Here is a 57,288-nt window from a genome sequence, read left to right as displayed (position 1 = left end):
CGTCGAGGGTGTCAAGTCATGATTCGCTTCGCACGTCGGGTCCGGTGTCCTGTCGTACGGCAGGATTGGTCAGGTGGGGGCGCAGCAGGCGGGGCCGTTTCGGCGGCCGACACCGCAGGAGGTGGCGGCGGCCGCCGGGCGGGGCCTGCCGGACGTGATCGGGCCCGGCCTGCGGGTGCTGTTCTGCGGCTTCAACCCGGGCCTCTACTCCGCCGCCGTGGGGCTGCCCTTCGCGCGTAAGGGAAGCCGGTTCTGGCCGGCCCTGCACGGTGCGGGCTTCACCGACCGGCAACTGCACCCGTGGGAGCACGACGAGTTGCTGCGCCACGGCCTGGGCATCACCAGCCTCAGCAACCGGGCCACCGCGCGCGCCGACGAGCTGACCTCGGCGGAGCTGGTGGCCGGGGTGACCGGGTTGGCGGTGAAGGCCGAGCGGTACCGGCCGCGGTGGGTGGCCATCCTCGGAGTGACCGCGTACCGGATCGCCTTCGTCCGGCCCCGGGCAGGCCTGGGGCCACAGTCGCAGCGGCTGGGCCCGGCCCGGGTGTGGGTGCTGCCGAACCCGAGTGGTCTGAACGCGCACTTCCCGTTGCCGGCCTTGACGGCCGAGTTCGCCAAGCTGCGCCAGGAGATCTAGGCGCGCTCGGTGGCGACGAGGTCCTGGTAGTACGGCTGCATCGCCGGGTGGTAGTCGTCGAAGTCGGGGCGGGGGGAGCCGTCCCGGGAGGCGACGAGCATGTCCAGGTAGTACTCCCAGCCGGCGCCCACCTCGGCGATGCCCTCCACGCTCGTGAGGTGCTGCACGAACCGCAGCTCGGTGCTGCCGTCGGCCTCGGTCAGCGTCAGCTCCACCAGCCAGGTGCCGTAGCTGTCGACCATCGACACGGTGAGATGCCGCTGCGGTTCGCAGGCGTCGATGCGGACGTCGCACCAGGGCTGCTGCTCCTCGTACGCCATCTGGACCCGGATGGTCCGCCCGGGGGCCGCGTCGCCCTCCCAGGGGCCGAACCAGCGGGCCGTGCGCTCGGGCTCGGTCAGGCTGGCCCAGACGTCCGCCGCCGGGGCGCGGAACGTGCGGGTCAGGACGAGGTCGTGACCGGTGGCGGTGCGGAACAGGCGTCCGGCGGGTGTGCGGGTCATGCCGTGTGCTCCCTTCGGTGTCCCGCCGGGCCGCGGCTGCGGCGCTCTCGGCGGGTGCGGTAGACCTCGGTCTCCAACGCGTCGAGGTGCCGTTCCCACCGGTCGGTGCCGGCGAGCCCGGCGAGCCAGCCGACCAGCGGGGCGAGCGGACCCGGGTCGAGGTGGTAGATCCGTTGCCGGCCGACCAGCTCGTCGCGGACCAGGCCGCTCTCGCGCAGCACCCGCAGGTGGCGGCTGATGGCGGGCCGGCTGATCACGAAGCGTCTAGCGATGTCGCCGGCCGACAGGGGTTCGTCGCGCAGCATGGTCAGGATGTGCCGTCGCACCGGGTCCGCGATCGCGGTGACCACCTCGTCCACCGCTGAAGCGTAACCTATGAGTTACATCTCGGCGATATCGGTGCGTCGATGGTGGGCACATGATCACTTGACCTGGCACTCTGTAAGGCATGGCCGCCCTCCTTCGCTCCCGCCTGACCGACTGGACGTTTGTCGTACCCGTGCTCGCCGTCCTGATATTGATGGTCACCTGGGGCCGGAGCCTGCCTGGGCCCGTCATCGTGGTTGTCGCGGTGCTGCTGGGTGGCGCGGTGCTCGCGGCCGTGCACCACGCGGAGGTGGTCGCCCACCGGGTGGGGGAGCCGTACGGGTCGCTTGTGCTCGCCGTCGCGGTCACCGTGATCGAGGTGGCCCTGATCGTCACGCTCATGATCAGCGGGCCGGAGAAGACCCAGTCACTCGCCCGCGACACCGTCTTCGCCGCAGTCATGATCACCTGTAACGGGATACTGGGCCTTTCCCTGCTACTCGGGGCGCTGCGCCGCCGCGTCGCGGTGTTCAATCCGGAGGGCACCGGCGGTGCGCTGGCCACCGTGATCACCCTGGCCACCCTGAGCCTCGTCATCCCGAGCTTCACCACTGCCCGCCCCGGCCCGGAGTTCAGCCCGGCCCAACTCGTCTTCGCCGCCGTGGCGTCGCTGGCCCTGTACGGGCTGTTCGTGCTCGTACAGACCGGCCGGCACCGCGACTACTTTCTGCCGGTCGACAGCCGGGGCAAGGTCATCGAGACCGAGGAGCACGCCAAGCCGCCCACGACCCGCGCGGCGATGGTCAGCCTGGTCCTGCTGCTGGTGGCGCTGGTCGCGGTCGTCGGCGACGCCAAGACGGTCTCCCCGACCATCGAGGCCGGGGTCGCGGCGGCGAACCTGCCGCACGCGTTCGTCGGCGTCATCATCGCCCTGCTGGTGCTTCTGCCGGAGACCCTCGCCGCCGCCCGCGCCGCCCGCCGCGACCGCGTCCAGACCAGCCTGAATCTCGCCCTCGGCTCCGCGATGGCCAGCATCGGCCTGACCATCCCGGCCATCGCGATCGCCTCTATCTGGCTGGACGGCCCGTTACTGCTCGGCCTCGGCGGCACCCAGCTCACGCTGCTCGCGCTGACCGCCGTGACCGCGGTGCTGACCGTCGTGCCGGGCCGGGCCAACGTGCTGCAGGGTGGCGTACACCTGGTGCTGATGGCCGCCTTCGTCTTCCTGGCCGCGAGCCCGTGACGTGCGCCGCCGCCCGCCGGGTCAGCCGGCGGGCGGCGGGTCGCCGAGACGCTCCGCGCGGGCGTACAGGTAGCGCTGCTGCGCCAGGTTCGTCGACCGGGCCGCCGCCATTCGGTACGCCTCCCGTGCCGCGACCCGCTCACCGACCATCTCCCACAGGTGGGCGCGAGCGGCCGGGAGTCGGGGGTCGCCGGCCAACCGCGCGTCGCCGGCCAGCTCGGCGAGCCGTGCCAACCCGTCCGACGGGCCGCGACTCATCGCCACCGCCACCGCGTGGTTGAGCGCCACCACCGGGTTGTCCGAGATGCCCAGCAGCACCTCGTACAGGGCGGTGATCTGCGCCCAGTCGGTGTCCTGCGCACTGGCTGCCTCGTCGTGCACGGCGGCGATGGCGGCCTGCACCTGGTACGCCCCGACCGCCCCGCGCGGCAGCGCCCTGGTGATCAGCGCGGTCCCCTCGGCGATCTGGTCGGCCCGCCACCGGGAACGGTCCTGTTCGGCCATCGGCACCAACTCGCCGTGCGGGCCGATCCGCGCCGGAGCGCGGGCATCGGTGAGCAGCATCAACGCCAGCAGGCCGGTGACCTCGGGATCCTCCGGGAGCAGCCGGTGCACCAGGCGGGTCAGGCGGATCGCCTCGGCGGTCAGGTCGGCGCGCAGCAACCCCGGGCCGGCGGTGCGCGCGTACCCCTCGGTGAAGACCAGGTAGAGCACGTGCAGCACGGCGGCGAGCCGGTCGGCCCGCTCCTCGTCGGTGGGTGGCGCGAACCGCAGCCCACTGTCGCGGATCCGTTGCTTGCCCCGGCTGATCCGCCGGGTCATCGTCGCCTCCGGCACCAGGAAGGCGCGGGCCACCTCGGCGGTGGTCAACCCGCCCACCGCACGCAACGTGAGCGCGATCTGCGACGTCGGCGACAGTGCCGGATGGCAACACAGGAAGAGCAGGATGAGCGTGTCGTCCTCGTCCGCCAGCGGTCGATCAGCCGCCGGAGCGCGCCACTGCTCCGGGAGCACCCACCGCGCCACGGTGTCCTCGCGGCGCATCCGGGCCTGCTCCCGGCGCAGCAGGTCGGTCAGCCGGCGGGACGCGACGGTGATCAGCCAACCGCGTGGGTTCTCCGGTACACCGTCGCGCGGCCAGGCCTCGGCCGCGGCGATCAGCGCCTCCTGCACCGCGTCCTCGGCGGTGTCGAAGTGCCCGAATCGGCGTACCAGCGCGCCGAGGACCTGCGGCGCGAACTCGCGCAGCAGGTCCTCGACCCGTGTCTCGGGCACCCGTCAGCCGCCCAGGTCCTCAATGCCGTCCAGCACCGGCCGCACGTCCACGTAACCGCCCGGGGCGTCCGGATCGACCAGGCCCGCGGCGATCTCGGTGGCCCGGTCGAAGCTCGCGCACTCCACGATCGTGTAACCCGCCAGGACCTCCTGCGTCTCCGGGTACGGGCCGTCGGTGACCACTGGCGCGCCCTCGCGTACCTGCACCCGGCGGGCGTGCACCGGCTCGCTCAGGCCCTGGGCGTCGACCAGTTCCCCGGACTCGGCCAGCGCCTGATGGAAGGTCTCCATGTGCTTGTGCATCGCCGCGATCTGCTCGGCCGACATGGCGGGCCGGCCGGTCGCCCGCCCCGACAGCACGTCGTAGTCCTGCTGTGAGCCGTAGAGCAAAATCATGTACTTCACGGTGCTGCTCCATCCTGTCCATGGGCGCCCTCCGACGCCCTCGAAGGAAACGTCGAAGCAGCACCCCCACCCCGGACACGCCCACCCCACCTGATCGGTCGATCATGAAGTTGTCGCCTCGACGCGCCGAGCCGCACGACAACAACCGCATGATCACCAGGAGGGGTGGGGTGGTGGGAGGGTGAACCGTTCGGCTGGCGCACACGTGAATCGGGTGACGGGCGTGACGGTCGTGTCGTCGGGGTACTGCTCAGCGCGAGCAGCGATGTCTGGGAGGCACAGTGGGGGCACGGTCAGGACGCGGCGCCCGAGGCACCGTGGCGGCCCTGCTGGCCGCCGCCCTCGTGTCGCTGGCCTGCGCGGGCGGTGGGTTGGCCGAGCCGGAGGGTGAGCGTCAGGCACCGCAGCAGTCGCAGGCGTCACCCGGGCCCGGCACCACCCGGGCCGACAGCACCACGAGCGTCGCCGAATTCGAGCAGGACGTCGCCGACGCGCGGGCCATCGCCGAGCGCTACTGGGCAGCCCAGTTCAAGGCGTCCGGTGAGCGGTTCCAACCGGTCCGGCGGATCACCCCCTACCAGCGGGAGGGCGAGGTGTCCTGCGGCGGCGAGCCGCTGCCCCGCAACAACGCGGTCTACTGCTCGCGGGGCGACTTCATCGCGTACGACGTCCGCTGGTCGGTGGCGGCGTTCCGCCAGGTCGGTGACGCGTTCGTGTTCTACCTGCTCGGGCACGAGTACGCGCACGCCATCCAGGTGCGGCTCGGCATCAACTACAGCTTCACCATCCAGCAGGAGTTGCAGGCCGACTGCATGGCCGGGGCGTACCTCGGCGACTCGGTGCGCTCCGGTGCCCTGACCCTGGCCGACGGTGACCTGGACGAGTTCCGGGAAGGGTTGGCGGCGGTCGGCGACGACCCCGACCAGCCGTGGTTCGCCGAAGGCTCGCACGGCACCGCCGAGCAGCGCACCGAATCGTTCTTCCGCGGGTACGAGCGGTCGCTGGAGGCCTGCGACCTGGGCTGAGCGGGTTGCCCGGATCACGTGCACGCCCGTCGCGGCCCCCCGCCTGTCCGGGCCCTGGCAGGATCGCCGGTGTCGGCCACGACCCTGGAGGATCCGCTGAACAGCCATCACCCCGCCGCCGTGCTCTTCGACATGGACGGCACGTTGGTCGACAGCGAGAAGCTGTGGGACATCGCGTTGCAGGAACTCGCCCGGGAGTACGGCGGGGACCTGTCCGTCGAGGCCCGCCAGTCGATCATCGGCACCGCCATGGCCGAGTCGATGCGCATCCTGCACGACGACCTGGGCCAGCCCGAACGGGATCCGGAGATCAGCGCGGCGTGGATCAACGCCCGGATCCTGGAGCTGTTCCGCACCGGTCTGCCCTGGCAGCCGGGCGCGTTCGAGCTGCTGCGCGCGGTCCGCGCGGCGCGAATCCCCACCGCGCTGGTCACCTCCAGCCCTCGGGCACTCGTCGAGATCGCCCTGGACACCCTCGGCCGGGACAACTTCGACACCGTGGTCGCCGGCGACGAGGTGGTCGCGGCCAAGCCGCACCCCGAGCCGTACCTGACCGCGGCCCGGCGACTGGGTGTGCCGATCGAGCGTTGTGTGGCGATCGAGGACTCACCGACCGGCGTGGCCAGCGCGCTCGCCTCGGGCGCGGCAGTGCTGGCCGTACCGGCGGAGGTGGCGCTCGCCAGCACTGCCGGCGTACACCAGGTGGAGAGCCTCACCGGCGTCGACCTGGACCTGCTCGCGGCGCTGCTCGCCGACCGGGCGGCAGCCTGACGGACGCGAATGGGGGCCCCGCGGTGCGGGACCCCCATTCGGCGTCGGAGCGTCAGTCGTGGGCGATGGCGCCCAGGACGTTGATCCGTGCCGCCCGGATGGCCGGGAGCACCGCGGCCACCACACCGATGATCGCGGCGAGACCGAGGAAGACACCCATCTGCCCCCAGGGCAGGATCAGGTCGGTGATGCCCTCGTCCTTGAGTGCCTCGACCACCGCGGCGCCGAGGCCGGTGCCGACCGCCACGCCCAGCAACGCGCCGAACACCGAGATCACCACCGCCTCCACGGTGATCATGCCCATGGTCTGGGACCGGCGTAGACCGATGGCGCGCAGGAGCCCCAACTCGCGGGTCCGTTCCAGGATCGACAGCGCCAGGGTGTTGATGATGCCCAGCACGGCGATCACGATGGCCAGTGCCAACAGGATCTGGATCATCGTGAGTAGCCCGTCGAGCTGACCGGTCTGCTGCTTGATGAACGCGTCCCGGTCGGCCACCGACACCTCGGGGCTGTCCGCGAGAAGCGTCTCCACCTGCGGTTGCACGTCGGCCACCGGGGTGCCGGGCGTCAGCTGAACGTACCCCTGGAAGGGCTGCGGGATCGCGAAGTCCTTCGCCGCCGTCACCGGCAGCATCACCGGGTTCAACAGCTGCCCGGACTCGTAGATGCCGCTGATGGTGTACGTCCGCGTCTCGCCCCGGGTCAACTGCACGTTCACCGTCGAACCCACCGACCAGCCACGCGAGTCGGCGGTGTCCGAACTGGCCAGCATCTGCGTCGGCCCGAGTCGGTCGATGTCACCGGCGACGGGCTTGGCACTGAAGATCTGCCGCAGCGACGCGATGTCGCTGCTCGCCCCGACCCAGGTGCGCTCGCCGTCGATCTGGGCCATGTCGCCGTACTCGCCGTCGACCATCTGCACGCCGGGCAGCGTCTTGGCCTGGTCCAGTACCGCCGGGTCGAAGCTCGGCGGGCGCGGCCCGCCCTGCGCCCCGGCGATCACCAGCTCGGCCTTGACGGTGTCCTGGGCCAGGGCGCTGATGCTGCCCTTGGCCGAGTCGAGGATCACCGTGATTCCGGTGACCAGCGCGATGCCGACCATCAACGCCGCCGCGGTGATCGCGGTCCGGCGCGGGTTACGCCCCGAGTTGAGCCGGCCCAGCTTGCCCGGCAGCGACCAGGAGAAGATCGCGCCGAGCAGGCTCACCACCGGCCGGCTGATCAGCGGGGTCAGCAGCGCCACGCCGATGAACGCGAACAGCACCCCACCGAGGATGGTGGTCAGTGTCTGACCACCGGCGTTGCCGCTGAGCCCGAGGAACAGCAGCACCGCGCCGATGGCGGTGACCAGCGACCCGGCCACGGTGATTTTGGTCAACGGCCGGTCCGGGGTGGCCACGTCCTGCATCGCCGCGATCGGCGGGATCCGCGCCGCCCGCAGCGCCGGCAACAGCGCCGCCACCACCGTGATGACCAACCCGACAGAGAACGCCCCGATCACCGCCGCCGCCGGCACGCCGATTCCGGCGAGGGTGAGCCCACCGGCCAGATTGCCGAACAGGTACGCCAGCAACGCGCCCACGCCGATGCCGGCGGCCAGGCCGAGCATCGAGGCGATCAACCCGACGGCGATGGCCTCCAGCACCACCGACCCGATGATCTGCCGGCCGCTGGCGCCGATGGCGCGCATCAGTGCCAACTCACGGGTGCGCTGGGCCACGATGATCGAGAAGGTGTTGAGGATCAGGAAGGTGCCCACCAGCAGGGCCACCGCCGCGAAACCGAGCAGGATCTTGTTGAAGAAGGACAGGCCCTCCTTCAAGCTCGCCGCGGCGTCCGAGGCGACCTGCTCGCCCGTCTTCACCTCGAAGTCCGCGCCGAGGGTGCGGGCCACGTCGTCGCGCAGCTTCTCGTCGGACACCCCGTCGGCGGCGGTCACGGTGATGCTGCTGAACACGTCCGGCTCGCCCAGCATCAGCCGCTGCGCCACGGGCGTGGTGAAGAAGACCTCGTTCACCCCGCCGATCGAGTCCCGGTCACCGCTGTAGCCGGCAATGCCGACCAGCGTGAAGTCCCGCTTCTTCGACTCGAACGCGGTGAGCACGCCGACCTTCTGGCCGACCTGCACCTTCGCCGTGGTGGCCAGGGCCTTGTTGAGGACGATCTCGTCCTCGGCCTGCGGCGCACGCCCCTCGCGCAGCCGCAGCAGGTCGCTCTCCCCGGTCCAGTTCTCGCCCAGCTGCGGCGGACCGAACGAGGTGACCACCTTGCCGTTGCTGCCGATCACCCGGGCGCCGTCGGCGTTGACGATGCCCGTCGCCGAGGCGGCCCCCGGAACCTGCTTCACCCGGTCCACCACGGCGGCCGGCAGTGGCGCGGCGGTCTGCTCGCCCTCCAGCTCGCTGAGCTCGACCTTCGGCTTCGCCGCGACGTTCACGTCGATCTCGGAGAAGCCGTCGGCGAAGACCGAGTCGAACGAGCGGCCCAGCGTGTCGGTGAGGACGAAGGCGCCGGAGACGAACATGACCCCGAGCACCACCGCCAGCCCGGACAGGATCAGCCGGACCTTGCGGGCCAGCAGACTCTTCAGCGTCGCGCGGAACATCAGTTGCCCACCTCGGCCGGAGTGTCCAGCTTCTTCATGGTGTCCAGCACCGTCTCGGCGGTCGGCTCGATCAGCTCCGAGACGATCTCGCCGTCGGCGAGGAAGACCACCCGGTCGGCGTACGCGGCGGCGGTCGGGTCGTGGGTGACCATCACGATCGTCTGACCGTGCTCGCGGACCGAGTTGCGCAGGAAGTTGAGCACCTCCGCGCCGGAGCGCGAGTCCAGGTTGCCGGTCGGCTCGTCCGCGAAGATCACCTCAGGGCGGGAGACCAGCGCCCGCGCGCACGCCACCCGCTGCTGCTGCCCGCCGGAGAGCTGCGCCGGCCGGTGGTCCAACCGGTCCCGCAGACCGACCGTCTCGATCACCGTGTCGTACCAGGCCTGGTCCGGCTTACGCCCGGCGATCGACAGCGGCAGCAGGATGTTCTCCTTGGCCGTCAGGGTGGGCAGCAGGTTGAACTGCTGGAAGATGAAACCCACCTTGTCGCGGCGCAGCTTCGTCAGCCCCGCGTCGCCGAGCCCGGTGACCGTCGTCTCGCCGATCGACACCGTGCCCCGGGTCACCGAGTCCAGGCCCGCCAGGCAGTGCATCAGCGTCGACTTGCCGGAACCCGACGGCCCCATGATCGCGGTGAACTGGCCGCGTTCGAACTCCGCGCTGACCCCCCGCAGCGCGATGACCTGCGCCTCGCCGCTGCCGTACACCTTCCACACGTCGTTCGCCCGGGCCGCGGCCTGCGCCTGCTGGCCTACCGTCGCGGTCACGTCATCTACCTCTTCCGTCTGTCCGAAATCACGCCGCCCCCCGATGGTCCGGCGCGACTGTTCCATCATCTGCGCTGCTCGCGCCCGTACCGTCCGCCCACGGGTTGACCTGGCGCGGATTTCCCGCTGCGGGTGCACCCTTATGTCGCGTCAGGGTTGCCCCTGACCCGATGGTCGGTCGTGCGTGTTTCCGACCCTGCCCCCTCACGTCACAGGAGGGTCAACCTCGCCAGACCGTCTCCGGTCACGGTAGGTGACGGCGGCAACGCCGGCCGTCCCCCCATGGAGGGATCTTCGTGTACGCCGGGTGAGGTACCCGGGCCCGCGGAGCTACGCCCGGGGGCGGACCAGACCCGACTCGTACGCCAGCACCACTGCCTGCACCCGGTCACGTAGTCGCAGCTTGGTCAGCACGTGCCCGACGTGGGTCTTGATGGTGGTCTCGCTGACCGACAGCACCGCGGCGATCTCGGCGTTCGACAGCCCTCGCGCGACCTGCACCAGCACCTCACGTTCCCGGTCGGTGAGCGCGTCGAGGGCTGCCGCGGGCGTCGCCGCCGGGTCGGGCAGCAGTGCGGCGAACCGGTCCAGCAGCCGCCGCAGGATCCGGGGCGCCACCACCGCGTCGCCGCCTGCGATGGTGCGGATCGCCGAGATCAACTCTTCGGCCGGCACGTCCTTGGCCAGGAACCCACTGGCGCCCGCGCGCAACGCGCCCACCACGTACTCGTCCAGGTCGAAGGTGGTCAACACCAGCACCCGCACCGGCAGGCGGGCCTCGACGATCGCCCGGGTCGCGGCCACCCCGTCCATCCGCGGCATCCGGATGTCCATCAGGACCACGTCGGGTAGGAGCCGGCGGGACAACTCCACCGCCTCCACGCCGTCCCCGGCCTCCGCCACCACGTCCAGGTCGCCCTCGGCGCCCAGCACCATCCGGAACCCGGTACGCAGCAGCGGCTGGTCGTCGGCGAGGAGGATACGCACCGGCCGCGCCGGGGCCACCCGATCGGTCATCACGTCTCCTGTCCCGCCGACGTCGTGCTGCCGCACCGGTCATCCTCGCGTACACCGGCCGGTGCGTCGCGGATCACCGTAGAGCGCGGCCCGTCGCGTTGTCCCGATCGCAACGGCACCGCCGATGTCGGGTCGCGGGTCGGCGCGGGGGAGGGCAGCGTCGTGTCGGGGACCACCACGCCGATGGGAGGACGCCCACCCGTCGTCGACCAGCCCGCGAGGCGGCGGGGGCAACCCTCGTCGCCGGCGTCAGCGCGCGGCGGAGCGGGCCGTCACTCGTCGGCGCCCGGCGCCACCGGAGCGGACCGGGAGTCGCGCAGCGGGTCAACGTTCGCCACCGCGACCGGGAACGGCGGTGGGGTGCCTCCGAAGGTGGGACACAGGGCCTGGTGGCTGCACCAGTCGCAGAGCCGGCTCGGCCGGGGGCGAAAATCCTGCCGGGCGGTGGCCTGCTCGATCGCCCGCCACAGGGCGACGACAGTGCGCTCGAAGCGGACCAGCTCGTCGGCGTCCGGCGTGTAGTCCAGCACCTCGGCGTCGCGCAGGTAGAGCAACCGCAGCACCCGGGGCACCACCCCCCGGGTGCGCCACAGCACGAGGGCGTAGAACTTCAGCTGGAACAGCGCCCGCGCCTCGAACGCCTCCCGTGGCGCGCCGCCGGTCTTGTAGTCGACCACCCGCAGCGCCCCGTCCGGCGCGACGTCGAGCCGGTCCAGGTAGCCCCGGATGAGCAGCTCCTCGTCGACCACCGCCGAGATCAGGCTCTCCCGCTCGGCCGGCTCCAGCCGGGTCGGGTCCTCCACCGCGAAGTAACCCTCCAGCAGCCCGGCGGCCGAACGGAGGAACTCCGCCGCGTCGGTCGGCTCAGCTCCGTCGAACAGCCCGGCCAGCTCCGGCTGCTCGGTGACCAGCCGATCCCACTGGGGCGCCACCAGATCGCCGGCCGCGGCTGGCGTGCGCCCCTGCGCGGGCAGGTCGAACAGCCGCTCCAGCACCGCGTGCACCAACGTGCCCCGGGCCTGCTCCATGGTGGTGCGCTCGGGCAGCCGGTCGATGCTGCGGAACCGGTAGAGCAACGGGCAGGTCTTGAAATCCGCCGCCCGCGACGGCGACAGCGAGGCCCGCACCGTCGGCGGTGCCTGCGCCGGGGAGGAGGGCTGGGTGGTGGTGACCGGTTCCGCCGTCATGTCCGCAAAGGTTAGGGCACCGGTATGACACCTACCGCCGCCCGCCCCGCACAGCGACGGTCCGTAGCATCGTGCCGATGGAGCGACGAACCCGGCCACCGCGCCGACCCGACCGGCGCCTCGGCCTCAACGTCGGCCGGGTGTTCGGGGTGCCGCTGCACCTCAACGGCTCCATGGTCCTGCTCGCGGTGGTCATCGCCGTGCTGTACGCCGAGTTCGCCGCCCGTCAGCTGGACCTGCCGCAGATCAGCGGCTACCTGATCGGCTTCGGCTTCGTGGTGTCCCTGCTCGGCTCGGTGCTGCTGCACGAGCTGGGGCACGCCCTCACGGCCCGCCGCTACGGCATCGGTGTGCGCGGGATCACCCTGGAACTGCTCGGCGGCTACACCGAGATGGACCGGGACGCCCCGTCGCCCCGCGTCGACCTGCTGGTGTCACTGGCCGGCCCGGCGGTCTCCGCGGTGCTCGGCGTCCTCGCGGTCGCGGCCACCCTCGCCCTGCCACCGGGGACCGTGGTCCACCAGCTCGCCTTCCAGCTCGCGGTCAGCAACGTCATCGTCGCGCTGTTCAACAGCCTGCCCGGGCTGCCGCTCGACGGCGGCCGGGCGCTGCGCGCCGCGGTGTGGGGGCTGACCCGCGACCGGCACCTCGGCACCGAGGTCGCCGGCTGGGCGGGGCGCGTCGTCGCCGTCGGCACCACGATCGTGGTCCTGGTGCTCACCGTCGCCGACTACCTGGCGCCCCTGGCGTTGCCGCTGATGCTGCTGGTCGCCGTCACCCTCTGGCGTGGTGCCGGGCAGTCGATCCGGGCCGCCCGGGTCAGCCGCCGGTTCCCGCTCATCGACCTGTCCCGGCTGGCCCGTCCGGTCTGGCCGGTGACCACCGGTACGCCGCTGGCCGAGGCGCAGCGCCGACGCGTCGACGGGGGTCAGCCAGATTCCGCCCTGCTGGTCACCGACTCGGCGGGACGGCCGGCGGCGCTGGTCGACCCGGTCGCCGCCGAGGCGGTGCCGGTCGAGCGCCGCCCGTGGCTGGCGGTGGACGCCGTCGCCCGATCGCTGGGCACGATCCCCACCCTGACGCTCGGCTGGGACGGCGAGCGGGTGATGGAGGCCGTACAGACCCACCCGGGCGCGCAGTACGTGGTGACGTCAGGCGAAGATGTCGTCGGCATTCTGCACATCGCGGACCTAGCACAGCTCCTCGAACCCAACCGGAAGATGACACAGTGACCGCAACTCCCTCCACCGTCCCGGCCACCCCGGCGCTGACACCCGTGCACCGAGGGCCCTTCCGGCCCGGCGACCGGGTCCAGTTGACCGACCCCAAGGGGCGGATGCACACCGTGACGCTGGAGCCGGGCAAGGAGTTCCACACCCACCGCGGCATCCTGGCGCACGACACGCTGATCGGGCTCCCCGACGGCAGCGTGGTGACCACCTCCGGTGGCGGCACCGCGTTCCTGGCCCTGCGGCCGCTCCTGTCGGACTACGTGCTGTCCATGCCGCGCGGCGCCCAGGTCATCTACCCGAAGGACTCGGCGCAGATCGTCGCGATGGGCGACATCTTCCCCGGCGCGAAGGTCCTCGAAGCCGGCGCCGGCTCCGGCGCGCTGAGCTGCTCCCTGCTGCGCGCCGTCGGCACCGAGGGCGAACTGCACTCGTTCGAGGTGCGCGACGACTTCGCCCAGATCGCCAAGCGCAACGTCGAGGCCTTCTTCAACGGACCGCACCCGTCGTGGCACCTGCACGTCGGTGACGTCGCGCAGTGCCAGGAGACCGGGTTCGACCGGATCATCCTGGACATGCTGACCCCCTGGGAGACCCTCGACATGGTGGAGCGGGCGCTGGTGCCCGGCGGGGTGTTCATCGGCTACGTCGCCACCACACCGCAGCTCTCCGAGCTGGTCGAGGCGCTGCGCGAGCGCGGCGGCTGGACCGAGCCACGGGCCTGGGAGTCGCTGGTGCGCGACTGGCACGCCGAGGGCCTCGCCGTCCGTCCGGACCACCGGATGATCGCGCACACCGCGTTCCTGGTGTCCGCGCGCAAGCTGGCCCCGGGAGTGACGGCGCCGCCGCGCCGCCGCAAGCCCAGCAAGGGCACCGAGGCGTACGCCCAGCGCCGCCAGGACCTGCGCGCGGCGGAGGCCGCCCGGCAGGCCGCCGCCGCCCAGGCGGCCGGCGCGCTTCCCGACGGTACGGGGGAGATGGACAGGCCGTGACCAGAAAGCTGGGCGTCGGCAGCGGCGAGCAGGGGGAGGCGCCGGCATGAGCCGACCGGGCTACGGCGGCGGTGACCTCCCCGCGGTCTTCCCCGACTGGTCGCCCTACCAGGACCTCGAGTCCGCGGCGCGCGCCTACCTGCGCGACCCGGACGTCGCCCTGGAGGCGCTCGGCGGTGTGCTGCGCGGCGCGTCGGTGCTCGGCTTCACGCTGGAGCGCTTCGTCAACGAGGTCAACGGCGTGTGGCAGGAGGTCGTCGTCTGCGACGGCAGCCGCCTGATCCTCTGGCACGGCGAGGACGTGCCGCCGGAGGAGGGTCCGCCCGGGTCGATGACGTCGTCGCTGCGGGTGGTGCCGGTCTCCACCATCACCGAGGTCGGCTGCCGCCGGCGGCTCAACCGGTCCGACAGCGGCGAGATCCGGGTCGACAGCATCGACGTCTACCTGCTGCTGACCTCACTCGACGAGGCGCCGCCGAGCGAGGAGATGGCCGGCACGCCACGACACGACGCGCTGCGCTTCGGCAAGACCCTCGACGACGGCGGGGCCGGGCAGATCGCCCGGTTGGAGGAATTCGCGCGGCTGGTCGCCTCGGTGGTCGGCCGTCCGATGCTCTGAGGCGTACCCCTTTCGGGGCCCCGGCCGGGCCCGTGCGGCCCGGCCGGTGCGGTCGGTCAGTCGTCCTCGGCCTCCGGGCCGGCGACCTCGACACCGTCGCCGCGCACCACGTGGATGCAGTCGCCCGGGCATTCCTTCGCGGAGTCGATCACTTCGAGCCGCAGGTGGGCGGGCACGTCGACGCGGCTGCCCGGCGTCAACAGCAGTTCACCGTCGGCGCGCTTGACGTACGCCAGGCCGTCGACGTCGAACTCGAAGACCTCCGGCGCGTACTGCACGCAGAGACCGTCGCCTGTGCAGAGATCCTGGTCCACCCAGACCTGCAGTTGATCGGTCGCGACCTCGGCCACCGGTGCACCCCCCATGTTCTCCCGTCCTACGCTCCGACGGTACCCGAACGCCAGTAACGGCCCGTCAGGCCACCCTTGGCGATCAAGGTTCGGTGACGAGGGTGTTGCGTGGGACCGAATCGGCCTCATAGCGGCTAGTGTTAGGGCAGAACGTTCAAGCCCCCCGGGGAGGTGGGACGTGGCAGCACGCAGCGACGACGCGGACTCGCGCGCCGCACGGTGGGAGAAGGAAGCCCACGATCTCTCCACGCAGGTCGCGTTCCTTCAGGAGGAACTCGCTCTGGTGCGGCGTAAGTTGACCGAAAGCCCCCGACACGTCCGGCAGCTCGAAGAGCGGCTGGCGGCCACCCAGGCACAGTTGGCGCGGCTGACCGAGAACAACGACCGGCTGGTGAGCACCCTCAAGGAGGCTCGCACGCAGATCGTGACGCTCAAGGAAGAGATCGACCGCCTCGCGCAACCGCCGAGTGGTTACGGCGTCTTCCTCGCCAAGCACGACGACGGCACGGTGGACGTCTTCACCGGCGGCCGCAAGCTACGGGTCGCGGTCTCGCCCTCGCTCGAGGTGGGCGACCTGCGCCGTGGCCAGGAGGTCCTGCTCAACGACGCGCTCAACATCGTCGACGCGTTCGGCTATGAGCGGGTCGGTGAGGTCGTGATGCTCAAGGAGATCCTGGAGGGGCCAGGTGGCGGGCCGGGTGACCGGGCGCTGGTGGTCTCCCACTCCGACGAGGAACGCATCGTGCACCTCGCCGAGACACTCATCGGCTCGGCGATCCGAGCCGGCGACTCGCTCATGATCGAGCCCCGCTCGGCGTACGCGTACGAGCGGATCCCGAAGAGCGAGGTCGAGGAGCTGGTCCTGGAGGAGGTGCCCGACGTCGACTACGGCGACATCGGTGGCCTCCAGTCGCAGATCGAGCAGATCCGCGACGCGGTGGAGTTGCCCTTCCTGCACGCGGACCTGTTCCGTGAGCACCAGCTCCGCCCGCCCAAGGGCATCCTGCTCTACGGCCCGCCCGGCTGTGGCAAGACGCTCATCGCCAAGGCGGTGGCCAACTCGCTGGCCAAGAAGATCGCCGAGCGGCAGGGCAAGGAGAAGCACACCAGCTTCTTCCTCAACATCAAGGGCCCCGAGCTGCTCAACAAGTACGTCGGCGAGACCGAGCGGCACATCCGGCTGATCTTCCAGCGGGCACGGGAGAAGGCCGGCGAGGGCACCCCGGTGATCGTGTTCTTCGACGAGATGGACTCGATCTTCCGGACCCGCGGCTCCGGTGTCTCCTCCGACGTGGAGAACACCATCGTCCCGCAGCTGCTCAGCGAGATCGACGGCGTGGAGGGGCTGGAGAACGTCATCGTCATCGGCGCCTCCAACCGGGAAGACATGATCGACCCGGCGATCCTGCGCCCCGGTCGACTCGACGTGAAAATCAAGATCGAGCGACCGGACGCCGAAGCGGCCAAGGACATCTTCTCGAAGTACATCCTCTCCGGGCTGCCCCTGCACCCGGACGACCTGACCGAGCACGGGGCCGACCCCCAGGCCACCGTCGCGGCCATGATCGACGCCGTGGTGCTGCGGATGTACTCCGAAACCGAGGAGAACCGCTTCCTCGAGGTCACCTACGCCAACGGTGACAAGGAAGTCCTCTACTTCAAGGACTTCAACTCCGGCGCGATGATCCAGAACATCGTCGACCGGAGCAAGAAGATGGCCATCAAGGAGTTCCTCACCTCCGGTCGCAAGGGGCTGCGACTGCAGCACCTGCTCGACGCCTGCGTCGACGAGTTCCGCGAGAACGAGGACCTCCCCAACACCACCAACCCCGACGACTGGGCCCGCATCTCCGGCAAGAAGGGCGAGCGGATCGTCTACATCCGCACGCTCGTCTCCGGCGGCAAGGGCACCGAGGCCGGTCGGTCCATCGAGACCGCCAGCAACACCGGCCAGTACCTCTGACCGTCCAGCGGCGGCACCGGACCCCGTCCGGTGCCGTCGCTGTCCGTGTCCGCCACCACCTGACCGGCGGCACCCTCGCCGACACCCGTTCCGGCTAGACTGCGGCGACTTCGCCGATCTACCGAACGAGGACAACCGTGCGTGCCGACATCACCGCGCAACTACCAGCAGTGCAAGGCCGCACGGAAGATCCGGAACCGGTAACCACCACGCCGCCCGCCCGACGCCCCGGCATCGCCCTGATCCTCGGTGCGGTGCTCGCCAGTTGGCTCGTCCCCGTCGCCGCGACCGCCGTCCACGCCGCGTGGCTGCTGCCCCCGATCGTCCTGCTCGCAACGGCCAGTCTGCTGCGCTCCGGCCGGGCCCTGCTAGACCGGATCATGCTCGCCGTGGCGCTGCTCGGCGGCCTCACCTGCGCCGTCGGCCTTCTCTTCAGCGTCTGGCCCTGGGGCCTGCACCCGGTCCCGGTCACCGGCCTGGCGTTCACCGTGCTGACGGTGGCCGCCGTGCTGTCCCGGCGCGCCCCCAGACTGCCCCGCCCCGGCTGGTCCGACCTGGTCTCCCTCGCCGCCGCGGCCCTCGCCGCCGGCTACCTCGCCACCCCCTACCTGCGGGCCGACACCTTCGGTCAACGACTCAGCCTCGCGATGGTCGGCGAGGACAACGGCCGCCACCCGGCACTGTTCGACGTGATCGGCCGCCTCGGCGGATACCTCTTCGTCGACCCCGGCGCCGCCCGTGAGCAGATCTTCTCCGGCCTCGTGCACTACCCGCAGGGCTGGCACTTCACCACCGCACTGCTCGACGGCTTCCTGCGCAGCGCCGGCGATCCACCCACCGGGGCGCGACTCATGGACCACTACGTGCTCTGGTGCCTCGCCACCTTCGGGCTGCTGGTGCTCACGCTGGTCTGGGCCGCCCAGCACGTCGCCGGCCCCCTGCACCCGCTGCGCCGACTCGTCCTCATCATCGCGGTGACAGCGCTCGTCCTCGGCGCCGAACTGCCCCGGCTGCTGGTTGCCGGCTACCCCAGCGAGGCGTTCGGGCTCAGCCTCGCCGTGGTTCTCGTCGCCCTCGTCGTCCGCCCCCTGCACCGGCTCCGCGAACAACTCATCCTCGTCGGGGCGCTGCTGATCGGCATCGGCTTCAGCTACTACCTCTTCCTCTTCCCGACCGGCGCCATGGTGCTCTGCTGGCTGATCGCCGACCGGCGCCGACTGCGTACCCGCCCCGGCACCGTCGCCATCGTCGCCGTCCTCACCGCTGCCCTGGCCCCGCTGGTCGCCGTGATCGGCGTCCTCGTCGCCGGCCAGAGCGAGGCGCTCGCCGCCCCCGGCGGCACACCACCGGTCGAGACCTACAACACCATGCTCGGGCTCGGCGCGCTCGTCCTCGCCGCCGTCCTGGTCCGGACCAACCTCGCCGACACCACCTGGCGGCGCTACCTCGTGGCCCTGGCCGTCGCCCTGTCCTTCTCCGCCAGCATGGCCGCCGTCAACATCGCCAACGGCACCCAACCCGCCTACTACTTCGGCAAGACCGCCCACCTGGTCCTCGTCGTGCTCACCATGGGCGTGGCCGCGCTCGCCCGACTGCTCCCGGTGCCACCCGACCCGAGCACCGACAGCGAACCGCGCCGCCACCCCATCGTCGGCGCCATCCCCGCCGTCGGCACCGCGGCCCTGGTCACGCTCGCGCTGCTCGCCGGCACCGGCCTGATCGGCTGGACCGGCGGCTACTTCCACCGCAACGGCGGCAACGGCACCTGGGCCACGGACTGGGCCGGCCGGGACGTGCGGGCGGTCTCCCGTACCGCGTCGGTCACCAACACCGCCTACCGGAACTACCCGGCGATCCCCGGCACCGTCACCCTGGTCCTCGACAAGCAGGGCCTGCAGGGCTACCGGGAATCAATCTTCCTGTCCGCCATGCAGGGGACCAGCGCCCAGACCGAACCCGGCATCTACTTCCGGATCTACGACGAGCCCGCCCGGACCGCCGAGATCCTGCGCCGCGTACCCCGCCCGCTGCGCCTCATCGTCGCCGACCCGGCCGCCCAGAAGGCCATCGACGGCGCGCTCACCGCCGACCCGGCCCTGCGCGACGGCCTCACTGTGGTACCGCTCAAGCCCTAGCCGCGCCGCGCCGAGCCACAGGGTCGCGCGGCGCGCCATCGCGCAGACTAGTCTCGATGGTGTGAGCGGCGGGCACGCCGGCTCCGTGGGCGAGCGAAGCGAGTGGTCGCATGACGGTACGTCGGATCATGGGCACCGAGGTCGAGTACGGCATCTCCGTTCCCGGCCAGGCCGGAGCCAACCCGATGGTCACCTCATCGCAGGTGGTCAACGCCTATGGGGCCCGCCCCGAACTCAACCGGGGCGGGCGGGCCCGGTGGGACTACGAGGAAGAGTCGCCGCTGCGCGACGCCCGCGGCTTCACCTACTCCGGGGCGGCCTACGACCCGGCCGAGGCCCTCGCAGACGAAGACCTCGGCCTCGCCAACGTGATACTCACCAACGGCGCACGGCTCTACGTCGACCACGCCCACCCCGAATACTCCACTCCCGAGGTCACCACCCCCCGCGACATTGTGCGCTGGGACAAGGCCGGGGAGCGGGTGATGGCCGAGGCGTCCCGCCGCGCCGCCACCATCCCGGGCAGCCAGCCGATCCACCTCTACAAGAACAACACCGACAACAAGGGCGCCAGCTACGGTGCCCACGAAAACTACCTGATGCGCCGGCAGACTCCGTTCGCCGACATCGTGGCGTACCTGACGCCCTTCTTCGTCACCCGGCAGATCGTCTGCGGCGCCGGGCGCGTCGGCATCGGTCAGGACGGCGGCCAGAGCGGGTTCCAGATCTCCCAGCGCGCCGACTTCTTCGAGGTCGAGGTCGGCCTGGAGACCACCCTCAAGCGTCCGATCATCAACACCCGCGACGAGCCGCACGCCGACGCCGACAAATACCGTCGGCTGCACGTCATCATCGGTGACGCCAACCTCTCCGAGATCTCCACCTACCTCAAGGTCGGCACCACCGCGCTGATCCTCACCATGATCGAGGAGAAGGCGCTCGGGGCTGACCTCGGCATCGCCGACCCGGTCAGCGAGCTACGCGCGGTCAGCCACGACCCCACCCTGACGCATCGGATGCGGCTGCGCGACGGACGTCGGCTCACCGCACTGGACCTGCAGTGGGCCTACCTGGAGCGGGTCCGGTCCTTTGTCGACGACCGGTACGGCACCGATGCCGACGAGCAGACCGTCGACGTGCTCGACCGTTGGGAGAGCGTCCTGGACCGGCTGGGTCGGGATCCGATGCTTTGCGTCGACGAACTGGACTGGGTGGCCAAGCTGCGGCTGCTGGAGGGCTACCGGGAGCGGGAGAAGCTCGGTTGGGGCTCGCACAAGCTCCAGCTGGTCGACCTTCAATACTCCGACGTCCGGCCGGAGAAGGGGCTCTATCACCGCCTGGTCAGCCGGGGGGCGATGAAGACGCTACTCACCGACGACGAGACCCGTACCGCGATGACCGAGCCCCCGGAGGACACCCGGGCGTACTTCCGTGGCCGTTGCCTGGCCCAGTACGCCTCGGAGGTGGTCGCCGCGAGCTGGGACTCGGTGATCTTCGACGTGGGCCGGGAGTCGTTGGTCCGGGTGCCGATGATGGAGCCGGAGCGGGGCACGCGGGCGCACGTGGGCGCGCTGTTCGACCGCTGCGCCAGCGCCAAGGACCTGCTGGAGACGTTGACCGGGGGCTGATTCGAGATTTGCAGCCCGCCGTGTGCCGTAAGCCGGCGCGCGGCGGGCTTTTCGTCGCCCGCGCGAGGTAAGTTCATCGCAGACGATCGTGGAGGAGGCAGCTGTGGCCACTCATGACAGCGGCGGGCAGTCGCAGTCCGGCAAGTCCCGTCAGGGCGAGGAAATCGAGGACGTCACCACCGAGGCCAACCCCGAGGTGGCCGAGCGGCACGCCGAGATCACCGAGGACGTCGACGACCTCCTCGACGAGATCGACTCCGTCCTCGAAGAGAACGCAGAGGAATTCGTGAGGGGTTACGTCCAGAAAGGGGGTCAATAGGAGTAAATGGCCGATTTGACTGACCCGTCGGGCAAGGCATGCCCACAGTGCAAGAGGATGCTGTTCCACACGGAGCTTCACCGTGATCGGCGACGGGTGGATGGGCTTGCCTTCTACTGCAAAACGTGCGCCAACGAGCGTTCGGCGGCGAGTCGACGGAAGCGGGGCATCGCTCCGCAGAAGAAGTCACCCACGCCGGTAGGTGAGGGTCTCAAGTGGTGTCCGGACTGCGAGCAGATCAAGCCGCGCGACGATTTCCCCACCACAACGACCAAGGCCAGTGGTCGGCACAGCTACTGCAAGCCTGCCACAATGCCCGCGGCAAGGAGACGGCGCAGCGGCTCTACGGCGGGACACGCGAATACCACCTACAACGGCGGTACGGCGTGGGGGAGAAGGAGTTTCAGGAACTCCTGGCCGAGCGGGGCGGGGTCTGCGCGATCTGTCGGGGCGCGGACCCGCAACATCTGGACCACGATCATCGCACCGGATGGGTGCGCGGGATACTCTGCTTCAACTGCAACGGTGGTCTTGGCCAGTTCCGTGACAGTCCCATGAGGCTGGCCAGGGCGATCACGTACCTGAGAGGAACCACGTGGCAGCGGGCTTTGATCCATCCGGGCGTCTACCAGATGTGTTCACCAACGCGGGGACGTCCTCCTTCACGACGTTCCTGAGTAGGGTGGCCCCTGAGATGCTGCCCGGTCGGCGGCCGTTGCCGCCGGGCATGGCAGCCGACCTGGCGCCACACGCGACCACCATCGTGGCCATCGCGGCCGCCGAGGGTGTGGTGATGGCGGGCGACCGACGGGCCACCATGGGCAACCTGATCGCCCAGCGCGACATCGAGAAGGTGCACCCGGCCGACGCGTACTCGCTGGTCGGCATCGCGGGCACCGCGGGCATCGGCATCGAGCTGATGCGGCTGTTCCAGGTCGAGCTGGAGCACTACGAGAAGATCGAGGGCGCGATGCTCTCACTGGACGGTAAGGCCAATCGGTTGGCCTCGATGATCCGGGGCAACCTGGGGGCGGCCATGCAGGGGCTCGCCGTGGTGCCGCTCTTCGCCGGCTTCGACCTGGCCGCCGCCGACCCGGCGCGGGCCGGTCGGATCTTCAGCTTCGACGTGACCGGTGGCCCGTACGAGGAGACCGGGTACGACGCGATCGGGTCTGGGTCGCTGTTCGCCAAGTCCGCCCTGAAGAAGCGGTTCCGGGCCGGCCTCTCGGTGGCCGACGCGACCCGGCTCGCCGTCGAGGCGCTCTACGACGCGGCCGACGACGACACCGCGACGGGCGGTCCGGACCTGACCCGGCGGATCTACCCGGTGGTGATGACCGCGACCGCCGAGGGCACCCACCGGCTCACCGACGCCGAGACGGCGGCGATCGCCGAGAGCGTGGTCTCCGGTCGGATGGAGAACCCGGGCGGTTGAGCCCCGTCCACCCCCACCAGCCAGCAGTCGTCAGCACAGCGCCGTAAGGAGAACCGCCGCCGTGGCAATGCAGTTCTACGCCTCGCCCGAACAGATCATGCGTGACCGTTCCGAGCTGGCCCGAAAGGGCATCGCCCGGGGGCGCAGCGCGGTGGTCCTGAGCTACTCCGGCGGGGTGCTCTTCGTCGCGGAGAACCTCTCCAGCGCCCTGCACAAGGTCAGTGAGATCTACGACCGGATCGGCTTCGCCGCTGTCGGCCGTTACAACGAGTTCGAGAACCTCCGTCGGGCCGGTGTGCGGATGGCTGACCTGAACGGGTTGAGCTACGACCGCCGCGACGTCACCGGCCGGGCCCTGGCCAACGCGTTCGCGCAGACCCTGGGCGCGATCTTCACCGAGCAGTCGAAGCCGTTCGAGGTGGAGATCTGCGTGGCGGAGGTCGGGGCCACGGCCGACGACGACGAGCTGTACCGGCTCACGTACGACGGCTCCGTCAACGACGAGCCGGGGCGGATGGCGATGGGTGGCCAGGCCGAGGCCATCACCGGTGTGCTGAAGGCGAACCACCGGGCGGACATGTCGCTCGGTGAGGCGGTCCAGGTCGCCGTGCAGGCGCTGAGCAGCGTCGGTGGGGAGGGCGGGGCGGCTCGGACGATCGCCGCGAACCAGCTTGAGGTGGCCGTGCTGGACCGTCAGCGGATCGGTCGGACGTTCCGGCGGATCACCGGGGCCGCGCTGACGGCGCTGCTGGACGGGAAGGCTGCGCCGGCGGCGATCGACGAACGGGACACGCCGACTGTGCCGACCGCCGAGGCCGGTAAGCCGACCAGTTCGGCGGGCTCCGCGGATCTGGAGGATCGGCCGGGGCAGGCCGACAAGTGATCGGGTAACGCAAAGCTGATCAGATAACCCAGAGCGTCGGGGACCGCGGTGCGGTCCCCGACGCTTTTCGATGCCGGTCGGGTCAGCGGCGCTGCAGCAGCGGCCGGGCGAGGGCCCAGTAGCCGGCAGCGACCGCGTTGAAGACGCCCATGCCGGGGGGCGAGTCGACGTTAGAGGGGGCGACCCGGGCGGTCATCAGCTCGGCGATCACTCCGTCGGGCACGGTGCGTTCGGTCTGGAGTTGACGGCGGCGGGCACCGACCCAGGATCGGTTGCGCCACAGCCAACCCCAGCCGCGGGTCTTCTGCTTGGTCCAGCCGCCGGCCAGCGCGGCGGCGAGCATGGCGGCCTCGGTGAGCAGCAGCATCGGTGCGAGCACCACCAGCGTCCGAGTCTGGTACGCGGTGAGCAGGGTGACCAGCCGGTTGCGTTCCACCAGGTAGAGCTTCAGGTCGTTGCGGGAGAACTCGTAGTGGTGGCGCACGACGGCGTCGGGGACGTACTCCAGCCGCAGGCCGCGTTGCCAGAGCCGCAGGCTGAGTTCGGTGTCTTCGTGGTAGGCGAAGTATTCGGCCGCGAAGCCGTCGAGCTCCTGCCACCGCTGGCGGCTGATCACAAAGCAGCAGCCGCTGAGCGAGGGCACGCTGGTGCGTAGGGCGTGGGCGGTGGCGGGTTCGCCGTTGCCGCCCGCCCAGGACAGCCCGGTGAAGTGCAGCGGGTTGCCGGAGGTGTTGATCAACTCGGGAGTGTCGGCGAGCCGGATGGAGGCCATCGCGGCGCCGACGCCCGGTTCGGCGGCGACGGCTACGGTCTTGGCGAGGGCGTCCGGGGCGACGATGGCATCGGAGTTGACGAAGGCGAGCCAGTCACCGGTGGCCTCGGCGGCGCCGACCCGGCAGCCGCCGGAGTAGCCGGTGTTCTGTTCGGGGCGGACGACCCGCACCTGCGGGAAGCCCTTGACGATGTCGATGCCGTCGCCGGTGCAGCCGTTGTCGACGACGACCAGGTCGATGTCGATGTCGGTGCTGGCCAGGATGGCTTGGGCGGCGTCGACCAGGTACGGCTCGGCGCCGTAGGCGAGCATTACCGCAGTCACCTGTGGGCGGGTCATCGGATGCCTCCGGATACGGCGGGGGTGACGGCGTCAGTGAGGGGCGGGGTGGGGGGTCGGCGGATGCCGCCGCGCAGCAGCACTGCCATGGTGGCGGCCACGATGACGGAGCCGATGGTGTAGGCCAGCTCGACCCGGAGGATCACCGGGGCCGGGAGCAGTGTCACGATGATCAGGGCGGCGACGCCGACGGTCCAGGCGAGAGCCTGGGCGCGGTGCCGGTCGAGGGCGAGTAGGGCCTGGCCGAGCACCATCGCCCAGAGGTAGGCGAGTGTGGCGGCGGCCAGCCAGGCGAAGTCGCCGTGGCCGAGGACGCCGGGGGCGTCGAAGAGCACGCCGACCAGCCACGGGCCGAGCAGCACGGCGCCGACGGCCCCGGTGAGGCCGAGCGCGGTGACGATGCCCACCGCCCGGCGCAGCAGGCCGTAGAAGCCGGCCTGGTCGCCGGTGGTGGCGGTGGTGGCCAGGCCGGGCAGCAGTGAGGCCTGCATCGAACCGAAGACGAACAGCGGGATGCGGACCAGCACGAGGGCGGAGAGCAACGCGCCTGCCGCCGCGGTGTCGGAGGGGGCGAGCAACTGCAGGTTGATCACGCCGACGTTGACCACGACCTGGGAGAGCAGGCTGGATGCGGTGAGCAGCCCGAGGCCGCGCAGGAGGGTGGCCCAGGCGACCGGTGCGCCGCCGCCGATGGCGCGCAGTACTGGCGGCAGGGTGAGCAGCACGCTGGCCAGCGGGGCGACGACGAGCACGACGCCGTACCAGATGGGGGAGGTCACGCCGGCCAACCCGAGCAGGGCGACCATGACGATGCGCAGCCCGCCGTCGATGCCGAGTTGGGTTCCGTACCAGGGGAAGAGCTGCAGGCCGGAAAGGACGCCGCGGGTGGTGTAGGCGACGGCCATCGCGGCGAGTGCGCCGACGAGCACGGTGACCATGGTGCCGTCGCCGTGGAAGAGATGGTCGGCGAGGAGTTGGCGGCCGGCGGTGACGGCCAGCACCAGCACAGCGAGCATCGCGGCGGCGACGGTGACGCCCCGGGCGAGCACCGGCCCGGGGGGGAGCCCTTGGCTGTGCCGGGCGGCGACGACCCGGGCGACCTCCTGCTCGATCGGCATGAAGACGCCGATGCCGAGGGTGAACACGATCGACCAGAGCACCGACAGGCTGTTGTAGTCGGTCCCGCTGAGGCTGTGGCCGGCGACAGCGAGGTGGACGTAGGAGGCGATGCCAAGAAGACCCAGCCCGGCACCAACAGCGATGGTGCCGGGCGGGATCAGGCGTAGCAGGCGACTGATCACCGGCGAATGAGCGCCAGCGTGAGGACGGCGAATGCGCGACCGAGGTAGATCATCGCCCGGGCGGGGGAGTGGCTGGGCGTGCCGGCCATCCGCTTGCGCATGGCGACGGGCACCTGCTTGATGCGGTATCCGCGTCGGGCGGTGTGCACCAGGGTCTCCACCGTGTCACCGAGGTACTCGGCCGGGTACCAGGTGGCGAACATCTCGATGACCCGCCGGTTGGCGGCCCGGAAGCCGGAGGTGGTGTCGGTGAGTTTGGTGCGGGCGACCTTGGACAGCACGGCGGAGAGCATCACCATTGCCCAGCGGCGGGGGCCGCGGACGTTGTAGTCGCCCTCGCCGGCGAACCGGGCGCCGATGACCAGATCGTTGTCGTCGAGCAGGTCGACGAGCTTCGGGACGTACCGCGGGTCGTGCTGACCATCGGCGTCGATCTGGATGGCGACGTCGTAGTCGTTGTCGCGGGCGTAGCGGTAGCCGAGGCGCATGGCACCACCGACGCCGAGGTTGTACGGCAGTTTGGCGACGCGGGCACCAGCGGCCACGGCGACGGCCGCGGTGCGGTCGGTGGAGCCGTCGTCGACGACGAGGACGTCGACGCCGGGCAGTTCGCCGCGGACCTCGCCGACGACGTCGGCGATGGAGCCCGACTCGTTGAGAGCCGGGATGATGATCAAGGTGCGCTTGCCATTAACCATCGGTGGACACCAGTTCGTCTCGGGCTGCCCGGTCCGCGTCGATCTGTGCGCGGAGCAGGGCGAAGTCTTCGGCCAGGGTGCGGGTCTCTTCTTCGAGGGCGCTGACCTCCCAGCTCAGGTGCACGCACACGAGCAGCAGGAAGACGATGCCAAGGAAGAGCACCAGGCTGACACCGGAGGCGACGCCGAGGAGCTCAGCGACGTTGTCGAGCAGCCGGGGGAACAGTGACAGCGGGATCACGACGACCAGAACGGCGAGCCAGAGCATGCCGTACTTCTCGCGTAGCTGACGGCGGCGCAGCAGCTCGACGATGGTGCCGAGGAGCAGCAGGCCGGTCAGGCCGGTGACGAGGGTGAGCTTCATGCGACCTTCCACGGGGCGGGTGGAGCGGGGGAGCGGAACGCGTCAACCAGGGCGCTGTGCCAGTCGGGAAGCGGCGGCAGACCCGCGGCCGCCCAGCGGCTGTGCCCTAGCACACTGTACGCAGGCCGGGTGGCGGGACGCGGATACCGGTCGCTGGTGGTGGGTCGGATCCGGTCCGGATCCAGCCCGGCCAGCGCGAACGCGGCGCGGGCCAGCCCGTACCACGTCGTCTGCCCGGCGCAGGTGCCGTGGTAGACGCCCGGCGTCGCGTGCCCGGCCAGTGCCGCGTCGGCGAGTGCGACCAACCGCTCGGCGAGCGTGTACGACCAGGTGGGCTGGCCGTGTTGGTCGTCGACCACGTCGAGGTGTTCGTGCTGGGTGGCGAGCCGGAGCATGGTGGACACGAAGTTCGGGCCGTGCGCGCCGTAGAGCCAGGCGGTGCGGACGACGTACCCGGTGTCGGGGAGCAGCCGCGCGACGGCCTCCTCGCCAACCAGCTTGCCGCGTCCGTAGGCGTTGACCGGCGCGGTGGGCGTGTCCTCCGGGTAGGGGGTGCGCGCGTTGCCCGCGAGGACGTAGTCGGTGGAGACCTGGATCAACCGGATTCCGTCGGCGGCGCACGCCGCGGCCAGGTTGGCCACGCCCCCGCCGTTGACGGCGGTCGCCGCGGCCTCGTCGGTCTCGGCACCGTCGACGTTGGTCCAGGCCGCCGCGTTGATCACGACGTCGTGGCCGGTCACCGCGTTGCGGGCCGCGGCGGGGTCGGTGATGTCCAGGTCGGCGCGGGTGGCGGCGGTCACTTTCAGGTCGGGCCGGGCCGCCAGGACGGCGACCAGGTCGTGCCCGAGCATGCCGCCGGCGCCCGTGACGAGAACGCGACTCATGCGGTCGGTGCCGACTTCAGCGGTTCCCACCAGGCGCGGTTGTCGCGGTACCAGGCGACGGTGTCGGCGAGGCCCTGGTCGAGGGTGATGCTGGGGCTGTAGCCGAGCTCCTGGTGGATTTTGCTGATGTCGAGGGAGTAGCGGCGGTCGTGGCCCTTGCGGTCGGTGACGGGGACGACGCGGTCCCAGCCGGCGCCGCAGGCGTCCAGGAGCAGGCCGGTGAGTTCTTTGTTGGTCAGTTCGGTGCCGCCGCCGATGTTGTAGACCTCGCCGGCGCGGCCCTTCTGTTGGACCAGGGCGATGCCGCGGCAGTGGTCGTGGACGTGTAGCCAGTCGCGGATGTTGCCGCCGTCGCCGTAGAGGGGGACGGTGGCGCCGTCGAGGAGGTTGCTGACGAACAGCGGGATGACCTTCTCGGGGTACTGGTAGGGGCCGTAGTTGTTGGAGCAGCGGGTGACGACGACGTCCATGCCGTGGGTGCGGTGGTAGGCCAGGGCGAGCAGGTCGGAGCCGGCCTTGGACGCGGAGTAGGGGGAGTTCGGGGCGAGGGGCCAGGTTTCGGTCCAGGAGCCTTCGTCGATGGAGCCGTAGACCTCGTCGGTGGAGACGTGCACGAAGCGGCTGGTGTGGTGGCGCAGCGCGGCGTCGAGGAGGGTCTGGGTGCCCAGCACGTTGGTGGTGACGAACGGCGCGGCGCCGGCGATGGAGCGGTCGACGTGTGATTCGGCGGCGAAGTGCACGATCACGTCGTGGTCGGCGACGACCTCGTCGACGACGACCGGGTCGCAGATGTCGCCCTGCACGAACCGCAGCCGCGGGTCGTCGCGGACGGGGTCGAGGTTGGCCCGGTTGCCCGAGTAGGTCAGTTTGTCGAGCACGGTCACGACCGTCGGCTCCAGTGGCGGCACGCCGTCGGCACTGCCGAGGGGCTTGCCCAGCAACAGGCGAACGTACTCCGACCCGATGAATCCGGCTCCGCCGGTGACGAGGATCCTCACGGGTCGGGGAGTCTACGCGAAGTCAGGTGCTCCGGGTGGGGTGTGACCCCCCCGCGCGTTCGGCGTTTGTGCCGCTAGGCTCTCCCGGTGCGTGGAATCCTACTTGCTGGCGGCACCGGCTCCCGGCTCTGGCCGATCACCCGGGCGGTCTCGAAGCAGCTGATGCCGGTCTTCGACAAGCCGATGGTCTATTACCCGCTCTCCACCCTGGTGATGTCCGGGGTCCGGGAGATCCTGGTGATCACGACTCCGGACGACCAGGACCAGTTCCGCCGGTTGCTCGGCGACGGCAGCCAGTTCGGGCTGCGCCTGGAGTACGCCGCGCAGGAGCGCCCGGAGGGCATCGCGCAGGCGTTCATCCTCGGTGCCGACTTCATCGGCACCGAGTCGGTGGCGCTGGTCCTCGGCGACAACATCTTCCACGGTGTCGGCCTGGGCCGGCAGCTCGCCGCGCACGGCGACCCGGTCGGCGGGCGGGTCTTCGCCTACCAGGTGGCCAACCCGCAGGAGTACGGCGTGGTCGACTTCGACGACAGCGGGCGGGTGCTCTCGATTGAGGAGAAGCCGGCCCGGCCGAAGTCCCGCTACGCGGTTCCCGGCCTGTACTTCTACGACAACCGGGTCGTGGACATCGCCCGCAAGCTCACCCCGAGCGCTCGCGGCGAGCTGGAGATCACGGCGGTCAACGAGGTGTATCGGGAGACCGGCGAGCTGTCGGTGACCGTCCTGGACCGTGGGACCGCCTGGCTGGACACCGGCACGTTCACCTCGATGATGCAGGCGGCCGAGTTCGTCCGGGTCGTCGAGGAGCGGCAGGGTCTGAAGATCGGCTGCGTCGAGGAGGTGGCCTGGCGGGCCGGCCTCATCGACGACGACCAGCTGCGGGCGCTCGCCACGCCGTTGACCAAGAGTGGTTACGGCGACTACCTGCTCGGTCTGCTGGCCGAGCCGAACGGCCAGCACGGGGGCGCGTGGTGAAGATCCGGGAGCTGAGCATCGAGGGCGCCTGGGAGATCAGTCCCCAGCAGCACGGCGACCCGCGCGGCATGTTCATGGAGTGGTACCGCTTCGACAAGCTCGCCGACGCGGTCGGGCACCCCCTGCGGTTGGCCCAGGCCAACATGTCGGTCTCGGCGCGAGGTGTGGTGCGCGGCATCCACTTCGCCGACGTCCCGCCCGGGCAGGCCAAGTACGTCACCTGTGTGCGCGGAGCGGTCCTCGACGTGATCGTGGACCTGCGGGTCGGTTCGCCGACCTTCGGCCGTTGGGAGGGCGTCCGGCTGGACGACACCGACCGCCGGGCGGTCTACCTCAGCGAGGGGCTGGGCCACGGCTTCTGCGCGCTGACCGACGACGCGACGCTGAGCTACCTCTGCTCGGCCACGTACAACCCGACCGGTGAGCACGCGGTGCACCCGCTGGACGAGGAGCTGGGCATCGAGTGGCCCGCCGACGTCCCGCTGCTGTCCGCGCGCGACGACGCGGCGCCGACCCTCGCCCAGGCCCGCGAGCAAGGTCTGCTGCCGGAGTACGGCAACTGCCAGCGGTTCGTGTCGAGCCTTGGGCCGGACGGAATGTCGCACTCAACCGGTATGTGACCGCGCCCGGAGCACGACCTGTGGTGTGACAGTGACGAACGGGCCCTCCGGGCGGCTAATGTCACACCATGGAGCGGCGAATCTTCGGCCTCGAGACCGAGTACGGCGTCACCTGCACCTATCGCGGGCAGCGGCGGCTGTCCCCGGACGAGGTCGCGCGCTATCTGTTCCGGCGCGTGGTTTCCTGGGGTCGGTCGAGCAACGTCTTCCTGCGTAATGGGGCCCGTCTCTACCTGGACGTCGGGTCGCATCCGGAGTACGCGACACCGGAGTGCGACTCGGTGACCGACCTGGTCGCCCACGACCGGGCTGGCGAGCGGATCCTGGAGGGCCTGCTCGTCGACGCGGAGAAGCGACTGCACGACGAGGGCATCGCGGGTGAGATCTACCTGTTCAAGAACAACACCGACTCGGCCGGCAACTCGTACGGCTGCCATGAGAACTACCTGGTCTCCCGACACGGCGAGTTCGGTCGGCTCGCCGACGTGCTCATCCCGTTCCTGGTCACCAGGCAGTTGATCTGCGGGGCCGGCAAGGTCCTGCAGACCCCGCGCGGCGCGGTCTACTGCCTGTCGCAGCGGGCCGAGCACATCTGGGAGGGCGTCTCCTCGGCGACCACCCGCAGCCGCCCGATCATCAACACCCGTGACGAGCCGCATGCCGACGCCGAGCGCTACCGGCGGCTGCACGTGATCGTCGGTGACTCCAACATGAACGAGGTCACCACGCTGCTCAAGGTCGGCACCGCCGACATCGTGCTGCGGATGATCGAGGCCGGGGTGGTGATGCGCGACCTGTCCCTGGAGAACCCGATCCGGGCGATCCGGGAGGTGTCGCACGACATCACCGGCCGGCGCAAGGTGCGGCTGGCCAACGGCAAGGAGGTCAGTGCCCTGGACATCCAGCAGGAATACCTGGCCAAGGCCACCGAGTTCGTCGAGCGCCGGGGTGGCGACCAGGCCGCCAAGCGGGTCGTCGAGCTGTGGGGTCGGGTGCTCAACGCGGTGGAGACCGGTGACCTGGAACCGGTCTCCCGGGAGATCGACTGGGTCAGCAAGCTGCGGCTGATCGAGCGCTACCAGCGCAAGCACGACCTGCCGTTGTCGCACCCCCGGGTGGCGCAGATGGATCTCGCCTACCACGACGTGCGTCGCGGACGCGGCCTCTACGGGTTGTTGGAGCGCCGCGGTGAGGTCGACCGGGTGGCCACCGACCCGGAGATCTTCGAGGCGAAGGAGACCCCGCCGCAGACCACGCGGGCCCGGCTGCGCGGCGAGTTCATCCGGCACGCGCAGGAGAAGCGCCGCGACTTCACCGTCGACTGGGTGCACCTGAAGCTCAACGACCAGGCGCAACGCACAGTGCTCTGCAAGGACCCGTTCCGGGCGTACGACGAGCGGGTGGAGCGGCTGATCGCCAGCATGTGACCGGTGCGCCGGCCCCGGCGGCGGCGTGAGCCGACGGGGCCGGTCGCCCCGGCGCACCGTGCGGTTAAGCTGAGCGCGCCATGACGACTTCTGGACCTTCCGACCGCTCCGAACGCGGCGAGCGGCAGAACTGGGTCGAACGCCGGCGGGAGAAGATCCGCGCCGAGGTCGACCGTAACCGGCGCGGTGAGTACACCGTGCCGACGTGGGTGCTGGCCCTGGCGCTGGCCCTCATCGTGGGCGGCTGGCTAGCCCTGATCTTCCTGGCCTAGCCAGGGAGCTGGGTTACGGCGTGGCGGCCGGCGGCGGCCGCTGCCAGGAAGTACGCGTGGTCGGCGTCGAGGCCCCGACCCATCGTGGACAGCGGCACGGCGCTGGACCGCAACGCGGCGTCGAGACCGGTGGTGGGCACCCGGACGATCCGGTGTCGGGTCATCAGGGGCGCCAGCGACGCGTCCACCTCGGCGGCGAGGGCCGGATCCAGGTCCTCGGGCACCACCAGGTCCGCCGGGGCGAGCGCCACCCGGCCGTACGCGGTCAGGCTGTGGTGCGACACACCTCGGTGTCGAGGCCGGGGATCAGCGTCGGAGATGCGCAACGAGCCGACCGCCCGGCCGCCCAGTGTGGCGATCGCGTTGACCGCCTCACCGACCGCGACGCCGGAGAAGCCCCACCGGGTGCCGGTGCCCAGGTTGCCGGGCCCCTGGGCCACGATGGCCACGTCGGCGCCCAGCACGTGCCGGGCGGCGAGCAGACCGCCGTGCAGTGTGGTGGCTTCCAGGTCGCCGCCGAAGGACTGCCCGACGGTGATCGTGCCGGCCAGTTCCTCGCGCAGCCCGGCGAGGGTGCGGGAGAACCAGGCGGGCAGGGCCCCACCGTCGGTGAGCAGGTACGCCACCCGCGCCTGTGGGGCGTCGGCCCGGATGCCCGCCAGGATCGCCGGTAGCGCCGAGTGCAGGTCGGCGGTGACCACCGGCAGGCCGCCCAGGTCGTCCGCGTTGGCCAGCACGTCGCGGTGCGGTGACGCCTCCTCGTCCACGCCGAGCAGGATCGGTTGCAGCGGCGTGTAGCGGGCCTTCACCAGGTGCCCGGCGTCGCGGGTGTCGCCGACCGACGGAGGGTCTGGCGGCAGCCGGTCCGGCAGGGCCACCACCAGGGCGTACCCGCCGGTGCCCAACCCCATCAGCAGCGCGCCGGCGTTGAGCAGCACCCGGTCGCCGGGCTCGGGCGTACCGACCAGCTCGGGGTAGGCCAGTGCCCGCATGCGCGTGCCGTCGGGCAGGTCGACGTCGAGTTCCACCGCCCCGGTCCACTGCCGTCGCAGCGTCGCCACCGTCCCCGTACGCCATCGCACCATGACGGGCACGCTAGCCGCGCGGGCCTGACGGCCCGCGCCCGGGTGCGGCGGTGGCGCGGATCAGGTCGGCTCGGGGTCACCGCCGGCGTCCGGGCTCGGCCTGGCCTGGGTGTGCCGGGCGGTGCCGGTGGCCCCCGGCAGCGAACGGGTGGGATCGAGGAAGACGAAGCGGATCTCCCGGTACCGGCCGGTGAGCCGCCGCTCGGCCTCGTCGGCGGTGGCCTCGATCTCCGCGCCGGTCGCCTCGTCGCGGAAGTCGACCTTCGCGGCGACCAGGATGTCGTCCGGGCCGAGCTGCATGGTCAGCAGGGTGTCGATGCGCTCCACCTCGGGCAGCCCGGCCAGTTCCTGCTCGATCTCCTGGCGCAGTCGCTCCGGAACCGCCCGGCCGACCAGCAGCGACAGGTTGTTGGCGGCGAGGATCCCGGCGACCGCCAGAAGCAGCAGCCCGATCAGGATCGACGCGATGCCGTCCCACAGCTCGTCGCCGGTGGCGTGCGACAGGCCGACGCCGAGCCCGGCCAGCAGCAGACCGATCAGGGCCGCGCTGTCCTCCAGGAAAACGGCCTTGACGGTGGTGTCGGCGGTCAGTCGCAGGAACCGCCGGGGCGTGGTCTGCCAGCGTCGGGACTCACGGCGAACCTGACGCACGGCCCGGGTCAGGGAGACCGACTCGATGACGAACGACACCCCGAGCACGATGTACGAGATGAGGTAGTCGCCGCTGTGCTCGTGCACCAGGATCGTGGTGACGCCGTGGGTGACGGCGAAACCGGCGCCGGCGACGAAGGTGAACATCGCCGCGAAGAACGCCCAGACGTAGCTCTCCTTGCCGTACCCGAAGGGGTGCCGCTGGTCCGCCGGCCGGGAGCCGCGGCGTAGCGCCTGGTAGAGCAGCACCTCGGTGGTGGTGTCGGCGAACGAGTGCGCGGCCTCGGAGAGCATCGCGGCCGAGCCGGAGATCACCCCGGCGATCAGCTTGGCGATCGCGATGGCGAGGTTGGCGGCGCCCGCGACGATCACCGTGCCGACGCTCTCGCTCTCGGGCCTGGCCTCCGCTTGCGACATGAGGCTCACCCTATGACCGGATACGACGACGCGCCGGGGGAGCACCGATCCGAACAAGTGTGCGGCACGCCCCGCGCGGGTGCACGTCGTGGGCGCGTCGGCTGCTAGCGTCTACCGCGTGTCGCGGACCCGCACCGAACGCCTGGTCAACCTGGTGATCTGCCTCCTGTCCACGCGACGGTTCCTGACCGCCGCGCAGATCGCCGCGACCGTGCCCGGTTACGAGCATGATCCGGACGACGCGCGCGACCACGAAGCGTTCCAACGCAAGTTCGAACGGGACAAGGCCGAGCTGCGCGAACTGGGCGTGCCGCTGGAGACCGGCACGGCGAGCGCCTTCGACGCCGAGCCGGGTTACCGGATCGCCCACCGCGAGTACGCGCTGCCCGACATCCTCCTGGAGCCCGACGAGGCCGCCGCCGTGGGCATCGCCGCACGGCTGTGGCAGCACGCCGGGTTGGCCGCCGCGGCGTCGTCCGGGCTGGCCAAGCTGCGCGCCGCCGGGGTGGACGTGGACCCGCAGGCCACCCTCGGCCTGGAGCCAATGGTGACTGTCGACCCGGCGTTCGCGCCGTTGACCGCCGCTGCGCGGGACCGCCGCGAGGTCGGGTTCGACTACCGGGTGCCCGACCGGGACGCGCCGAGCCGTCGGCGGCTGCAACCGTGGGGCGTGGTCTGCTGGCGCGGCCGGTGGTACGTGGTCGGCCACGACCAGGACCGAGAGGCGACCCGCTGCTTCCGGCTGTCCCGGGTCGTCGGCGCGGTCCGGGTGACCGGTGCGCCGGGCGCGTACGAGCCGCCCGCCAACGTCGACCTGATCAGCCACGTGGCCCGTTGGTCGGGTCCGGTGGAGCGCACCGGCCGGGCCACCATCCTGGCCGCGTCCGGCCGGGCCGCCGGGTTGCGCCGCTGGGCGGTGGAGGTGACCACCGGGCCGGACGGCGACCGGCTGGTCCTGCCATACGCGGACCCGGACGGGCTGGCCGGTCACCTCGTCGGCTACGGCCCGGACGTGCGGGTGCTCGACCCGCCGGAGGTCCGCGAGGCCGTCATCCAACGACTCAAGGAGATCGCCGTCCGACACGACGAGCTGACCGTGAGCGGAGGTGCCCGGTGACTCGCCCGACCGCCCGGGCCGGCTCCCGCGCCTCGGCGGACCGGTTGGCCCGCCTGCTGAACCTGGTGCCCTACCTGCTGGCCCGGCCCGGCATCGAGATCGCCGAGGCAGCGGGCGATCTCGGCGTGACCGAGCGGCAGCTCCGGGAGGACCTGGAGCTTCTCTGGGTGTGTGGGTTGCCCGGTTACGGTCCCGGTGACCTGATCGACATGGCGTTCGACGGTGACCGGGTGACGATCACCTACGACGCCGGCATCGACCGGCCGCTGCGGCTCACCCCGGACGAGGCCCTCGCGTTGGTGGTCGCGTTGCGGATGCTGGCCGAGACGCCCGGCGTCGCCAACCGCGAGGCCGTCGAACGGGCCCTGGCGAAGATCGAGGACGCGGGGGACCTGGTGGGCGCGCCGGTGGCGGTCCGGCTGCCCGGTGACACCCGGCGGGTCGAGGCGCTCCGTGCCGCCGTGGAGGGCGGGAAGGCGCTCCGGATCACCTACTACACAGCTGCCCGGGACGAGACCACCGACCGCGTCATCGACCCGCTGCGGGTGCTGATGGTCGGTGGTCGGGCGTACGTGGAGGCGTGGTGTCGGCGCGCGGAGGCGGTCCGGCTGTTCCGCGCCGACCGGATCGACGCCATCACCGAGCTGGACGAGCCGGCCACTGTGCCGCCGCAGGCCGTGCCGCACGACCTCACCGAGGGGGTGTTCCGCCCCTCGCCCGACCTGCCGCTGATCACACTGCGCATCGGTCGCAGCGAGCGGTGGATCACCGAATATTATCCGTGCGAGCGGGTGGAGGCCGGCGACGGCGACCAGTGGCTCGTCTCCCTGCGGGTCACCGACCTGCTGTGGGCTCGCCGGTTCGTGCTGGGTCTCGGTCCGGAGGTCACAGTGGTCGCCCCGGTCGAGCTGGCCGAGCAGGTCCGGGCGACGGCCGCCGCAGCCCTGGACGCGTACGCCGTGCCCGCGCCCACCACGGCGCCCCGGCGACCCGAGGTCGACCAGGACAACGCGCCGTCGGGTGACCGGGCGGTGGCCGGCCACACCCAGTAGGCTGACCGCCGTGCTGATCTGGATCGTGCTCGCGCTGGTGCTGCTCCCTCTCGTGGCGCTCGCGCTGGCCGTGCGCCCGGTGCTGGCCCGGTTGCCTCAGCTGCGCCGCGCAGCCGTGGCGTTGCAGCGGCGGGCCGCCGAGGCCGAGGCGCTGCAGGACACCGCCGAGACGCTGCAGCAGCGGGCCGAGGGAGTCCAGCGTCAGCTCGATACCGCGTCCCGACGGCTCGCGGTGATCAAGGCGAAGCGCGGCTGACCGACCCCTCGTCCGGCGGCTGTTGACGGATCATCCCGGGTTGGTCAAGACTTCACCCTCCGGGCCAGACCACCACCACCCGGCGGGTGGCAGGCAGCCGATCCGCACGTACGATGGGCTGCGTACCACCCCCTCGGACACAGACCGACTGGAGCTTCTCATGGGTGCCCTCAAGCCGTGGCACATCGCTGTTCTCGTGGTTGTGCTGATCCTGCTCTTCGGTGCGAAGCGGCTCCCCGACGCGGCCCGTTCGCTGGGTCGGTCGCTGCGGATCATCAAGGCCGAGACCAAGAGCCTGCAGGACGACGACCGCGACCTCGCCGAGAAGGCCGACGCGCAGGCCGGCTACCAGCCGCTGCCGCCGCACGCCGGGCAGCAGGCGCCGTACGCCGGGCAGCCGCAGCAGCCGCCGTACCAGCAGGCGCCGCCGCAGCAGCCGGTCGCCGACCCGGTGCACCGCGTCCGCGACAACTGACCGAAGGGCACCACTGTCGTGGCCTTCGCCCTGCGCAAGCGCGGCCCGAGCACGTTCGAGCGGGCCGCCGACGGCTCGATGACGCTCATCGAGCACGTCCGCGAGCTGCGTAACCGTCTGTTCCGCGCGTCGCTGGCGATCCTGGTCGGCTTCGGCTTCGGGTTCTGGTTGGCCGAGCCGGTGCTGCACCTGCTCCAGCAGCCCTACTGCGATCTGCCGCAGGCCAGATATGTCGACGGCAAGTGCGAGTTCGTGCAGCTCGGCCCGGCCGACCTGTTCCTGCTCAACCTGAAGGTCGCGCTCTGGGTCGGGTTGATCGTGGCCGCCCCGGTGTGGCTCTACCAGCTCTGGGCGTTCATCGCGCCCGGCCTGCACCGGCACGAGCGGCGCTACGCGTACTTCTTCACCGCCCTGGCCGCGCCGCTGTTCGCAGCCGGTGCGGTGCTGGCGTACTTCGTCACGGCCAAGGGCCTGGAGTTCCTGCTCAGCATCTCGGCCAACGAGATCAGCACGACCCTGGAGATCACTAAGTACATCTCCTTCGTCACCAACCTGATCCTGTTGTTCGGAGTGGCCTTCGAGTTCCCGCTCGTCGTGCTGATGCTCAACTTCGTGGGCATCGCCAGTGCGAAGCGGCTGCTCAGCTGGTGGCGGGTGGCGATCTTCGTGTTCTTCGCCTTCTCCGCCGTGGTCACTCCCACCCCGGACCCGTTCGGGATGACCGCCCTGGCGCTCTGCCTCTCCGCGCTCTACTTCGGTGCGGTGGGCATCGCCTTCATCAACGACAAGCGGCGTGGGCGCGGCAAGGAGGTCTACGCCGGCATCGACGACGACGAGGTGTCGCCGTTGGAGTTCGACGCGGACCCGGTCGTGGCCGGGCAACGGGTCGACGCGGCGGAGCCGATCGGCGTACCCGAGCCGGTCGCCAAACCGGCGCCGATCGAACGTCGCTACGACGACATGACCTGACGGCCCCGCGCCGACCGGTCAGCCGACGCCGTCCCCGTCTTTCGGGGGCGGCGTCGCCGCGTCACCCCGAGCGTCGGCGGGAGGACTGATGGTGACGGCGCCCGCCCCTGGTGAACGGCGGGTGTCCGACCGGTACGGTGCTGCCCGTGACCGCAGACGATCACCTGCCCGGCCCGGTCGACCGCGCCCCGCTCCCCGGTGGCCCGGTGGCCGTACTCACGAACCCGACCGCCGGCCGGGGCCGCTACCGGGCCCTGCTGCCCCGGCTGCTGGACGGGCTGGCCGCCGCGGGCCGGCCGGTCCGGTTGTTGCCGGCGTCCGGGCCGGGCGAGGCGGAGGCGGCGTGCCGTGCGGCGGTCGCGGACGGCGCGGGAGCGCTGGTGGCGATCGGTGGGGACGGCACCGTGCACCAGGCCTTGCAGGCGGTCGCCGGCACCGACGTGCCCTTCGGGCCGATCCCCGCCGGCACCGGCAACGACTTCGCACTGGACACCGGGTTCCCGGCCGATCCGCTCGCGGCGGCGGACGTGATCGCGTCAGCGCTGCGCGACGGCCGCCGCCACACCGTCGACCTGGCCCGGATGAGCGGTGTGGACGGCACCGAGCGCTGGTACGGGGCGGTTCTCGCCGCCGGGTTCGACGCGATCGTCAACGAGCGGGCCAACCGGATGCGCTGGCCACGCGGCCCACGCCGGTACGACCTGGCGATCGTCGTCGAGCTGGCCCGGCTGCGCCCGCGTCGCTACACGATGCGCCTGGACGGGGTGCCGCACGAGGTGGACGCGGTGCTGGTGGCGGTGGGGAACTGCCCCACGTACGGCGGCGGGATGCGGATCTGCCCCGACGCGGACCCGACCGACGGGTTGCTCGACGTGGTGGTGGCGGGTCGGGTCGACCGACGGACCCTGATCCGGGTCAAGCCGCGCATCTACCAGGGCACCCACGTCAGCCACCCGCTCGTGCGCAGCTACCGCGCCCGTACCGTGGAGTTGGCCGCCGAGGGCATCACCACGTACGCCGACGGGGAACGTTCCCTGGGTCTGCCGGTGACGATCAGCGCCGTCCCGGGGGCCGTGCGGCTGCTGCGTTGACCCGTACCGCTCCGATGCTGGCAGCGATGACCAGCGCGATGGCGACGCACTCCAGCACTGTCAGCTCCTGCCGCAGCACCAGCCAGCCGGCGAGGGTGGCGACGGCCGGGCCGAGGCTCATGAGCACCGCGAAGGTGGCGGTGGGCATCCGCCGTAGCGCCAGCAGTTCCAGGGTGTAGGGCAGCCCGGAGGCGAGCACCGCGAGGGCGGCACCGAGCGCCAGCACCGGCGGGTCGAGCAGCACCGCGCCGCCGTCGACGATGCCCAGTGGCAGCGTGACCAGCGCGGCGAGGGTCAGCGACAGGGCCAGCCCGTCCGCGCCCGGGAAGCGGCCGCCGACCCGGGCGCTGAGCACGATGTACGCGGCCCACATGGCGCCGGCGCCGAACGCGAAGGCCACCCCGACCGGGTTGAGTCGGTCGAAGCCACCCTGTCCGAGCAGCGCCACCCCGGCCAGGGCCAGGCCCGCCCAGGCCCAGCTGGCCAGACGTCGGGCGCTGAACACCGACAGTGCGAGAGGGCCGAGGACCTCCAGCGTCACCGCCGGGCCCAGCGGGATGCGTTCGATGGCCTGGTAGAAGAGCGAGTTCATGCCGGCCAGCGCGAGCCCGAACGCGCCCACCGCGAGCCAGGCCGACCGGTCGTGTCCGCGCAGTCGGGGTCGGCACACCGCGAGCAGCAGCACCGCCGAGATCGTCAGGCGCAGGGTGACCGCGCCGGCCACCCCGGTACGCGGGAAGAGCAACGCGGCCACGGCGGCGCCGAACTGCACCGACAGCGCCCCGCCGAGCACCAGCCCCACGGCGACGACGCCACCGTGTCGGGCTGGTGGCGTGTCGGTCGGCGGTGGCGTGGGCAGCAGGATCTCGGTCACGGGCACGACGGTAGGCGTTCAGCTCCGCCTACCTCGCGGCGGTGTCCACCTGCGCGAACGCGACCTTTGTCGTTCGGCTCGTGGAAAGGGACGTTCGTCGCCGACACGGCGCACATGTTCGCCAACGTGGTGCTACCGGCGTACGGTCCCTGGTATGACTAGCGCGATGCGGAAGTTGTCGATCTCCGTGCCACCTGACGTGGCCGAGCGCCTGGAGCGGGAGTCCAACGCGAGCGCCTACATCACCCAGGCCGTCCGTGACCGGATGCGGCTGGATGCCCTGGACGCGGAGCTGGCCCACCAGGGCATTCCGATCACCGAGCAGGGCGTGGCCGAGGCGCGCGCCCGCCGGGCCGCCGTGGAGGCCGACTGGTCGCCGGAGCGCCGCAGTGCCCTTCGCGAGCGGGTCCGCCAGCACGCGTTGGACGCCGCCGCCGGGACGCTCGAACAACCGGCCGCGTGAGCCCCGAGGACGACCGCCCGGTGCGGCTCGTGCTGGACCGGTCGGCGCTGCTGGCGTACCTGGCGGGGTCGGTGCATGTCGGGGAGCCGCTGCACGAGGTCATTCAGGACCGCAACAAGTTCGGCGTCACCGCCGTGACCGCTGCGGAAGCCTTGGCGATCGTCAGCGACCCGAAGGAACGAGCGACCCTGCACCGGCTGCTGGACCTGGACGCCTGTGAGGTGCTCTCGACCGAGGGGCACTCCTGGCACGAACTCAGCTTCTGGCGCACGGTGACGGGCCGTGCCGATCTGGCCACCACGGCGCTGGCCGTCCTCGAACACGACGCTTCGATCCTCACCGGGGAAGACCGGTACGGCGACGGCGAGCTACCGGTGATTCACATTCCCGGCTGACGGCACGGAAACCGTGGTTCAGGCGGGCAGGGCGAGGTCGAGCACCGCGCCCAGCCCGTTCTCGCGGCCCGGCTCGGCGGCCGGGAGCACCAGCACCGAACAGCCGGCGGCCACCGCTCCCGCGTCCGCGGGCGTGTCGCCGACCATCAGGGTCTGCTCCGGGTCGACGCCGAGCATTCCGCAGGCACGCCAGAAGATCGCCGGGTCGGGCTTGCAGCGCCCCACCTCGTAGGAGAGCACGAAGGCGTCCACCAGGCCGGTCAACCCCCACGCGTCGAAGTGCGGCCGCAGGTCGAAGCCGATGTTGCTGACCACGGCGACCGGCACCCCGGCGTCGCGCAACGCGGTCAGCGTGGGCGCGGTGTCCGCGTACGGCAGCCAGCCATCGGCGGTCAGCAGCCGCTCGTAGAGCGCGTCGGCGAAGCCCTCGATGCCGGCGTCGACGGTCTCGGCCAGCCCGGTGTACGCGCCCCGGTGGGCGTGTTGGTAGAGGTCCCGGTCGGCCCACAACTCGGCCAGTCGGGGTGGCACCCGCGCCGGCAGTGGCCCGCCGGCCCGCCCGGCCGTCAGCAGCCGGTCGGCCAGCGAGGTGGCGCGGACCTGGTCCAGGGTGACCCCGCACGCGGTGGCGGCCTCCAGCACCCACCGCCGGGGCTCCTCCACCTGGGCCAGGGTGCCGTGGAAGTCGAAGAGCACCGCCTTCACGGGCCGTCGGGACGCCCGGGGGGCGGCGGCCTCGGCGTTGCCCGGCGGACGAGTCTGGGGCGGTTCGGCATGGTCCGGCACGCCGTGCACCCTACCGACCGCCCCGGACGGCACCTCGGGACGGCCTTGTGGGGTGTCGTGTCCCGGCACGCACTAATCTTGGTCGCATGTCGAGTCCCGCCGAGCGGTACGCGGAGGCCCGTCGCCGGGCCGCGCAGGCCTCACAGTTTCCAGCGCTGGACGAGTTCGCCCTCGACCTGGGGTTCGACCTCGACGACTTTCAGCGGGAGGCGTGCCAGTCGCTGGAGCGGGGCAGTGGGGTGCTGGTCTGCGCCCCGACCGGCGCCGGGAAGACCGTCGTCGGTGAGTTCGCCGTCCACCTGGCGTTGCGCGGTCGGCCCGACGATCCGGCGGGTGAGGACGCGGCGACCCCGGCGACCCGGCGCAAGTGCTTCTACACCACGCCGATCAAGGCGTTGTCCAACCAGAAGTACCACGACCTGGTCGCCCGGTACGGCGCCGAGCAGGTCGGGCTGCTCACCGGCGACAACGCGATCAACGGTGACGCGCCGGTGGTGGTGATGACCACCGAGGTGCTGCGCAACATGCTCTACGCGGGCTCCAGCACCCTGCAGGGCCTGGCGTACGTGGTGATGGACGAGGTGCACTACCTGGCCGACCGGTTCCGTGGTGGGGTGTGGGAAGAGGTGATCATCCACCTGCCCGCCTCGGTCACCCTGGTCTCGCTGTCGGCGACCGTCTCCAACGCCGAGGAGTTCGCCGACTGGCTGGTCACCGTACGCGGCGAGACGGCGGTGGTGGTCAGCGAACACCGGCCGGTGCCGCTGTGGCAGCACATGCTGGTCGGCAAGCGGATGTTCGACCTGTTCCACGACGCCGACGCCGCCCGCAAGCACGACGTGCACCCGGAGTTGCTGCGCTACACCCGGGAGACCGCGCGTCGGCTGGAGCTGGGCGAGGGCCGCAGCGCGGGGCCGGGCGCCGGCCGTCGTGGCCCGCGCTGGCGGGGTCCGCTGCGCCCGGACATCGTCGACCGGCTGGACCGGGAGGGTCTGCTGCCGGCGATCCTGTTCATCTTCAGCCGGGCCGGTTGCGCCGCCGCTGTGCAGCAGTGCCTCGCCGCCGGGCTGCGGTTGACGTCGCCGGAGGAGCGGGCCGAGATCCGCCGGGTCGTCGAGGCCCGGGTCACCGCCATCCCCGGCGAGGACCTGACAGTGCTCGGGTACTGGGAGTGGCTCGACGGCCTGGAGCGTGGGCTGGCCGCCCACCACGCCGGCATGCTGCCGGTGTTCAAGGAGATCGTCGAGGAGTTGTTCGTCCGAGGCCTGGTCAAGGCGGTCTTCGCCACCGAGACCCTGGCGCTGGGCATCAACATGCCGGCCCGCTGCGTGGTGCTGGAACGCCTCGTCAAGTACAACGGCGAGGCACACGTCGACCTGACGCCGGGGGAGTACACCCAGCTCACCGGCCGCGCCGGCCGCCGCGGCATCGACGTGGAGGGGCACGCCGTCGTGGTGTGGTCCCCGGAGACCGACCCCCGGCACGTGGCGGGGCTCGCGTCCACCCGCACCTACCCGCTGCGTTCCAGCTTCCGACCCTCGTACAACATGGCGGTGAACCTGGTCGGCACGGTCGGCGCGGAGCCGGCCCGGGCCCTGCTGGAGTCCTCGTTCGCCCAGTTCCAGGCGGACCGGTCGGTGGTCGGCCTGGCGCGGCAGGTGCAACGCAACACCGAGACGATCGAGGCATACGGCGCGGAGGCCGCCTGCCACCACGGCGACTTCGACGAGTACTTCGCGTTGCGGGTGGCGATCGCCGACCGGGAGAAGGCCATCGCCCGGCAGGGGCAGACCCAGCGCAAGGCCGCCGCGGTGGCGTCCTTGGAGCGGCTGCGCGTCGGCGACGTGATCCGGGTGCCATCGGGCCGTCGGGCCGGGTTGGCCGTCGTGCTGGACCCGGCGACCGGCGGGTTCGGTGAGCCCCGGCCGCTGGTGCTCACCCAGGACCGCTGGGCCGGGCGGGTCAGCCCCGGCGACTTCACCACCCCCGCGGAGGTCCTGGCGCGAATCCGGGTGCCCAAGCACTTCAACCACCGTTCACCGGCTGCCCGACGGGATCTCGCCGCTGAGGTGAGCGGCACCGGCCTGGACCGGCACAGCGGCCGACGGGGTGGCCGTTCCCGCCAGGTGACCGGCGAGGACCACCGGCTGACCCAGCTCCGCACCGAGTTGCGGCACCACCCCTGCCACGCCTGCCCGGAACGGGAGGAGCACGCCCGCTGGGCGGAGCGGCGTCGCCGGCTGGAGCGCGACACGGAGGAGCTGCGCGAGCGGGTGTCCGGGCGGACGGGATCGCTCGCCCGGACCTTCGACCGGATCGTGGCGCTGTTGACCGACCGTGGCTACCTGGCCCGCGACGGTGCGGTCACCGATGCCGGGCGGATGCTCGGCCGGATCTGGACCGAGGCCGACCTGCTGGTCGCCGAATGTCTGCGCCGGGGTGTGTGGAACGGTCTGTCGCCGGCCGAGTTGGCCGCTGCGGTGTCCGTGGTGGTCTTCGAGGCACGCCGCGACGTCGACGAGCGGGCGTCGCTGCCACGTGGGCCGGTGGCCGACGCGGTGGACGAGACGCTGAAGCTGTGGGGGGAGATCGAGGCCGACGAGGCGGCGCGGGGGTTGGCCGCGACCCGGGAGCCGGATCTCGGTTTCGCCTGGCCCGTCTACCGGTGGGCCCGTGGTGAGGTGCTGGCCAAGGTGCTCGGCAGCGGCCACGAGATCGACGGTGAGATGCCCGCCGGTGACTTCGTCAGGTGGGCGCGACAGGTGGTCGACCTCCTTGGTCAACTTGCCGACTCCGGCGGCGCGTCGCCGGAGTTGCGGTCCACCGCGCGGCAGGCGATCGCGGCCATCAACAGGGGCGTCCTGGCGTACCACACCTCCAACTGATCATCACTTTCGATCACCGCCGCTGCGGATGCCGTACGCCCGCGCGTCGCTGCCAGCCGATGGCCGGGCCGACGGCGACGCGCGGGCGTACGGTCAGGCGATCCCGCTGATGGTCTGCCAGCCCGTCCCCACTTCGGTCCACGGCCCGTCCGAAGGGTCGCCCGCGCTGTTGGTGTCACCCGCGTAGAAGAAGAGCTTGCCGTCCGCTGCGGTCGCCCAGAGGTCCGCGACTCCGTTCCCGTCGGCATCGCCGGCGGCCAGCAAGGGTCGGTTGGTCGACGTCCACCCTGTCGTTCCGTAGACGGACCGATCGTCGAAGCGTCCGTTGGCCTGACCCCGGTACAGGTAGAGCACGCCGCTGCCGGTGTCCCGGACGAGAAGGTCTGGGCGGCCGTCGTGGTCGGCATCTCCCGGGGCGGTGAGCGTCATCGGGCTCCAGCCGCTCGAGCCGATGAGCACGGGGGGAAGCAAACCTGGTTGGTGGAGCGGATCACTGGCGTGGAGATGCAGCTGATTGGCGCGGACCGCGACGACGTCCGGACGACCGTCACCGGTGATGTCGCCGACGCTGAGCACCTGGGACACAGCGGACCAGCCGGACCCTCCGAGGGCGATGCGGTCGGAGAGCCTGCCGTACCCCCGGTTCGGGTAGACCCAGAGCCCGTCTCCCACCCGCGCCAGCACGTCCTCGGTGCCGTCGCCGGTGAAGTCACCGCGGTGGCTGATCGCCGCGCCCGTCCATCCTCCCGTGCCGATGATGCCGTTGGGCCAGTTCAACCTGCCATTTCCCCTGCCGTCGTAGAGCCGTAGCTGACCGGCGGCGTCGATGGCGATGAGGTCGGCTCGCCCGTCGCCGGTCAGATCACCGGGTGTCGCCGGCGCACCGGGTGTTCTCGTACGCAGGTATCCGACGAGTGGCGCGTGGTCGGAGTAGCCGTTCGAACCGTCGGGCAGGCCGTAGTAGGTCGTGTCCACCCGGGAGAGGTCCGCGTCGCAGTACCGGAAGAGCGTTCCGGCGCCGGGGCGTGCCGCGAAGATGTGGTCGCGTTTGCGCCACACCTGCGTCGTGGAGCCGTTCCACGCGAGGTGGGTCTCCTCGTTGACGGTGTCGCCGACGCCGTACGACTGGCGGTCGCACTCATCGAACGTGGCCTCGAGATCGGCGAGCTCCCTGGACTCGGGGAAGAAGTTGAAGTCGCCGCCGAGAACGAGGTCGTGACGATCGGGCCAGACGAGATTCTCGATCGTGTCCACCTGACCCGGGCGCCGCGGATCGGCCGCGTCGGCCAGCACGTGCGTGGTGCACAGGCGCGTCGTCCACTCTGCGGTGCGTACGCAGAGCAACGGTAGCTGCTGCAGGTTCACCGTCGGCGTGCTCGGAACGGTCGGCTGGTCTGTGGTCGCGGTGATGGTCGCCTTGACGAGCACCGCGACGCCCAGGTCGCCCTTGAGATCGTTTGCGCCCGTACCCCGGCAGTAGCTGGCACCGTCGGCGGGCCGCTGCACCAGAGCGTGCCGATAGCTCCAGCCCGACCCGAGGGCGGTAGCCAGCAGGCTGAGCTGGCTGCCGTCCTCGCCACCGCAGATCTCCTGGAGCAGTACGACATTCGCGCCGTGTTCGGTCACCACCCTGGCGATTTCATTCGCCTTGCGCTGCGGGTCGGTCCGGTACGGGCAGTAGGAGTCGAAGCCGGGATTCCCGCCGGCCTCTCCGCAGATGTTCCAGGTCACGACCCGTAGTTCAGGCGGAGCCACTGCGGCCGACGCGGTGTGCGGTCGGACGGTCAGGAAGAACGGAAGGGCCACGACCAGCACGCCGAGGACTCGCAGGAGCAATCTGTGCATGGCGCCAGATCTTCGCAGACGCTCCTCGGTCCTGCTGCCCGTCGAGCCTCTCGGGGCCGGTGACCCGAAGGTCGGTGTGCGGGGGTGCCCACCTCGGCCTGACCGTCACACTCAGTCACCGTCGCTGGTTAATCGACGCATCGGACGGTTACCGCCACGCCACCCCTCGAATACGGCCGGGGGTGCTATTGCGCCTGATCACGGCGCCCCTGATCATTGCCCGAGCGTTTTGTTGACGCGCTGGTAACGAATGGGGAGAAGGCCGCGGTGGGGGACATTAATCACTTTGAGTACGGGTGGATCACACCCGCGTTGAGCTACGCGCTGTCCGTGCTCGGTTCCGTCCTCGGTCTGGTCTGCGCCGGGCGCATCCGTACGGCACGGACGAGCGGGCAGCGGGCGTGGTGGGGTCTGCTGTCGGCTTGGGCGCTGGGCGGCACCGCCATCTGGGCGATGCACTTCATGGCGATGCTCGGGTTCGCCGTGGAGAACACCCGGATCCGCTACGACGTGCCGCTGACCGTGGCCAGCACGGTCATCGCGGTGGTGGCTGTCGGTATCGGTCTGGCCATCGTCGGCACCGGCCGGTTGAACGCCGTGCGGCTGATCGCCGGTGGCGTCTTCACCGGGGCGGGCGTGGCTGCCATGCACTACACGGGCATGGCGGCGATGCGGCTCAACGGCACCCTCGGGTACGACACTCTCCGGGTCGCGCTCTCCGTGGTCATCGCCGTCGTGGCGGCCACCGTCGCGCTGTGGCTCGCGATGACGGTTCGCAAGGGGGTGGCGGTCTTCGCCTCCGCGTTGGTGATGGGCATCGCCGTGAACGGGATGCACTTCACCGGGATGAGCGCCCTGTCGGTGCACCGTCACGACGGTGCGAACCGCGAGGTGACCGGGGCCGGGGTGAGCACCCTGCTGGTGCCGATCATGCTGGCGGTCATCTTCGGGGTGGTCGGGCTGCTCTACGCGCTGCTCGCCGCCCCGACCGACGACGACCGGGCCGCCTCGGCCTACCTCAACGAGCGTCGGGTCTCCGAGCCGGCACCCCCGACGCCCGCCCCTGACCCGGTCGGCTTGCGCGCCCGGTCCACCCTCGGTCAGCCGGGCAACCCGTTCCCGTCCCGCCGGGACACGCCGCCCCGCTGACGCCGTCTCGGCGGACCTCAGGTCGGCGGCCGGTCGTCGATGACGAGGGTGGCCAGCAGCCCGGGATGGTCGGTCGCCTCGCGCATGGGCACCGACCTGCGACAACAGATGGTCACACCGCCCGTCGCCACGATGTGTTGGAGCGCGCCGTCGTCCACCCGCTGGTGGTCGGGCGGGGTGCAGGACCGCACGTCGGGGTCGCCGCCGACCCGGAGGTTGAGGTCGCCGGCGAGCACGGATCCGCTGTTCCCGCGGATGGTGGGCAGGACCGTGTCGAGCAGGTGCCCGCACTGGGCGAGCGCCACCCGGTAGCTGGTGTTGGCCAGGTGTGTGGTGCAGGCGAGCAGCCTGCGGTCGACGTCCACGCAGAGCCAGGCCCGTTCCTCGGGGTCGGCGAGATCCTGCGTCGGGTGAATTCCGCGGTGCACGCCGCCCGGGATGTCCGGCGTCTTGACGCGGGCCAGCAGCCCGACGCCGTACGGCTGCCCGTTGCGGCACCGGGTGTCGGCCCCGCTGGGCCGGTCCCCGGCGGGCTGGAACGCCGACACCACGCCCCGACCGTGGTGGACGGCCGCGAACACGCGTCGCAGGGCGGGGACGTCACCCTGACAGATCTCGTTCAGGGTGACCAGATCGGGTGCCTCGGTGTCGATCACCTCGGCGGCGACAGCCATCGACCGGCCGGTGTAGCAGCCGGCCCGACCGCTGTTGCAGAGGTTCAGTTGCAGCATCCGCAGGACCGTGTGTCGTGCGGTGTCCGTGGTGCTGGTCGCTTGCGGCCGGCTGGGCAGCCCGGCGGCGACGAGCAGCAGGCAGACGGCCACCGCTCGGCGCGAGAATCGGGACGGACGATCGGCCACGCGCACTCCGGGTGGGGCAGGCGACGGTCGTCGCCACGGTGGCAGTGATCGTACTCGCGGCGGACCGGCGGCTGACCGGGCGCGGGTCACCCCGGGGGCACGCGCGCCGCGCGTACCCCCGGGGGTTGGTCAGCGCGCGCGGACCGCGACGACCGTGTACGGGGTGGTCGGGGTCGGTGGGGTGGTGAAGCGGCCGTTGGGCAGGTAGAGCCGGCCCAACGCCGTGGCGACGGTGGTGGGTACGTCGAAGTTCGGGTCGGTGATGGTGGCGGTGAACGTTCCGGCGGTGCCGGCGCGGTTCAGCGTGACCACCGCGATCTGGTTGAGGCGGTTCTGCACGACGTAGAGGGTGCGGCCGAGCAGCAGCAGACCGTCGCCGTTGGTGAAGGTCTGGCCGGGCACGTCCACGGCGGTGCTCACGCCGGTCAGCGGGTCGACCCGGTACAGCGTGCCGGTGTTCGACTGAACGACGATCAGGGCCCGACCGTCCGGTGTGGTGGTGATGCCGTTGAGGTTCACGCCGGTGCCGATTTGCTCGTACGCCCCGGTCAGCGCGATGGTGGTGAAGCCGTCGGCGGGCGGCAGCGCGCCGCCGCGACCGAGCGGCAGCCGGTAGAGCACCGGCCGGTTGGAGTCGGTGAAGTACGCGGCGTCGCGGGTCAGGATCACGTCGTTGACGAACGTGGGCGCGGTGGCGAACTGGTAGCTGGCCAGCACGTCGCCCGTGCGGGTGTCGAGCACGCGGGCGTCGCCGGCCGTGCCGCCGGCGACGAACAGCCGGCCGCGTGTGTCGACCTTGAGGCCCAGCGACGGGGTGCCGGTGGCCGCGCCGATCGTCGTGCCGCGGCCGGTGACCAGGTCGACGCGCTGGATGGCGCCGGTCGCGCGGGAGCCGAAGTAGGCGTACCGGCCGGCGGTGGCGATTCCCTCGGGCTGGAATCCGTCGGGCAGGGCGAGGACGGTGGGGGGCGGGCCTGCGGGGTGCGCCTGCGCAGGGCTGACGGCGACGGAGGTCAGTAGGGCCACGACGAGCGCGCCGCCGAGCGTGGTGCGGAGGGGGCGGTTCACTGTGCTCCTTCCGGGCGGAAGGGCGGCAGCAGCCGACACGTCCGCCACGTTCACTGGGGCCAGGACCTGTTCCACTGTACGACCGCCGCCGCCCTCCCGCCCGGCGTCACCGGCGCGACCGAGCGAATCGGCCGCGCCGGTGCGACGTCGAGCGGGGTGGATGTCAGGCGTTGCGGACGAGCCTCCACCGGTTGTCCGCGCTGCCGTTGTCGGAGTCCTGGACGGCCTGCGCGCCCCAGGCGGTCGACCCGTTCAGGATGCCGAGCAGCTTGTTGCTGTTGACGTTGCGGATCTTGTAGGTGCCGTCGCCGTTGTCCACCAGGATCCACCGGTGGTCGGCGGTGCCGTTGTCCGCCCACTGCAGGACCCGGGCGTTGTCGGCGGTGGACATGTTCTCCACGCCCAGGACCTTGCCGCTGTTGACGTTGCGGAACCGGACCGTGTTGCCGTCGGTCACCATCACCCAGTTGTGGTCCGCGGTGCCGCTGTCACCCCACTGCACGGCCAGGCCGCCGTCGGCGGTGGACATGTTCTGGATGCCCAGGACCAGCCCGGTCCCGACGTTGACCAGGCGGTAGCTGCCTCCGGTGCTGCCGCCGCCGGTGGTGCTCCAGTAGACCGTGTAGTTGTAGCCGTGGGCGTCCTGGAAGGGTGCGAGGTTCACAGTGGACCCGTTCGCGCTGGCGGTGAACGCGAGCGAGCTGGTGCTGGTGCGCGTGATCGAGGAGACGGTGAGCGACGGCAGGGCGCTCAACGTGGTGTTGCCGTAGTTGCCGGCCAGCACGGTCGGCCCGTACGTCGCGGCGGCCACCGAGCTGTTGTCGTTGGCGGCCCGCATGACGACCTGCATCGGCAGCCGTACGGTGACGGTGTCCCCGGCGGCCCAGGTGCGGGTGACCGTCGCGTAGCTGCCCGGTGTGGTGGCGACGTTCTGCGCCGTGCCGTTCACGGCGATCGTCGCGCCGGTCGTCCAGGCCGGGATCCGCACCCGGATGCTCCACGAGCCGCTCATCGTCCCGGACAGGGTCAGGGTGGTGGTGTCGCTGACCGGGTAGGTGGTGCTCTGGGTGACAGTGATGCCTCGCTGGGACCAGTTCAGGACCGACGGCGTGAACAGGTTCACGGTCAGGGTGGTCCCGTTGTAGAAGTAGATGGACTCCATCAACCTGGTGTTGATCTCCAGGCCGGTGCCCTGGCAGCACCAGAACGAGTTGTAGTCCGTGCTCCAGGTGCCGCCGCCCCACGCCGGTCCCACACCGCGACGCCCGCCCGGCCGCAACGGGGTGAAGTAGGTGATGTGGCCGTGGCTGTCGGCCGGGTTCTGCCCACCGATCAGGTGGTTGATCAGGGCCCGCTCGTAGAAGTCGAAGTAGTCGGTCCGGTTCGGGTCGAGCAGCCACAGCTCCCGGGTCAGCTTGAGCATGTTGTACGTGTTGCACTGCTCGCAGGTGTCGTTGCTGAGGTACCCGGCGATCGCGTTGGGGGCCCGGAAGTGCTCGGCCTGGCTGTTGCCGCCGATGACGTAGGTGTGCGCGTTGACTGTCATGTTCCACGCGTTGCTGGCGATGTCCCGGTAGCGGGTGGTGCCGGTGGCCTTGAACTCCCGGGCCGCGCCGATCCACTTGGGCACCTGCGTGTTGGCGTGCAGCCCGGAGAGCTGGTCCTGATTGTTGGCCAGCGGGTTGAAGACGGCGGCGTGGTCGAACCGCTGGGCGGTGGTGAGCCAACGGGAGTCGCCGGTCTGCTGGTAGATGTCGGTGAGGACGTCGTTCATCCCACCGAACTCGGTGCCCAGCATCGACTGCATCTGGCTGGAGCTCAGCCGGCTCGTCCGGGTGTCGACCCAGCCGGCCAGCGCCAGCAGCACCGTACGGGCCTGCGTGTTTCCGGTGTACCGCCAGACGTCGAGCAGCCCGGCGAGGGTCTTGTGGATGCAGTAGTAGGGCACGTTGCCGTTGGACAACGTCCGGGCTTCCAGGGCGGTGAAGTCGGACTCCGGGAAGCCGGACAGGTATCCGGCGCCGAAGCCGGCGGCTCCGTTGTTGGCCTGGCACTTGGCCAGCTCGGCCACCATGTAGTTCGCCTTGTCCCGGCAGGTGGTGTCGCCGAGCACCGCGTACGCGTACGACCACGCGGTCAGGAAGTGCCCCTGCATGTGGGTCCGGAACGGGAAGTTCGGCGCGTCCCAGCCTCCGTTGGTGGCGGCGCCGTTGGTGGACAGCCGGTGGTTGGCGCGGAAGTTGTAGAGCATCCGGTCGACGTCGACGAACCGCAGGTAGTTGAGCGTGCGCGTCTGGTTGTCCATCCAGCGGCTCGAGTTGAGCCGTACCTGCCCGAGGTCGAACGGGTACGCCGAGACGCCGAGGTCGGGTCGGACCGGTGGGACGACGGCCGCGGACGCGCCACGCGGAGCGACGGCGGCACCGGCTGCGGAGAGGGCCACGGTGGCTCCGGCGGCCTGCAGCAGGCGGCGGCGGCTGAGCGGCGGGGGTGGCATGGGACCTCCAAGGGTGTGCTGCGTGGTGGTGATCCGGAAGGTGGCGTCCTGCCGGTCGGCGGCACTCGAACTGCCACTGAGCGTGTCGACGCGCAGGAGTCGGTTCGCGTGCCGCAGGAAGTTGTCGCCGTGGGCGCCCGGTGCCCGACCCGGTACGTCATCGCGGCACATCAATGTGATCGCTAACATAGTTGGTCGTTAACATGCCCGCAACCCCCCGGATCGCCAGCCCGGCGGCCGGCGAGGGTCCGCCCGGTCGCGTCCTGCCCTGGCGTCGCGGCGACGGCCGTCGAGGTGGGGTCGTGGGCGGGTCCGAACCCGACGCCGCCGGTGTTCTTGATCGGGAGTTCATGACATAGCGTCACACGAACGGTGCTCGCTCTCCGTTGACGCCCGCCTCGCCGCTCAGTACGGTGCATCGTAAATTGTGGATGTCAGCGTCGATACATCAATGCTGCGATGTGGTTACGACGGTCATCTCGCACCACAAAAAATCGAGGTCAGATCAGGGGAGGGGGAGTCACTCAAGATCTGTTAGCGCTAACACGGCTGCCGGCCGTGCTGCTCGGTGTGCGCGCGGTGACCCCGCTCGATCGGCAGCCTGGCAGAGGTGGCTCGTCGATCCGGACCCGTGCACCGCGCACTCTCTGTGGGAGTAATCGTGAAGGTGAACACCCGCGCCACGACCTGGGCTCGCGGCAGGATCAGGCGTGCCGTCGCCTGGCTGGCGAGCCTCGTCTGCGTCCTCGCCCTGCTGCCGGCCAGCGCCGCCCAGGCGGACAATCCGATCGTCCAACACATCTACACCGCCGATCCGGCACCGTTGGTGCACAACGGCCGGGTGTATCTCTACACCGGGCACGACGAGGACGGCTCGACGTACTTCACCATGAAGGAATGGCGGGTGTGGTCGTCGGCCGACATGGTGAACTGGACCGACCACGGCTCGCCGTTGAACCTGGCCACGTTCTCCTGGGCGGACGCCAACGCGTGGGCCGGTCAGGTCATCGCGCGCAACGGCAAGTTCTACTGGTACGTGCCGGTGCGCCAGCGTTCGAACGGGCAGATGGTCATCGGGGTGGCGGTGGGCGACAGCCCGACCGGTCCGTTCCGCGACGCGCTCGGCCGGCCCCTGGTCGGAAACAACGAAATCGACCCGTCGGTTTTCATCGACGACGACGGGCAGGCGTACCTCTACTGGGGCAACCCGGGGCTCTGGTACGTGAAATTGAACGCCGACATGATCTCGTACTCGGGTAGTGCGACCCGGATCCAGCTCACCACGGCGGGCTTCGGCACCCGTAACGGGAACGCCAGCCGCCCGACCCTCTACGAGGAGGGTCCGTGGGTGTTCAAGCGCAACGGGTTGTACTACAACGTGTTCGCGGCGGAGTGCTGCTCGGAGTTCATCGCGTACTCCACCGCCACCGGCCCGACCGGGCCGTGGACCTATCGCGGGACGATCATGCCTCGGCAGGGCGCCAGTTTCACCAACCACGCCGGCGTGATCGATTTCCAGGGCGGCTCGTACTTCTTTTACCACAACGGGGCGCTGCCGGGCGGCAGTGGTTACACCAGGTCGGTCGCGGTGGAGAAGTTCACCTACAACTCCAACGGCACGATCCCGACGATCACCATGACCACCACCGGCGCACCGCAGGTGGGAACGCTGAATCCGTACGTGCGGCAGGAGGCCGAGACGATCGCGTGGGGCTCGGGCATCGAGACCGAGGTGTCCAGCGAGGGCGGGATGAACGTCGGCTGGATTGAGAACGGCGACTACATCAAGGTCAAGGGCGTCGCGTTCGGCGCGGGGGCGACCTCGTTCACCGCCCGGGTCGCGTCGGCGACCAGCGGTGGCCGGATCGAGGTACGCCTGGACAGCACCAGCGGCCCGACGGTGGGCACCTGCACCGTCGGTGGCACCGGTGGCTGGCAGACCTGGACCAGCACCACCTGCGCGGTCAGCGGCGCGACCGGCACCCGCGACCTGTACCTGCGCTTCGCCGGTGGCAGTGGCAACCTGTTCAACCTCAACTGGTGGCAGTTCAACGGCAGCACTGGCAGCGGCGGGAACGTCCTCACCAACGGCGACGTGGAGAACGGCACGACCGGCTGGGGTGTGAACGGCAGCGGAACGATCTCCCGGAACACGTCGGTCGTTCGGGGTGGCGCCGGTTCCCTGTCGATCACCGGGCGCACCTCCGCGTGGAACGGCCCCAGCCAGGACGTGACGGCGAAGCTCACCAATGGCAAGAGCTACACCACGAACGTCTGGGTACGCGCGCAGAGCGGCACACCGTCCGCGAAGGCGACACTGGCGCTGACCGCCAACGGTACGACCAGCTACCTCCAGCTGGCCCCGGCGACCGCTGTCACCGCGAACGGCTGGACGCTGCTCACCGGCACGGCGACCCCGTCGTGGAGCGGCACGCTCACCGGCGCCACGTTCTACGTCGAGACGGCGGCGGGCACCGACAGCCTGCTCGTCGACGACGCCTCGTTCCAGTGACGTGCGGTGCCGGAGTCGTGGTCGCGCGGCTCCGGCACCCACCCGTGGCCGCAGGCGCAGTCGCCCGGTCCGTTACGACTTGACGAACGACATGTTATCGCTCACAGTCGATGGATGAGGGCGGCCACACCTGTGGCTCACCGGGCGAGTCGGCCGGCCGCACCTCGGAACGTGACGTCCGCCCAGGGCATGCCGGACGTCGCGTCAGGACTCCCAGCAGTGGTGCCGTGACGGCTACCGGGCTCGCAGTCATGGTCCCGCCGGACCTGGGACACCACCGCCGTCGTACGGGGGCATCGGTCGCCGGGCATCGCCGATGCGGCTCTCCGACGTCGCGGGTGCAGCTTCGGGCGCTGCGCCCCCACCGCTGAACCACCACAGACAAGGAATCCGCATGAATCACAGAAGACTCCTGCGAGCGGCGGTGACCATCGCGGTCACCGGCGCTCTCGCGACCGGTATGACGATGGTGTTGACCACCGGGGCCAGTGCCGGGACCACCCTCGGGGCGTCGGCGGCGGAGAAGGGCCGTTACTTCGGTGCCGCCGTGGCGACGGGCAAGCTGTCCACCAGCGTGTACACGACGATTCTGAACCGCGAGTTCAACAGTGTCGTGGCCGAGAACGAGATGAAGTGGGACGCCACCGAGCCGCAGCAGGGTCGGTTCAGCTACACCGGTGGTGATCGTCTGGTCAGCCACGCGCAGGCCAACGGCATGAGCGTGCGCGGTCACGCGCTGCTGTGGCACCAGCAGGAACCGGGCTGGGCGCAGGGCATGTCGGGCAGCGCGTTGCGCAGCGCGATGATCAACCACGTCACCCAGGTCGCCACACACTTCCGGGGGAAGATCTACGCCTGGGATGTGGTGAACGAGGCGTTCGCCGACGGTGGTTCGGGTGGGCGGCGTGACTCGAATCTGCAGCGTACGGGTAATGACTGGATCGAGGCGGCGTTCCGGGCGGCGCGGGCGGCGGATCCGGGTGCGAAGTTGTGTTACAACGACTACAACACCGACGGGGTCAACGCGAAGTCGACCGGGATCTACAACATGGTGCGGGACTTCAAGTCCCGTGGTGTGCCGATCGACTGTGTGGGGTTCCAGTCGCACCTGGGCACGTCGTTGGCGTCTGATTACCAGGCCAACCTGCAGCGGTTCGCCGATCTCGGTGTGGATGTGCAGATCACCGAGCTGGACGTGATGACCGGCGGCAACCAGGCCAACATCTACGGCGCCGTCACCCGGGCCTGCATGAACGTGTCCCGCTGCACCGGTATCACGGTGTGGGGTGTGCGCGACTGCGACTCGTGGCGTGGTTCGGACAACGCGCTGCTGTTCGACTGCAACGGCAACAAGAAGGCCGCGTACACCAACGTCCTGAACGCCCTCAACGCCGGCACGGGCACCCCGACCACGCCCCCGCCGACCAGCCCGCCGCCCACCGACCCGCCGCCCACCACCCCGCCGCCGACCACGGGCGGATGCTCGGCGTCGGTGTCGCTGAACTCGTGGACCGGTGGGTTCGTGGCCACCGTGAAGGTGACCGCAGGCTCAGCCGGCACGAACGGGTGGAACGTCAGCGTCACCCTCCCGAGTGGCGCCAGCGTCACCAACACCTGGAGCGCGACGGCCAGCGGCTCCAGCGGCACGGTGCGATTCGCCAACGTGGACTACAACGGCCGGCTCACCGCGGGGCAGGTCGCCGAGTTCGGCTTCCAGGGCACGGGCAGCGGGACCGGCATGACGCCCACCTGCACCGCCTCCTGACCCTTCGAGCGCACACGACGGCCGGTGTGGAGGATGGTTCTCCACACCGGCCGTCGTACGCAGCGGGTCGGTCAGGAGTACGGGAGCCGCAGCACCGACTGGTTGCCGAGGCCAATGGTGCTGGGGTTGTTGCCGATCGCCGACCACACCTCAACCCGGACCCTGCCGTTGCTCAACGCGCCCAACGTGCCGGTGGCCGAGGCTAGGCCGGCGCCCTGGGTGTAGTGCTCGTAGCCCGAGACCGGATCGGTGGCGAAGTAGCGCCACGTCTCCACCCGGTCCCAACTGCCGTTGCCGGTGAGGTCGTAGGAGACCCGCACCTGCACGCCGTTGCCGACCGCCGTCCCCGCGTCCACGAACAGGTCGAACGTCGTCTGCCCACCGGAGTAGGCGAGGTTGAGGCCCGTCGCCGTGAAGACCTGCGCGTTGGTGGGCGTACCGTCGTGGTTGCCGTTGGCCGCCGCGACGGTCGTCGTGGCCGCGCTACCGGCGGCACCCAACCCGCCCCCGGGCAGCAGGTACCGCGTCGGACCGCCGGTGGACGGCGGCGGAGTCGTCGTCGTCGGGGGTACGCCGCCGGCCGCGTTACCGCCACTCCAGGTGTACGCCCCGGTGGTGGCCGTCTTACCGGCGCCCACGCTCAGCGTGGTGCCGTTGGAGAACGTCACGGTGATCGGGCTGGCGGTCGGGTTCGACGCCACGTAGGTGCGGGCGCCGTTGCGGGAGAAGACCGCCGACAGTGGATGGTTGCCGGTCACCGTCGTGTCGACGGTGCCCAGCGCCGCGAGGTTGCGGATCCAGTGGAAGGTGTGCGCTCGGCTCTCGCCCTCCTCCGGCGTGTAGCCGGGGTTCGCGCGGAGGTTCGCCAGCGCCGCGTCGGGGTCACCGAGGGCCTGGAACTGCCAGAGGATGTCCTGCCACACCGTCGGTTGCCCGCCATTGTTGCGGACCAGTTCGGCGTAGTTGGTCCGCACGTACGCCGGGTTGTTGCCCAGGTACAGGTGCCCGCCGGTGACCGGCAGCAGGTTGATGCCCTGGATCATCTCCGGTTCGGCGCTGAACCAGGTGGCGTACGCGCCGCCGCTGCCCCAGACCATGCCGACGGTGGAGTGCCCGAAGGCGGCGG

The 57,288-nt window shown here is 70.9% G+C and carries 53 protein-coding genes and 1 pseudogene (1 of these 54 cut by a window edge); 30 read left to right on the top strand and 24 right to left on the bottom strand.

Annotation, left to right across the window (positions count from 1 at the left end; translation table 11 throughout):
- Positions 1 to 73 precede the first annotated feature (73 nt).
- On the top strand, positions 74 to 637 hold the full coding sequence (gene mug, locus FHU34_RS18155; protein WP_145782039.1) for a G/U mismatch-specific DNA glycosylase: 564 nt from the start codon (positions 74 to 76) through the stop codon (positions 635 to 637).
- Here mug and FHU34_RS18150 read toward each other — a convergent pair.
- Positions 634 to 1,140, bottom strand: coding sequence for an SRPBCC family protein (locus tag FHU34_RS18150; RefSeq protein ID WP_145782037.1), 507 nt, complete (start codon positions 1,138 to 1,140; stop codon positions 634 to 636). The two genes, mug and FHU34_RS18150, sit on opposite strands and share 4 nt — an antisense overlap.
- The gene (locus tag FHU34_RS18145; RefSeq protein ID WP_167524836.1) at positions 1,137 to 1,499 is read right to left on the bottom strand and encodes a metalloregulator ArsR/SmtB family transcription factor; all 363 of its coding nucleotides are present in this window, start codon (positions 1,497 to 1,499) and stop codon (positions 1,137 to 1,139) included. The genes FHU34_RS18150 and FHU34_RS18145 overlap by 4 nt, the downstream gene beginning before the upstream one ends.
- Positions 1,500 to 1,588: 89 nt before the next feature.
- On the opposite strand from FHU34_RS18145, the gene FHU34_RS18140 reads away from it, so the two are divergent.
- Entirely contained in the window at positions 1,589 to 2,689 is a 1,101-nt protein-coding gene (locus FHU34_RS18140) for a calcium:cation antiporter (RefSeq protein WP_145782033.1), read from the top strand.
- Between the two features lie 21 nt (positions 2,690 to 2,710).
- Here the strand turns inward: FHU34_RS18140 and FHU34_RS18135 are convergent, their stop codons facing one another.
- Entirely contained in the window at positions 2,711 to 3,964 is a 1,254-nt protein-coding gene (locus FHU34_RS18135) for an RNA polymerase sigma factor (RefSeq protein WP_145782032.1), read from the bottom strand.
- A gap of 3 nt (positions 3,965 to 3,967) precedes the next feature.
- A complete protein-coding gene (locus FHU34_RS18130) occupies positions 3,968 to 4,360 on the bottom strand; it encodes a YciI family protein (RefSeq protein ID WP_244311968.1) in 393 nt (130 codons plus the stop codon).
- Positions 4,361 to 4,620: 260 nt separating this feature from the next.
- Here FHU34_RS18130 and FHU34_RS18125 point away from each other — a divergent pair.
- Both FHU34_RS18125 and FHU34_RS18120 read left to right on the top strand, forming a co-directional pair.
- Positions 4,621 to 5,394 (top strand): annotated as a pseudogene (locus FHU34_RS18125) (neutral zinc metallopeptidase); the annotation flags it as partial.
- Positions 5,395 to 5,514: 120 nt separating this feature from the next.
- On the top strand, positions 5,515 to 6,165 hold the full coding sequence (locus FHU34_RS18120; protein ID WP_145785660.1) for an HAD family hydrolase: 651 nt from the start codon (positions 5,515 to 5,517) through the stop codon (positions 6,163 to 6,165).
- Between the two features lie 52 nt (positions 6,166 to 6,217).
- Here FHU34_RS18120 and FHU34_RS18115 read toward each other — a convergent pair whose 3' ends face one another.
- The 4 genes from FHU34_RS18115 to FHU34_RS18100 all read right to left on the bottom strand — a co-directional run bounded on the left by FHU34_RS18115 (position 6,218) and on the right by FHU34_RS18100 (position 11,744).
- On the bottom strand, positions 6,218 to 8,773 hold the full coding sequence (locus FHU34_RS18115; RefSeq protein WP_145782026.1) for an ABC transporter permease: 2,556 nt from the start codon (positions 8,771 to 8,773) through the stop codon (positions 6,218 to 6,220).
- Positions 8,773 to 9,540, bottom strand: a complete 768-nt coding sequence (locus FHU34_RS18110; RefSeq protein ID WP_145782024.1) for an ABC transporter ATP-binding protein — start codon at positions 9,538 to 9,540, stop codon at positions 8,773 to 8,775. The genes FHU34_RS18115 and FHU34_RS18110 overlap by 1 nt, the downstream gene beginning before the upstream one ends.
- Positions 9,541 to 9,870: 330 nt before the next feature.
- Entirely contained in the window at positions 9,871 to 10,557 is a 687-nt protein-coding gene (locus FHU34_RS18105) for a response regulator (protein WP_145782022.1), read from the bottom strand.
- A 272-nt stretch (positions 10,558 to 10,829) separates the two neighbouring features.
- Complete coding sequence (locus FHU34_RS18100) at positions 10,830 to 11,744, bottom strand: RecB family exonuclease (RefSeq protein WP_145782020.1); 915 nt, start codon at positions 11,742 to 11,744, stop codon at positions 10,830 to 10,832.
- Between the two features lie 140 nt (positions 11,745 to 11,884).
- Between FHU34_RS18100 and FHU34_RS18095 the strand changes: the two genes are divergently transcribed.
- The 3 genes from FHU34_RS18095 to FHU34_RS18085 are packed head-to-tail and all read left to right on the top strand — an operon-like array spanning position 11,885 to position 14,584.
- Positions 11,885 to 12,976 (top strand): site-2 protease family protein, encoded by a 1,092-nt coding sequence (locus FHU34_RS18095; RefSeq protein WP_423468004.1) that lies wholly within the window; start codon positions 11,885 to 11,887, stop codon positions 12,974 to 12,976.
- Positions 12,973 to 13,965 (top strand): tRNA (adenine-N1)-methyltransferase, encoded by a 993-nt coding sequence (locus FHU34_RS18090; protein WP_088989674.1) that lies wholly within the window; start codon positions 12,973 to 12,975, stop codon positions 13,963 to 13,965. Before FHU34_RS18095 ends, FHU34_RS18090 begins: the two co-directional genes overlap by 4 nt.
- 46 nt (positions 13,966 to 14,011) lie before the next feature.
- A complete protein-coding gene (locus FHU34_RS18085; protein WP_088989673.1) occupies positions 14,012 to 14,584 on the top strand; it encodes a hypothetical protein in 573 nt (190 codons plus the stop codon).
- A gap of 56 nt (positions 14,585 to 14,640) precedes the next feature.
- Here the strand turns inward: FHU34_RS18085 and FHU34_RS18080 are convergent, their stop codons facing one another.
- The gene (locus FHU34_RS18080; protein WP_145782017.1) at positions 14,641 to 14,934 is read right to left on the bottom strand and encodes a ferredoxin; all 294 of its coding nucleotides are present in this window, start codon (positions 14,932 to 14,934) and stop codon (positions 14,641 to 14,643) included.
- A gap of 178 nt (positions 14,935 to 15,112) precedes the next feature.
- On the opposite strand from FHU34_RS18080, the gene arc reads away from it, so the two are divergent.
- The 7 genes from arc to prcA all read left to right on the top strand — a co-directional run bounded on the left by arc (position 15,113) and on the right by prcA (position 23,297).
- On the top strand, positions 15,113 to 16,897 hold the full coding sequence (arc, locus tag FHU34_RS18075) for a proteasome ATPase (RefSeq protein ID WP_088989671.1): 1,785 nt from the start codon (positions 15,113 to 15,115) through the stop codon (positions 16,895 to 16,897).
- Positions 16,898 to 17,034: 137 nt separating this feature from the next.
- Complete coding sequence (locus FHU34_RS18070) at positions 17,035 to 19,032, top strand: hypothetical protein (RefSeq protein ID WP_244311720.1); 1,998 nt, start codon at positions 17,035 to 17,037, stop codon at positions 19,030 to 19,032.
- A gap of 110 nt (positions 19,033 to 19,142) precedes the next feature.
- A complete protein-coding gene (dop, locus tag FHU34_RS18065; protein WP_145782015.1) occupies positions 19,143 to 20,660 on the top strand; it encodes a depupylase/deamidase Dop in 1,518 nt (505 codons plus the stop codon).
- A 103-nt stretch (positions 20,661 to 20,763) separates the two neighbouring features.
- Complete coding sequence (locus tag FHU34_RS18060; protein WP_030332902.1) at positions 20,764 to 20,979, top strand: ubiquitin-like protein Pup; 216 nt, start codon at positions 20,764 to 20,766, stop codon at positions 20,977 to 20,979.
- 215 nt (positions 20,980 to 21,194) lie between these two features.
- The gene (locus FHU34_RS34175; RefSeq protein WP_341874442.1) at positions 21,195 to 21,656 is read left to right on the top strand and encodes an endonuclease VII domain-containing protein; all 462 of its coding nucleotides are present in this window, start codon (positions 21,195 to 21,197) and stop codon (positions 21,654 to 21,656) included.
- Positions 21,575 to 22,414, top strand: a complete 840-nt coding sequence (gene prcB / locus FHU34_RS18050) for a proteasome subunit beta (RefSeq protein ID WP_208745030.1) — start codon at positions 21,575 to 21,577, stop codon at positions 22,412 to 22,414. Before FHU34_RS34175 ends, prcB begins: the two co-directional genes overlap by 82 nt.
- Before the next feature lie 61 nt (positions 22,415 to 22,475).
- Positions 22,476 to 23,297: a proteasome subunit alpha gene (gene prcA, locus FHU34_RS18045; RefSeq protein WP_145782011.1), complete on the top strand. Its 822-nt coding sequence runs from the start codon at positions 22,476 to 22,478 to the stop codon at positions 23,295 to 23,297.
- Positions 23,298 to 23,379: 82 nt separating this feature from the next.
- Here the strand turns inward: prcA and FHU34_RS18040 are convergent, their stop codons facing one another.
- From FHU34_RS18040 to rfbB, 6 genes are read right to left on the bottom strand one after another with little or no spacing between them, the layout of a single operon-like run.
- Positions 23,380 to 24,408 (bottom strand): glycosyltransferase family 2 protein, encoded by a 1,029-nt coding sequence (locus FHU34_RS18040; RefSeq protein WP_145782009.1) that lies wholly within the window; start codon positions 24,406 to 24,408, stop codon positions 23,380 to 23,382.
- The gene (locus FHU34_RS18035) at positions 24,405 to 25,709 is read right to left on the bottom strand and encodes a lipopolysaccharide biosynthesis protein (RefSeq protein ID WP_244311719.1); all 1,305 of its coding nucleotides are present in this window, start codon (positions 25,707 to 25,709) and stop codon (positions 24,405 to 24,407) included. The genes FHU34_RS18040 and FHU34_RS18035 overlap by 4 nt, the downstream gene beginning before the upstream one ends.
- On the bottom strand, positions 25,706 to 26,407 hold the full coding sequence (locus FHU34_RS18030; RefSeq protein ID WP_145782007.1) for a glycosyltransferase family 2 protein: 702 nt from the start codon (positions 26,405 to 26,407) through the stop codon (positions 25,706 to 25,708). Before FHU34_RS18030 ends, FHU34_RS18035 begins: the two co-directional genes overlap by 4 nt.
- Complete coding sequence (locus FHU34_RS18025) at positions 26,400 to 26,771, bottom strand: DUF2304 domain-containing protein (protein WP_112673548.1); 372 nt, start codon at positions 26,769 to 26,771, stop codon at positions 26,400 to 26,402. Before FHU34_RS18025 ends, FHU34_RS18030 begins: the two co-directional genes overlap by 8 nt.
- The gene (gene rfbD, locus FHU34_RS18020) at positions 26,768 to 27,655 is read right to left on the bottom strand and encodes a dTDP-4-dehydrorhamnose reductase (RefSeq protein ID WP_145782005.1); all 888 of its coding nucleotides are present in this window, start codon (positions 27,653 to 27,655) and stop codon (positions 26,768 to 26,770) included. The genes FHU34_RS18025 and rfbD overlap by 4 nt, the downstream gene beginning before the upstream one ends.
- On the bottom strand, positions 27,652 to 28,653 hold the full coding sequence (gene rfbB, locus FHU34_RS18015; protein ID WP_145782004.1) for a dTDP-glucose 4,6-dehydratase: 1,002 nt from the start codon (positions 28,651 to 28,653) through the stop codon (positions 27,652 to 27,654). Before rfbB ends, rfbD begins: the two co-directional genes overlap by 4 nt.
- An 87-nt stretch (positions 28,654 to 28,740) precedes the next feature.
- On the opposite strand from rfbB, the gene rfbA reads away from it, so the two are divergent.
- The 4 genes from rfbA to FHU34_RS17995 all read left to right on the top strand — a co-directional run bounded on the left by rfbA (position 28,741) and on the right by FHU34_RS17995 (position 31,950).
- On the top strand, positions 28,741 to 29,631 hold the full coding sequence (gene rfbA / locus FHU34_RS18010; RefSeq protein ID WP_145782002.1) for a glucose-1-phosphate thymidylyltransferase RfbA: 891 nt from the start codon (positions 28,741 to 28,743) through the stop codon (positions 29,629 to 29,631).
- Positions 29,628 to 30,251 carry a dTDP-4-dehydrorhamnose 3,5-epimerase gene (rfbC, locus tag FHU34_RS18005; RefSeq protein ID WP_145782000.1) on the top strand — a complete coding sequence of 208 codons (624 nt, stop codon included), beginning with the start codon at positions 29,628 to 29,630 and terminating at the stop codon, positions 30,249 to 30,251. The genes rfbA and rfbC overlap by 4 nt, the downstream gene beginning before the upstream one ends.
- Positions 30,252 to 30,319: 68 nt before the next feature.
- A complete protein-coding gene (gene pafA / locus FHU34_RS18000; protein ID WP_088989658.1) occupies positions 30,320 to 31,678 on the top strand; it encodes a Pup--protein ligase in 1,359 nt (452 codons plus the stop codon).
- Between the two features lie 80 nt (positions 31,679 to 31,758).
- On the top strand, positions 31,759 to 31,950 hold the full coding sequence (locus FHU34_RS17995) for a hypothetical protein (protein WP_145781999.1): 192 nt from the start codon (positions 31,759 to 31,761) through the stop codon (positions 31,948 to 31,950).
- Here FHU34_RS17995 and FHU34_RS17990 read toward each other — a convergent pair.
- Together FHU34_RS17990 and FHU34_RS17985 are read right to left on the bottom strand one after the other, a co-directional pair.
- Complete coding sequence (locus tag FHU34_RS17990; protein ID WP_145781997.1) at positions 31,947 to 33,035, bottom strand: DUF3866 family protein; 1,089 nt, start codon at positions 33,033 to 33,035, stop codon at positions 31,947 to 31,949. The two genes, FHU34_RS17995 and FHU34_RS17990, sit on opposite strands and share 4 nt — an antisense overlap.
- 60 nt (positions 33,036 to 33,095) lie before the next feature.
- On the bottom strand, positions 33,096 to 34,103 hold the full coding sequence (locus tag FHU34_RS17985) for a cation diffusion facilitator family transporter (RefSeq protein WP_145781995.1): 1,008 nt from the start codon (positions 34,101 to 34,103) through the stop codon (positions 33,096 to 33,098).
- Positions 34,104 to 34,221: 118 nt separating this feature from the next.
- Here FHU34_RS17985 and FHU34_RS17980 point away from each other — a divergent pair, with 118 nt between their 5' ends.
- From FHU34_RS17980 to FHU34_RS17955, 6 genes are all read left to right on the top strand, one after another.
- On the top strand, positions 34,222 to 35,220 hold the full coding sequence (locus FHU34_RS17980; protein ID WP_145781993.1) for a helix-turn-helix transcriptional regulator: 999 nt from the start codon (positions 34,222 to 34,224) through the stop codon (positions 35,218 to 35,220).
- A complete protein-coding gene (locus tag FHU34_RS17975) occupies positions 35,217 to 36,272 on the top strand; it encodes a helix-turn-helix transcriptional regulator (protein WP_145781992.1) in 1,056 nt (351 codons plus the stop codon). The genes FHU34_RS17980 and FHU34_RS17975 overlap by 4 nt, the downstream gene beginning before the upstream one ends.
- Positions 36,273 to 36,282: 10 nt before the next feature.
- The gene (locus FHU34_RS17970; protein WP_145781990.1) at positions 36,283 to 36,528 is read left to right on the top strand and encodes a hypothetical protein; all 246 of its coding nucleotides are present in this window, start codon (positions 36,283 to 36,285) and stop codon (positions 36,526 to 36,528) included.
- 160 nt (positions 36,529 to 36,688) lie between these two features.
- Positions 36,689 to 37,003 carry a Sec-independent protein translocase subunit TatA gene (gene tatA / locus FHU34_RS17965; protein WP_145781988.1) on the top strand — a complete coding sequence of 105 codons (315 nt, stop codon included), beginning with the start codon at positions 36,689 to 36,691 and terminating at the stop codon, positions 37,001 to 37,003.
- 18 nt (positions 37,004 to 37,021) lie between these two features.
- Positions 37,022 to 37,972: a twin-arginine translocase subunit TatC gene (tatC, locus tag FHU34_RS17960; protein ID WP_145781986.1), complete on the top strand. Its 951-nt coding sequence runs from the start codon at positions 37,022 to 37,024 to the stop codon at positions 37,970 to 37,972.
- A 146-nt stretch (positions 37,973 to 38,118) separates the two neighbouring features.
- The gene (locus FHU34_RS17955) at positions 38,119 to 39,063 is read left to right on the top strand and encodes a diacylglycerol kinase (RefSeq protein WP_208745029.1); all 945 of its coding nucleotides are present in this window, start codon (positions 38,119 to 38,121) and stop codon (positions 39,061 to 39,063) included.
- Here FHU34_RS17955 and FHU34_RS17950 read toward each other — a convergent pair.
- Positions 39,026 to 39,937, bottom strand: a complete 912-nt coding sequence (locus tag FHU34_RS17950) for an EamA family transporter (protein ID WP_425280535.1) — start codon at positions 39,935 to 39,937, stop codon at positions 39,026 to 39,028. The two genes, FHU34_RS17955 and FHU34_RS17950, sit on opposite strands and share 38 nt — an antisense overlap.
- Before the next feature lie 154 nt (positions 39,938 to 40,091).
- Here FHU34_RS17950 and FHU34_RS17945 point away from each other — a divergent pair, with 154 nt between their 5' ends.
- Complete coding sequence (locus tag FHU34_RS17945; RefSeq protein WP_145781983.1) at positions 40,092 to 40,400, top strand: hypothetical protein; 309 nt, start codon at positions 40,092 to 40,094, stop codon at positions 40,398 to 40,400.
- Positions 40,397 to 40,795, top strand: coding sequence for a PIN domain-containing protein (locus tag FHU34_RS17940; RefSeq protein WP_145781981.1), 399 nt, complete (start codon positions 40,397 to 40,399; stop codon positions 40,793 to 40,795). Before FHU34_RS17945 ends, FHU34_RS17940 begins: the two co-directional genes overlap by 4 nt.
- Positions 40,796 to 40,813: 18 nt before the next feature.
- Here the strand turns inward: FHU34_RS17940 and FHU34_RS17935 are convergent, their stop codons facing one another.
- On the bottom strand, positions 40,814 to 41,581 hold the full coding sequence (locus FHU34_RS17935; protein ID WP_145781979.1) for an HAD family hydrolase: 768 nt from the start codon (positions 41,579 to 41,581) through the stop codon (positions 40,814 to 40,816).
- An 86-nt stretch (positions 41,582 to 41,667) separates the two neighbouring features.
- Here FHU34_RS17935 and FHU34_RS17930 point away from each other — a divergent pair, with 86 nt between their 5' ends.
- Positions 41,668 to 44,466: a DEAD/DEAH box helicase gene (locus FHU34_RS17930; RefSeq protein ID WP_145781977.1), complete on the top strand. Its 2,799-nt coding sequence runs from the start codon at positions 41,668 to 41,670 to the stop codon at positions 44,464 to 44,466.
- Between the two features lie 93 nt (positions 44,467 to 44,559).
- On the opposite strand, the gene FHU34_RS17925 is transcribed toward FHU34_RS17930, so the two are convergent.
- On the bottom strand, positions 44,560 to 46,311 hold the full coding sequence (locus FHU34_RS17925; protein ID WP_145781976.1) for an FG-GAP-like repeat-containing protein: 1,752 nt from the start codon (positions 46,309 to 46,311) through the stop codon (positions 44,560 to 44,562).
- Positions 46,312 to 46,578: 267 nt separating this feature from the next.
- Here FHU34_RS17925 and FHU34_RS17920 point away from each other — a divergent pair, with 267 nt between their 5' ends.
- Entirely contained in the window at positions 46,579 to 47,460 is an 882-nt protein-coding gene (locus FHU34_RS17920; protein ID WP_145781974.1) for an MHYT domain-containing protein, read from the top strand.
- 17 nt (positions 47,461 to 47,477) lie between these two features.
- On the opposite strand, the gene FHU34_RS17915 is transcribed toward FHU34_RS17920, so the two are convergent.
- The 3 genes from FHU34_RS17915 to FHU34_RS17905 form a co-directional block, all read right to left on the bottom strand.
- Entirely contained in the window at positions 47,478 to 48,320 is an 843-nt protein-coding gene (locus tag FHU34_RS17915; protein WP_244311718.1) for an endonuclease/exonuclease/phosphatase family protein, read from the bottom strand.
- Between the two features lie 129 nt (positions 48,321 to 48,449).
- Positions 48,450 to 49,388 carry an SMP-30/gluconolactonase/LRE family protein gene (locus tag FHU34_RS17910; protein ID WP_145781972.1) on the bottom strand — a complete coding sequence of 313 codons (939 nt, stop codon included), beginning with the start codon at positions 49,386 to 49,388 and terminating at the stop codon, positions 48,450 to 48,452.
- A gap of 163 nt (positions 49,389 to 49,551) precedes the next feature.
- Complete coding sequence (locus tag FHU34_RS17905; protein WP_145785656.1) at positions 49,552 to 51,885, bottom strand: beta-L-arabinofuranosidase domain-containing protein; 2,334 nt, start codon at positions 51,883 to 51,885, stop codon at positions 49,552 to 49,554.
- 754 nt (positions 51,886 to 52,639) lie between these two features.
- Between FHU34_RS17905 and FHU34_RS17900 the strand changes: the two genes are divergently transcribed.
- Positions 52,640 to 54,397, top strand: a complete 1,758-nt coding sequence (locus FHU34_RS17900; RefSeq protein WP_208745174.1) for a family 43 glycosylhydrolase — start codon at positions 52,640 to 52,642, stop codon at positions 54,395 to 54,397.
- A 394-nt stretch (positions 54,398 to 54,791) separates the two neighbouring features.
- Positions 54,792 to 56,162 (top strand): glycoside hydrolase family 10 protein, encoded by a 1,371-nt coding sequence (locus FHU34_RS17895; protein ID WP_208745028.1) that lies wholly within the window; start codon positions 54,792 to 54,794, stop codon positions 56,160 to 56,162.
- 71 nt (positions 56,163 to 56,233) lie between these two features.
- Here the strand turns inward: FHU34_RS17895 and FHU34_RS17890 are convergent, their stop codons facing one another.
- A protein-coding gene (locus FHU34_RS17890) for a glycosyl hydrolase (RefSeq protein WP_145781970.1) crosses the window boundary here: on the bottom strand, positions 56,234 to 57,288 show its 3' portion. The gene runs 1,792 nt beyond the window's last position; 1,055 of the gene's 2,847 nt are visible here — the last part of the coding sequence; its start codon lies off the right edge, out of view; it ends in the stop codon at positions 56,234 to 56,236.

Origin of the sequence: Micromonospora taraxaci (assembly GCF_007830095.1) — a bacterium.
GTDB lineage: Bacteria > Actinomycetota > Actinomycetes > Mycobacteriales > Micromonosporaceae > Micromonospora > Micromonospora taraxaci.
This window is presented reverse-complemented; position numbering and strand designations above follow the sequence as displayed.

What these genes read in the sequence shown, in the direction of transcription:
- FHU34_RS18150 (WP_145782037.1), bottom strand. Translation starts at nt 1,140, where the DNA reads ATGACCCGCACACCCGCCGGACGCCTGTTCCGCACCGCCACCGGTCAC.
- FHU34_RS18140 (WP_145782033.1), top strand. Translation starts at nt 1,589, where the DNA reads ATGGCCGCCCTCCTTCGCTCCCGCCTGACCGACTGGACGTTTGTCGTA.
- FHU34_RS18130 (WP_244311968.1), bottom strand. Translation starts at nt 4,360, where the DNA reads ATGATTTTGCTCTACGGCTCACAGCAGGACTACGACGTGCTGTCGGGG.
- FHU34_RS18115 (WP_145782026.1), bottom strand. Translation starts at nt 8,773, where the DNA reads ATGTTCCGCGCGACGCTGAAGAGTCTGCTGGCCCGCAAGGTCCGGCTG.
- FHU34_RS18105 (WP_145782022.1), bottom strand. Translation starts at nt 10,557, where the DNA reads ATGACCGATCGGGTGGCCCCGGCGCGGCCGGTGCGTATCCTCCTCGCC.
- FHU34_RS18100 (WP_145782020.1), bottom strand. Translation starts at nt 11,744, where the DNA reads ATGACGGCGGAACCGGTCACCACCACCCAGCCCTCCTCCCCGGCGCAG.
- FHU34_RS18085 (WP_088989673.1), top strand. Translation starts at nt 14,012, where the DNA reads ATGAGCCGACCGGGCTACGGCGGCGGTGACCTCCCCGCGGTCTTCCCC.
- dop (WP_145782015.1), top strand. Translation starts at nt 19,143, where the DNA reads ATGACGGTACGTCGGATCATGGGCACCGAGGTCGAGTACGGCATCTCC.
- FHU34_RS18040 (WP_145782009.1), bottom strand. Translation starts at nt 24,408, where the DNA reads ATGACCCGCCCACAGGTGACTGCGGTAATGCTCGCCTACGGCGCCGAG.
- FHU34_RS18030 (WP_145782007.1), bottom strand. Translation starts at nt 26,407, where the DNA reads ATGGTTAATGGCAAGCGCACCTTGATCATCATCCCGGCTCTCAACGAG.
- FHU34_RS18025 (WP_112673548.1), bottom strand. Translation starts at nt 26,771, where the DNA reads ATGAAGCTCACCCTCGTCACCGGCCTGACCGGCCTGCTGCTCCTCGGC.
- rfbD (WP_145782005.1), bottom strand. Translation starts at nt 27,655, where the DNA reads ATGAGTCGCGTTCTCGTCACGGGCGCCGGCGGCATGCTCGGGCACGAC.
- pafA (WP_088989658.1), top strand. Translation starts at nt 30,320, where the DNA reads ATGGAGCGGCGAATCTTCGGCCTCGAGACCGAGTACGGCGTCACCTGC.
- FHU34_RS17995 (WP_145781999.1), top strand. Translation starts at nt 31,759, where the DNA reads ATGACGACTTCTGGACCTTCCGACCGCTCCGAACGCGGCGAGCGGCAG.
- FHU34_RS17990 (WP_145781997.1), bottom strand. Translation starts at nt 33,035, where the DNA reads ATGGTGCGATGGCGTACGGGGACGGTGGCGACGCTGCGACGGCAGTGG.
- FHU34_RS17985 (WP_145781995.1), bottom strand. Translation starts at nt 34,103, where the DNA reads ATGTCGCAAGCGGAGGCCAGGCCCGAGAGCGAGAGCGTCGGCACGGTG.
- tatA (WP_145781988.1), top strand. Translation starts at nt 36,689, where the DNA reads ATGGGTGCCCTCAAGCCGTGGCACATCGCTGTTCTCGTGGTTGTGCTG.
- FHU34_RS17945 (WP_145781983.1), top strand. Translation starts at nt 40,092, where the DNA reads ATGACTAGCGCGATGCGGAAGTTGTCGATCTCCGTGCCACCTGACGTG.
- FHU34_RS17930 (WP_145781977.1), top strand. Translation starts at nt 41,668, where the DNA reads ATGTCGAGTCCCGCCGAGCGGTACGCGGAGGCCCGTCGCCGGGCCGCG.
- FHU34_RS17925 (WP_145781976.1), bottom strand. Translation starts at nt 46,311, where the DNA reads ATGCACAGATTGCTCCTGCGAGTCCTCGGCGTGCTGGTCGTGGCCCTT.
- FHU34_RS17905 (WP_145785656.1), bottom strand. Translation starts at nt 51,885, where the DNA reads ATGCCACCCCCGCCGCTCAGCCGCCGCCGCCTGCTGCAGGCCGCCGGA.
- FHU34_RS17895 (WP_208745028.1), top strand. Translation starts at nt 54,792, where the DNA reads ATGAATCACAGAAGACTCCTGCGAGCGGCGGTGACCATCGCGGTCACC.